This window comes from Paenibacillus sp. EZ-K15 (assembly GCF_002573715.1).
GTDB lineage: Bacteria > Bacillota > Bacilli > Paenibacillales > Paenibacillaceae > Paenibacillus_AQ.
Map to the genome: position 1 here is coordinate 578,083 of NZ_PDHM01000012.1, position 57,671 is coordinate 635,753.

The 57,671-nt window shown below is 48.9% G+C and carries 60 protein-coding genes (2 of these 60 only partly in view); 56 read left to right on the forward strand and 4 right to left on the reverse strand.

Features of this window, described 5'->3' with window-relative positions:
- From CRG97_RS10670 to CRG97_RS10755, 17 genes are all read left to right on the forward strand, one after another.
- On the forward strand, positions 1–779 hold the 3' portion of the coding sequence (locus CRG97_RS10670) for an ABC transporter substrate-binding protein (RefSeq protein ID WP_098742932.1). The gene continues 577 nt to the left of window position 1, outside the view; 779 of the gene's 1,356 nt are visible here — the last part of the coding sequence; its start codon lies off the left edge, out of view; its stop codon occupies positions 777–779.
- A 92-nt stretch (positions 780–871) separates the two neighbouring features.
- Positions 872–1,756 carry a carbohydrate ABC transporter permease gene (locus CRG97_RS10675; RefSeq protein WP_098742933.1) on the forward strand — a complete coding sequence of 295 codons (885 nt, stop codon included), beginning with the start codon at positions 872–874 and terminating at the stop codon, positions 1,754–1,756.
- Positions 1,756–2,583 carry a carbohydrate ABC transporter permease gene (locus CRG97_RS10680; protein ID WP_098742934.1) on the forward strand — a complete coding sequence of 276 codons (828 nt, stop codon included), beginning with the start codon at positions 1,756–1,758 and terminating at the stop codon, positions 2,581–2,583. Before CRG97_RS10675 ends, CRG97_RS10680 begins: the two co-directional genes overlap by 1 nt.
- 22 nt (positions 2,584–2,605) lie before the next feature.
- On the forward strand, positions 2,606–4,462 hold the full coding sequence (locus tag CRG97_RS10685) for a cache domain-containing sensor histidine kinase (protein WP_098743108.1): 1,857 nt from the start codon (positions 2,606–2,608) through the stop codon (positions 4,460–4,462).
- Entirely contained in the window at positions 4,440–5,225 is a 786-nt protein-coding gene (locus tag CRG97_RS10690; protein WP_076320853.1) for a response regulator transcription factor, read from the forward strand. The genes CRG97_RS10685 and CRG97_RS10690 overlap by 23 nt, the downstream gene beginning before the upstream one ends.
- 99 nt (positions 5,226–5,324) lie before the next feature.
- On the forward strand, positions 5,325–6,965 hold the full coding sequence (gene nagZ, locus CRG97_RS10695) for a beta-N-acetylhexosaminidase (protein ID WP_098743109.1): 1,641 nt from the start codon (positions 5,325–5,327) through the stop codon (positions 6,963–6,965).
- Positions 6,966–7,120: 155 nt separating this feature from the next.
- A complete protein-coding gene (locus tag CRG97_RS10700; RefSeq protein ID WP_098742935.1) occupies positions 7,121–9,850 on the forward strand; it encodes a copper amine oxidase N-terminal domain-containing protein in 2,730 nt (909 codons plus the stop codon).
- Positions 9,851–10,079: 229 nt separating this feature from the next.
- Positions 10,080–10,550 carry a Fur family transcriptional regulator gene (locus tag CRG97_RS10705; protein WP_076320855.1) on the forward strand — a complete coding sequence of 157 codons (471 nt, stop codon included), beginning with the start codon at positions 10,080–10,082 and terminating at the stop codon, positions 10,548–10,550.
- Positions 10,547–10,804 (forward strand): membrane protein insertion efficiency factor YidD, encoded by a 258-nt coding sequence (gene yidD, locus CRG97_RS10710; RefSeq protein WP_076320856.1) that lies wholly within the window; start codon positions 10,547–10,549, stop codon positions 10,802–10,804. Before CRG97_RS10705 ends, yidD begins: the two co-directional genes overlap by 4 nt.
- 458 nt (positions 10,805–11,262) lie before the next feature.
- Positions 11,263–13,266, forward strand: a complete 2,004-nt coding sequence (metG, locus tag CRG97_RS10715) for a methionine--tRNA ligase (protein WP_098742936.1) — start codon at positions 11,263–11,265, stop codon at positions 13,264–13,266.
- A 580-nt stretch (positions 13,267–13,846) separates the two neighbouring features.
- Positions 13,847–14,908, forward strand: coding sequence for a metal ABC transporter solute-binding protein, Zn/Mn family (locus CRG97_RS10725; RefSeq protein ID WP_098742938.1), 1,062 nt, complete (start codon positions 13,847–13,849; stop codon positions 14,906–14,908).
- A 101-nt stretch (positions 14,909–15,009) separates the two neighbouring features.
- Positions 15,010–15,759 carry a metal ABC transporter ATP-binding protein gene (locus CRG97_RS10730; RefSeq protein WP_076320859.1) on the forward strand — a complete coding sequence of 250 codons (750 nt, stop codon included), beginning with the start codon at positions 15,010–15,012 and terminating at the stop codon, positions 15,757–15,759.
- A 45-nt stretch (positions 15,760–15,804) separates the two neighbouring features.
- Positions 15,805–16,611, forward strand: coding sequence for a metal ABC transporter permease (locus CRG97_RS10735; protein ID WP_076320860.1), 807 nt, complete (start codon positions 15,805–15,807; stop codon positions 16,609–16,611).
- A 17-nt stretch (positions 16,612–16,628) separates the two neighbouring features.
- Positions 16,629–17,342: a cytochrome c biogenesis CcdA family protein gene (locus CRG97_RS10740; protein WP_098742939.1), complete on the forward strand. Its 714-nt coding sequence runs from the start codon at positions 16,629–16,631 to the stop codon at positions 17,340–17,342.
- A 153-nt stretch (positions 17,343–17,495) separates the two neighbouring features.
- Positions 17,496–17,921, forward strand: coding sequence for a transcriptional regulator MntR (mntR, locus tag CRG97_RS10745; RefSeq protein WP_076320862.1), 426 nt, complete (start codon positions 17,496–17,498; stop codon positions 17,919–17,921).
- A 116-nt stretch (positions 17,922–18,037) separates the two neighbouring features.
- A complete protein-coding gene (locus CRG97_RS10750) occupies positions 18,038–19,597 on the forward strand; it encodes a family 10 glycosylhydrolase (RefSeq protein ID WP_098742940.1) in 1,560 nt (519 codons plus the stop codon).
- 78 nt (positions 19,598–19,675) lie between these two features.
- Positions 19,676–20,599, forward strand: a complete 924-nt coding sequence (locus CRG97_RS10755) for a patatin-like phospholipase family protein (protein ID WP_098742941.1) — start codon at positions 19,676–19,678, stop codon at positions 20,597–20,599.
- A gap of 47 nt (positions 20,600–20,646) precedes the next feature.
- On the opposite strand, the gene CRG97_RS10760 is transcribed toward CRG97_RS10755, so the two are convergent.
- Positions 20,647–20,979, reverse strand: a complete 333-nt coding sequence (locus tag CRG97_RS10760; RefSeq protein ID WP_076320865.1) for a hypothetical protein — start codon at positions 20,977–20,979, stop codon at positions 20,647–20,649.
- Between the two features lie 6 nt (positions 20,980–20,985).
- Positions 20,986–21,978, reverse strand: a complete 993-nt coding sequence (locus CRG97_RS10765; protein ID WP_076320866.1) for a DUF1385 domain-containing protein — start codon at positions 21,976–21,978, stop codon at positions 20,986–20,988.
- Positions 21,979–22,141: 163 nt separating this feature from the next.
- On the opposite strand from CRG97_RS10765, the gene CRG97_RS10770 reads away from it, so the two are divergent.
- The 31 genes from CRG97_RS10770 (at position 22,142) to spo0A (ending at position 48,394) form a co-directional block, all read left to right on the forward strand.
- Positions 22,142–22,639 carry a YqhR family membrane protein gene (locus tag CRG97_RS10770; protein WP_098742942.1) on the forward strand — a complete coding sequence of 166 codons (498 nt, stop codon included), beginning with the start codon at positions 22,142–22,144 and terminating at the stop codon, positions 22,637–22,639.
- 77 nt (positions 22,640–22,716) lie between these two features.
- Positions 22,717–23,163: a type II 3-dehydroquinate dehydratase gene (gene aroQ / locus CRG97_RS10775; RefSeq protein WP_098742943.1), complete on the forward strand. Its 447-nt coding sequence runs from the start codon at positions 22,717–22,719 to the stop codon at positions 23,161–23,163.
- 30 nt (positions 23,164–23,193) lie between these two features.
- A complete protein-coding gene (locus tag CRG97_RS10780) occupies positions 23,194–24,264 on the forward strand; it encodes a M24 family metallopeptidase (protein WP_098742944.1) in 1,071 nt (356 codons plus the stop codon).
- Positions 24,265–24,355: 91 nt separating this feature from the next.
- Positions 24,356–24,913 (forward strand): elongation factor P, encoded by a 558-nt coding sequence (gene efp / locus CRG97_RS10785; RefSeq protein ID WP_098742945.1) that lies wholly within the window; start codon positions 24,356–24,358, stop codon positions 24,911–24,913.
- 241 nt (positions 24,914–25,154) lie between these two features.
- The gene (locus CRG97_RS10790) at positions 25,155–26,408 is read left to right on the forward strand and encodes an aspartate kinase (RefSeq protein WP_098742946.1); all 1,254 of its coding nucleotides are present in this window, start codon (positions 25,155–25,157) and stop codon (positions 26,406–26,408) included.
- Between the two features lie 201 nt (positions 26,409–26,609).
- Entirely contained in the window at positions 26,610–26,876 is a 267-nt protein-coding gene (locus CRG97_RS10795) for a YqhV family protein (RefSeq protein ID WP_076320872.1), read from the forward strand.
- A gap of 98 nt (positions 26,877–26,974) precedes the next feature.
- A complete protein-coding gene (gene spoIIIAA / locus CRG97_RS10800) occupies positions 26,975–27,973 on the forward strand; it encodes a stage III sporulation protein AA (RefSeq protein ID WP_098742947.1) in 999 nt (332 codons plus the stop codon).
- On the forward strand, positions 27,966–28,484 hold the full coding sequence (spoIIIAB, locus tag CRG97_RS10805; RefSeq protein WP_076320874.1) for a stage III sporulation protein SpoIIIAB: 519 nt from the start codon (positions 27,966–27,968) through the stop codon (positions 28,482–28,484). Before spoIIIAA ends, spoIIIAB begins: the two co-directional genes overlap by 8 nt.
- Before the next feature lie 16 nt (positions 28,485–28,500).
- Positions 28,501–28,704, forward strand: coding sequence for a stage III sporulation protein AC (gene spoIIIAC / locus CRG97_RS10810; protein ID WP_007129715.1), 204 nt, complete (start codon positions 28,501–28,503; stop codon positions 28,702–28,704).
- A 10-nt stretch (positions 28,705–28,714) separates the two neighbouring features.
- Positions 28,715–29,104, forward strand: coding sequence for a stage III sporulation protein AD (gene spoIIIAD, locus CRG97_RS10815; protein WP_071223846.1), 390 nt, complete (start codon positions 28,715–28,717; stop codon positions 29,102–29,104).
- Positions 29,105–29,119: 15 nt separating this feature from the next.
- On the forward strand, positions 29,120–30,328 hold the full coding sequence (gene spoIIIAE, locus CRG97_RS10820) for a stage III sporulation protein AE (protein ID WP_098742948.1): 1,209 nt from the start codon (positions 29,120–29,122) through the stop codon (positions 30,326–30,328).
- Between the two features lie 41 nt (positions 30,329–30,369).
- Positions 30,370–31,092, forward strand: coding sequence for a stage III sporulation protein AF (gene spoIIIAF / locus CRG97_RS10825; protein WP_076320876.1), 723 nt, complete (start codon positions 30,370–30,372; stop codon positions 31,090–31,092).
- A gap of 14 nt (positions 31,093–31,106) precedes the next feature.
- Positions 31,107–31,751, forward strand: a complete 645-nt coding sequence (spoIIIAG, locus tag CRG97_RS10830; RefSeq protein ID WP_202618905.1) for a stage III sporulation protein AG — start codon at positions 31,107–31,109, stop codon at positions 31,749–31,751.
- Between the two features lie 65 nt (positions 31,752–31,816).
- Positions 31,817–32,689 carry a SpoIIIAH-like family protein gene (locus CRG97_RS10835; RefSeq protein ID WP_098742950.1) on the forward strand — a complete coding sequence of 291 codons (873 nt, stop codon included), beginning with the start codon at positions 31,817–31,819 and terminating at the stop codon, positions 32,687–32,689.
- 169 nt (positions 32,690–32,858) lie between these two features.
- Entirely contained in the window at positions 32,859–33,362 is a 504-nt protein-coding gene (gene accB / locus CRG97_RS10840; RefSeq protein WP_098742951.1) for an acetyl-CoA carboxylase biotin carboxyl carrier protein, read from the forward strand.
- Positions 33,363–33,416: 54 nt separating this feature from the next.
- The gene (gene accC / locus CRG97_RS10845) at positions 33,417–34,760 is read left to right on the forward strand and encodes an acetyl-CoA carboxylase biotin carboxylase subunit (protein ID WP_098742952.1); all 1,344 of its coding nucleotides are present in this window, start codon (positions 33,417–33,419) and stop codon (positions 34,758–34,760) included.
- 118 nt (positions 34,761–34,878) lie between these two features.
- Positions 34,879–35,292: an Asp23/Gls24 family envelope stress response protein gene (locus CRG97_RS10850; protein WP_009591235.1), complete on the forward strand. Its 414-nt coding sequence runs from the start codon at positions 34,879–34,881 to the stop codon at positions 35,290–35,292.
- 72 nt (positions 35,293–35,364) lie between these two features.
- Positions 35,365–35,904, forward strand: a complete 540-nt coding sequence (gene amaP, locus CRG97_RS10855) for an alkaline shock response membrane anchor protein AmaP (protein ID WP_076320881.1) — start codon at positions 35,365–35,367, stop codon at positions 35,902–35,904.
- Positions 35,905–35,919: 15 nt separating this feature from the next.
- Positions 35,920–36,153, forward strand: coding sequence for a DUF2273 domain-containing protein (locus CRG97_RS10860; RefSeq protein ID WP_076320882.1), 234 nt, complete (start codon positions 35,920–35,922; stop codon positions 36,151–36,153).
- 176 nt (positions 36,154–36,329) lie between these two features.
- Positions 36,330–36,788 (forward strand): transcription antitermination factor NusB, encoded by a 459-nt coding sequence (nusB, locus tag CRG97_RS10865; protein ID WP_076320883.1) that lies wholly within the window; start codon positions 36,330–36,332, stop codon positions 36,786–36,788.
- 61 nt (positions 36,789–36,849) lie between these two features.
- Positions 36,850–37,710 carry a bifunctional methylenetetrahydrofolate dehydrogenase/methenyltetrahydrofolate cyclohydrolase FolD gene (gene folD / locus CRG97_RS10870; protein ID WP_098742953.1) on the forward strand — a complete coding sequence of 287 codons (861 nt, stop codon included), beginning with the start codon at positions 36,850–36,852 and terminating at the stop codon, positions 37,708–37,710.
- Position 37,711: 1 nt separating this feature from the next.
- Positions 37,712–39,082: an exodeoxyribonuclease VII large subunit gene (gene xseA, locus CRG97_RS10875; protein WP_098742954.1), complete on the forward strand. Its 1,371-nt coding sequence runs from the start codon at positions 37,712–37,714 to the stop codon at positions 39,080–39,082.
- Positions 39,072–39,332, forward strand: a complete 261-nt coding sequence (gene xseB, locus CRG97_RS10880; protein ID WP_076320886.1) for an exodeoxyribonuclease VII small subunit — start codon at positions 39,072–39,074, stop codon at positions 39,330–39,332. Before xseA ends, xseB begins: the two co-directional genes overlap by 11 nt.
- Before the next feature lie 22 nt (positions 39,333–39,354).
- Complete coding sequence (locus tag CRG97_RS10885; protein WP_202618906.1) at positions 39,355–40,230, forward strand: polyprenyl synthetase family protein; 876 nt, start codon at positions 39,355–39,357, stop codon at positions 40,228–40,230.
- Positions 40,231–40,339: 109 nt separating this feature from the next.
- Positions 40,340–42,247 carry a 1-deoxy-D-xylulose-5-phosphate synthase gene (dxs, locus tag CRG97_RS10890; protein ID WP_098742956.1) on the forward strand — a complete coding sequence of 636 codons (1,908 nt, stop codon included), beginning with the start codon at positions 40,340–40,342 and terminating at the stop codon, positions 42,245–42,247.
- Between the two features lie 20 nt (positions 42,248–42,267).
- Positions 42,268–43,140, forward strand: a complete 873-nt coding sequence (locus CRG97_RS10895) for a TlyA family RNA methyltransferase (protein ID WP_098742957.1) — start codon at positions 42,268–42,270, stop codon at positions 43,138–43,140.
- A gap of 68 nt (positions 43,141–43,208) precedes the next feature.
- A complete protein-coding gene (locus CRG97_RS10900; protein ID WP_098742958.1) occupies positions 43,209–43,700 on the forward strand; it encodes a hypothetical protein in 492 nt (163 codons plus the stop codon).
- 17 nt (positions 43,701–43,717) lie between these two features.
- A complete protein-coding gene (ahrC, locus tag CRG97_RS10905) occupies positions 43,718–44,167 on the forward strand; it encodes a transcriptional regulator AhrC/ArgR (RefSeq protein WP_076320891.1) in 450 nt (149 codons plus the stop codon).
- Positions 44,168–44,218: 51 nt separating this feature from the next.
- Positions 44,219–45,958 (forward strand): DNA repair protein RecN, encoded by a 1,740-nt coding sequence (gene recN, locus CRG97_RS10910; protein ID WP_098742959.1) that lies wholly within the window; start codon positions 44,219–44,221, stop codon positions 45,956–45,958.
- Between the two features lie 100 nt (positions 45,959–46,058).
- A complete protein-coding gene (gene spoIVB / locus CRG97_RS10915; RefSeq protein WP_098742960.1) occupies positions 46,059–47,393 on the forward strand; it encodes a SpoIVB peptidase in 1,335 nt (444 codons plus the stop codon).
- Positions 47,394–47,590: 197 nt separating this feature from the next.
- Entirely contained in the window at positions 47,591–48,394 is an 804-nt protein-coding gene (gene spo0A, locus CRG97_RS10920; RefSeq protein WP_076320894.1) for a sporulation transcription factor Spo0A, read from the forward strand.
- Between the two features lie 242 nt (positions 48,395–48,636).
- Here the strand turns inward: spo0A and CRG97_RS10925 are convergent, their stop codons facing one another.
- A complete protein-coding gene (locus CRG97_RS10925; RefSeq protein WP_098742961.1) occupies positions 48,637–49,539 on the reverse strand; it encodes an ArsR/SmtB family transcription factor in 903 nt (300 codons plus the stop codon).
- Positions 49,540–49,822: 283 nt separating this feature from the next.
- Between CRG97_RS10925 and CRG97_RS10930 the strand changes: the two genes are divergently transcribed.
- The 6 genes from CRG97_RS10930 to CRG97_RS10955 all read left to right on the forward strand — a co-directional run bounded on the left by CRG97_RS10930 (position 49,823) and on the right by CRG97_RS10955 (position 55,452).
- Complete coding sequence (locus CRG97_RS10930) at positions 49,823–51,064, forward strand: extracellular solute-binding protein (RefSeq protein WP_098742962.1); 1,242 nt, start codon at positions 49,823–49,825, stop codon at positions 51,062–51,064.
- Between the two features lie 82 nt (positions 51,065–51,146).
- A complete protein-coding gene (locus tag CRG97_RS10935) occupies positions 51,147–52,022 on the forward strand; it encodes a carbohydrate ABC transporter permease (RefSeq protein ID WP_098742963.1) in 876 nt (291 codons plus the stop codon).
- Between the two features lie 54 nt (positions 52,023–52,076).
- On the forward strand, positions 52,077–52,988 hold the full coding sequence (locus tag CRG97_RS10940; protein WP_098742964.1) for a carbohydrate ABC transporter permease: 912 nt from the start codon (positions 52,077–52,079) through the stop codon (positions 52,986–52,988).
- A 78-nt stretch (positions 52,989–53,066) separates the two neighbouring features.
- Positions 53,067–54,041 carry a glycoside hydrolase family 43 protein gene (locus CRG97_RS10945; RefSeq protein WP_098742965.1) on the forward strand — a complete coding sequence of 325 codons (975 nt, stop codon included), beginning with the start codon at positions 53,067–53,069 and terminating at the stop codon, positions 54,039–54,041.
- A gap of 243 nt (positions 54,042–54,284) precedes the next feature.
- Entirely contained in the window at positions 54,285–55,172 is an 888-nt protein-coding gene (locus CRG97_RS10950) for an NAD-dependent epimerase/dehydratase family protein (protein WP_098742966.1), read from the forward strand.
- A 67-nt stretch (positions 55,173–55,239) separates the two neighbouring features.
- On the forward strand, positions 55,240–55,452 hold the full coding sequence (locus tag CRG97_RS10955; protein ID WP_098742967.1) for a hypothetical protein: 213 nt from the start codon (positions 55,240–55,242) through the stop codon (positions 55,450–55,452).
- Between the two features lie 63 nt (positions 55,453–55,515).
- On the opposite strand, the gene CRG97_RS10960 is transcribed toward CRG97_RS10955, so the two are convergent.
- Positions 55,516–55,821, reverse strand: a complete 306-nt coding sequence (locus CRG97_RS10960; RefSeq protein WP_076320902.1) for a DUF2627 domain-containing protein — start codon at positions 55,819–55,821, stop codon at positions 55,516–55,518.
- Between the two features lie 157 nt (positions 55,822–55,978).
- On the opposite strand from CRG97_RS10960, the gene lpdA reads away from it, so the two are divergent.
- Complete coding sequence (lpdA, locus tag CRG97_RS10965) at positions 55,979–57,400, forward strand: dihydrolipoyl dehydrogenase (protein ID WP_098742968.1); 1,422 nt, start codon at positions 55,979–55,981, stop codon at positions 57,398–57,400.
- A 179-nt stretch (positions 57,401–57,579) separates the two neighbouring features.
- Positions 57,580–57,671, forward strand: the beginning of a protein-coding gene (locus CRG97_RS10970; protein WP_098742969.1) for a thiamine pyrophosphate-dependent dehydrogenase E1 component subunit alpha. It continues 937 nt past the right edge of the window; only the first 92 of its 1,029 coding nucleotides appear in the window; it begins with the start codon at positions 57,580–57,582; its stop codon lies beyond the right edge, outside the window.

Consider the following 57,671-nt stretch of genomic DNA (forward strand, 5'->3'; position numbering starts at 1 on the left):
CGATCAAGGCCGACGGGAAGATTCCTTTTGCCCAATCCTCCAAGGATGCTTGGATTCCGCTCATGACCACGAACAACCTGTGGAGCTATTATGCAGGGCCAGAGGTTACTTACGGCTTCAAAACCGGGGAAACCAAATGGACCGATCCAAAAGTCGTGGAAGGTGTGAAGAAGCACCAGGAATGGGTTGAGAAGGGATACTTCAAAAAAGGCGAGCTTGGCTTCGAATATGCGGACATGAGAAACCAAATGATCACCGGCGAAGCCGTCATGATGATGGACGGATCGTGGGCAAACTCCGTATTTAGAGATCCGGCTCAAGCGGGTGATTTGGTAGGTAAGGTCGGATACTTCAACCTGCCTCCGGTTAGTGAAGGCGACCCTGTCATCGTCATGCAGGACGCAAATAACGGATATGGATTCTCGGCAGCGGTAGCAGAAGATCCTCGTAAACTTCAAGCGGTTAAAGAATTCATTAAAAATATGTGGACAGATGAAATGCAGCTGCGTGGTCTGAAAGAAGACGGTGTACTGCCGGCAATGAAGATGGATCTGGCAACAATGAACTCCACTTCGGATGATCCGCTTATGCAGGACATTTTCAAAGGCGTCAGTGAGATCAAAAAATCCTTCCCTGCCTTTGATGCACTTGTTCAAGCCGACGTTAACACTGCACTGAGCATGGGCATTCAGCAGGTCATCGGCGGCGAGCTCGATGCCGAGAAGATGCTGGAGAATGTGCAAGCAGCGCAAGAAGCGGCTAATGCTTCAGAGGAATAACTAAAATTCTAGACGAAAGGGCGCCACCCGCTAACGGTACATGGGGGTGCCCTTTCGCCTAAACAACATCAGACATAATTACGGAGGTTACCATGAACAAAGCGCTGAGAAATCCTCTGATTTACATCGTTTTTGTGCTGCCGGCATTCTTATTGTTTCTGGCTTTTTTCATATACCCGATCTTTACTGCGTTTGACAACAGCTTTACGAGCTGGAACGGCATCTCCAAAGACGTGAAGTACATCGGGCTCGATAACTATGTGACAGCCTTGAATGATGATGCTTTTTGGAAGGCTGTCAGGAACAACGTTTATTTCATTCTCTTTTCCTGTTTGATCCAGGTTCCGACGATTGTATTCTTCTCCCTGTTAATCGCAAACGTGAAGCGTTTGAAGGGGCTTTATAAAACGGCTGTTTTTGCACCATCCATCATGTCGACGGCTGTAATCGGCATTTTATGGGGATTCATTTACAACCCGGACTTTGGTCTGATGAATGAGATTTTAGGGTTGGTAGGAATTGAACCTATCTACTGGTTATCGGATAGCAAATGGGCCATGATTGCCATCCTGATCACGAATGCGTGGCAATGGACCGGCTTTTACATCGTGATGGTGCTTGCCGCGATTCTATCCATACCTAAAGAGCTGGATGAGGCTGCGGCAATTGATGGAGCGACAGGCGTCCAAAGAGCAACCAAAATCACGCTTCCATTAATTATGCCAATTATCTCTGTTGTGATCATGCTTTCGATCGCGGGAGCCATGAAAGCAGCGGACATTATTCTGGTTATGACCAAGGGCGGGCCGGCCGGCTCAACCGACGTTATGGCGACATATATGATTCGATATGCGATCACGAGCTTTAAGCATGGTTTTGGCAACTCGATCGCCGTGCTGATCTTCCTCTTCACGATTATCGTAACGGTGGTTTACCAGGTGCTGGTCGCAAGACGCAACGAAAGGATTGAATACTGATGAGAGCAATGAAGAAACTGATCCCGCACATTTTTCTGATGGCTTACTTGCTCGTCATACTATATCCTTTCCTGTTCGTCCTGTTCTCTTCGGTGAAGGTGGATAACCAGTCCATTGCAACGAACCCTTTTGGTTTGCCGAGCACGCTGGTATTTGATAACTATGTGAATGCATGGGTGAGCGCCAAGATTAGCACGTATTTCTGGAACAGTTTATACATCGGCGTGCTGTCAGCCTGCTTGTCGATTCTGTTTGCAGCGATGCTGGCCTTTGCCGTGACGCGGATGAGGTATAACCGGATTAGCGCCATCGTCTTTCAATGTATTTTGATAGGCATGCTGATTCCGAATAACTCTCTCATGCTGCCGATATATGGCATGATGAGGCAGTTGGATATTTTGAACACGCATATGGCCCTGATTCTACCGTATGTTGCCAATGCCATCCCGTTCTCGGTTATTATACTGGCTGCCTTCATGCGGTCGCTGCCCGGTGAAATCGAGGAGGCTGCGGTTATTGATGGATTGAGGTCCGGAGGGTTGTTTGCTAGAATTATCTTACCTCTGACCGTTCCGGCTATCGTTACCGTATTTATTATCAATTTCCTGGGTAACTGGAACGAATTCTTGCTTGCTAACTACTTCCTATCGAATGATGAACTGAGAACGCTGCCTGTCGGCATGGTCGGTTTCAGGGACGCCTACAATATGAACTACGCTCAAATGTCTGCGGGTATCATATTCAGCGTGCTGCCGGTCCTTATCATTTATGCCGTTCTGCAAGAGAAGATCATTGAAGGCGTCACCGCAGGAAGCGTCAAGGGGTAATACTAGGAGCAGGAGCATGCGTATGAATTTGCGGAACAAACTATTCACGGCCTTTTTGGGGCTCATTATTATTCCGTTATTTGTGCTGGGCCTATTTACATTCTTTATTACCTACAATTCGATTGAGAAAAAGTACAGCCAGCAAGCCGAATATTCACTTAAAGCAATCAGCTACAGCATTCTGAACGTGTTTAAGGAGATGGAGTACGTCACGGATAACGGGATTGCGACCTCCGTCTTCGCCATGGCGCTGAACGCCAAGGATCCCGATGCGCAGAACCTGATTAAGGAATCCAATGCGGACCAGCTGAAATTGAACGACAGACAGCGGAGCTTTCGGAATCTTCTATATAATCATCCAGCGATCAGCTATGCATTTTTATATCATTTTAATAAAGAGTCATCACCGATTCCTATATTCAGTAAAGAGGATTTCAGAACGCTGCCTTATGAAAAGTTTAAGAATAGTCCTTTATATGAAGAGGTGGTTCAGCTTAACGGAATTCCCAAATGGCTGGCCCCGCACGAATTTCCGGAGTTGACGGGAGCGGATCCGGTATTCACCCAGATCCGGCTGATTAAGGATGTCACGACACTCCGCAAGCTTGGCATTCTTGTCGTTCAGATCAAGAGGTGGGAGTTTGAAGAGATTTTCCGCAATTTGACACTCCCTAACAATCTGCAGAACACATCTTTTATGTTGGTCAACAATGAAGGCTTTATTCTATTTGACCCCAATAACGATATGGATGGTCAAAATATCAGTCAATATATGAAGCATGACGTTGAGTTTAAGCAAGGCTACCAAAGTTTTAAAGCCAAGTTTAATGGCAAAGAGAATATTGTTTCCATCTATCATCTGAATGATTACGGCTGGAATCTCGTCTCGGTGACTGACTGGAACTCGCTATCGCAAGAGGTTACTTCCTTTGCCAAGTGGTTCTTCGTCATTATGGGCCTCTGTCTGGTTACCGCGATTGTGTTCAATCGTCTGTTCATGAATCGGATTACCGGGACGATCGCTGTTATCGTTAGGTTCATGCGCCGTGTTGAAGATGGGGATTTGAACGCGAGAGTTGAAGAGAAGGGAGAGGATGAACTGCTGCTGCTGTCGAAAGGGTTCAACAACTTGATGAACCGGATCAACAATCTGTTTGCGCAGATCAAGAAGGAGCAGAGGCAGAAGACCGACGCGGAGATGCGTGTGCTGCAAGCGCAGATCAAGCCGCACTTCCTCTTTAACACCTTGGAATCAATCAATGTTCTCGCTGTCCAGAATGAAGGACGCAAGGTCAGTGAGATGGTTTACCGGCTTGCCAGCATCTTGCGGATCAGTATTCAGGAGAAGGAAGAAATTACGTTGGATGAAGAAATCAAGCACTTGCAGAGTTATCTTGAAATCCAGAAGTTTCGGTTTGAGGACCTGTTCGAATACGAGATTGACGTGCCGAAAGAGCTTATGCACAGCCGTATCTTGAAGCTGACGCTGCAGCCGCTGGTTGAGAACAGCATACAGCATGGCTTTGAAGGCATTTCTTATACGGGATGGATACGCATCTCTGCATGGAAGGAACTCGGTAATGTCATTATTCGGGTCGAGGATAACGGACTCGGCATGACCGCTGAGCAGTTGTCCATGTTTGAATATATGGTGTCCGAGGATAACGGATCCGAACAGACGACGTTGCAGAATCTCAAAGTGAACCAGGAACGACGGGGGCTTGGGCTGCGGAGCGTGGCTGACCGACTTAGAATTCAATACGGGGATTATTACGGTCTGTTCATATGCTCAAGCCGCCCCGGCGGCACCGTTATACAATGCGTCATACCCAATTATGACAGGGGGGAAGGGCAGCATGTTGAAGGCATTATTAGTTGATGATGAGGCTCCCATCCTGAACAATCTCAGCAAGGTTCTGCCTTGGGAAGAGATGGGCATGAAGGTTGTCGGACTTGCCCGAAGCGGGATGGAAGCACTTGAAGTAGCGGATCAGTACAACCCGGATCTGATTCTGTGTGATATCCGGATGCCCGTCATGGACGGACTGACCTTTATTACGAAGATTCGGGAGAAAGGAAGCCGGGCGGAAATCTTTTTGCTGACGGGGTATCAGGAGTTTGAATATGCCCGGGAAGCAATTAAGCTAGGCGTCAAGGACTACATCAGCAAGCCGATTCATTACGGGGAACTTGAGATGAAGATTCGCGATATCGGGGAGGAAATCCGCAAGAAGAGGGCGAAAGAGAAGTATTACAGCACCGTTTCGCTTATTGATGAGGCTCCGAATCCCGAAGCCGTAAAGAAAACGCCGGAACAATTGGTAACGTCTGCTCTGGAGTATATCAATACCCATATGGGGCAGGATTTGGGGATTGAGGAGCTTTCGGAGCATCTGGGCATCAGCTCCAGCTACTTCTGTTTATTGTTTAAGAACCATGTCGGACTCACCTTTGTGGAGTACTTGACGAGACAGCGGATGGAGGCAGCCAAGTTCCTGCTGGTGAACAGCGATAAGAATATCGCACAGATCGGCTCCTTTGTCGGTTATCATGAGCGGCGGTATTTTACCAAGGTATTTCAGAAGGCTACCGGCATGACGCCATCCGAATTCCGGGAAATGTCCGGAGAGGCAACGGTATAGGTTTTGATAGGACCCATGCAGGCTGCTAAAGTCATCCCTAGATCCATCCCGCCTGGCTTGCAAAGTCCTTTAAATTGATAGAAGGTAGGTATGAAATCAATGAAATGGACGGCAGCAGACTTATCGTTAGAACAAAAGGTAGGACAAATGTTTATATGCGGCTTCAATGCGCTGACGCCGAATGAGCATGCCAAAATACTAATTGAACAATATCAGGTCGGGGGCATGTGCTATTTTCGCCGGAATGTGAAAACGCTGCCTCAGCTTGCCGAACTGTCGGAGTCCTTGCAGCAGCTCGCATCGGACAGCCAGAAGTTCCCGCTTCTGATCTCGATTGATCAAGAGGGCGGTATGGTTGCACGAATTGATCATGAAGGTATCAGCCGCATTCCGGGGAATATGGCGCTTGGAGCAGCGGGCAGCGCGGAGGATTCGTACAGGGTAGCGCAAATCGGGGCGCGCGAATTGCGTTCACTCGGTGTAAACATGAATTTCGCTCCTTGCCTCGACGTGAACAACAATCCTCGTAATCCGGTCATCGGTGTGCGTTCCTTCGGCGAAGATCCTCAGGCTGTTGCCGCTCTTGGGACTGCGGCGATAAAGGGATACCAGGAAGAAGGCGTATCCGCTACGGCCAAACACTTCCCGGGCCATGGCGACACCAGCGTTGATTCTCATCTCGGGCGGGCTTCTGTACCGCATGATTTGGAACGGCTCCGCAGCGTGGAATTGTATCCGTTCGCGCAAGCGATCCAGAACGGCGTGGACGCCATCATGACGGCTCACGTCAGTTTCCCGGCGATTGAGCCGAGCGATCTTCCGGCAACCCTCTCTCATGCCGTGTTAACGGGTTTGCTGAGGGAGGAGATGGGGTTTGAAGGTCTGATCATCACGGACTGCCTTGAGATGCACGCGATCTCCAAAGAGTACGGGATTCCGGAGGGCGCGATACGCGCGATCGAAGCGGGTGCGGACTGCGTACTGGTCAGCCATAATCTATCGGAGCAGACGGCGGCGATTACGGCCGTCATTGAGGCTGTCCGCAGCGGGAGACTCCCGGTAGAGCTGATCGACAAGGCCGTAGATCGGATATTGGCGCTTAAGCAGCGTAATGCAAAGCTCGCTGAGGAGCTTCCGGTCTACCCGATTGGCGAGGTTGCGGAAGAGTACAAACAATTGCTGGCTCAAATCGCAGGCAGAGGAATCACGCTGGTGAAAGACGAAGGGCAGCTGCCTCTTAAGCCGGAGCAGGCCGTTGCGGTGATCTGGCCTGAGCTGCTTCAGGCAACCCAGGTGGATGAAGCATGGAGCCAGAGCTACACCTTAGGGGATGCCTTGAGAAGTTACGGGGTTCAGGCAGACGATCTGCGTGTCGGAACGGATATGTCCGATGAGGAGGTAGAGCAAGCCGTTAAGGCAGCTGAAGGATATAAACAGATTGTAGTAGCTACGTACACCTCCGAGAGCCGTATTCCCGCGGGGCAGCAGAAGCTGGTGAATAAGCTGGTTGAACTTGAGGATGTGGCACTTGTTATCGTCGCTACCCGTAATCCCTATGATATCAATGATCTTCCGCCGGTTCCGACATATTTCTGCAGCTACGAGAACACACCTTATTATATGAATGCAGCCGCGGGTGTCTTAATAGGACGGGTTACCCCTGAGGGTAAGCTCCCGGTAGGAATCAGCGAGACTTATCCGCTTGGATGGAGCGGTAATCAGGACTATGTCAATAATTAAATAAGGGTTGCTCAAACCGGAGTCTTCCTACCCAGGAATGCTCCGGTTTTCCTATTTTCCAGCCTTTTCTGAGCAACTTTTCGGGAAAGTCCGCGTCTAATAGTATGTCCAATAGAGGCAGACAGACTATACTGAGAGTTTTAAAGGAGTAGAGAATGAATTTCAAGAGAATCTCGATGATTACAGTCCTTGCCGCGGCCCAAGTATCCATGGCATTTCCCGCGGCAGCTGAATCACCGGATATTACAGCTCCGGCGCTAAATAGCCAATCAGCGCTGCAGTCCCCGGTGGAAGGACAAAGCCAGCAGAGTGGAGAACAACAGACGGACTTGCAGCAAGCGGAGGAAACATCAGCAACGCCAAAGGAAACATCTTCTGATTCAGTCGAAGGCACGATTAGCGATCCGAATGCCGAACCTTCTGCGCCCAATGAACTGCAGGAGGATACGGAAAACGATCCTTCCGATAATGAGGTTTCAGAGAACGAAGAGGGCAGTCCATCCGGAGAGCCCGAAGTCAGTACTTCCAATGTTTCGGCGAATGAACTTGTACTGATGATGAACAGCAATGTGATGTACCATAACGGCAAGAAATACAAAGCGGGTCAGCCGATGGCTGTGAAGCAAGGGGTATCCTATGTCGCTATTCGCGCCATGGTTGAACGTGCAGGACTGAAGCTGTCTTACGATAATAAAACGAAGGAAACCATCATCTTTAAGGATGGCAATGAACTTCGGTTTACGACAGGAAGCAGCCATTATAAAGTCAACGGACAGGTACGTCCGATGAAAGGCCCTGCTTACCAGAGCAACAATGTGTTTATGGTTCCGTTAACCTCGATCACGCAAGCGCTTGAAATTCCATACCAGGTGAACCAGCCCGAGAAGAAGGTTATTCTCGATCTATCCGGTATGGGCAGCGGCAACGGTAACGGCGAACAGCCAGGCGGAAATAACGGCGGGGGATCTGGCAGCGAGGTTCCGAATATACCGAATCTCGGGCCCAATGACCTCATCCTGATGATGAACAGCAACAAGATGTATCAGAACGGGAAAGCGTATACGGCAGGTCAGCCGATGGCAGTCAAGAACGGCGTATCCTATGTTGCCATTCGCTCCCTCGTTGATCGTGTCGGCTTGAAGTTGACCTATGACGGAAAGACAAAAGAAACGATTATTATCCGCGGTAACGATGAGCTTCGTTTTAAGACGAACAGCAGCGTTTACACCGTGAACGGGGTCAGAAAATCGATGAAGGGACCGGCTTACCAGTCCAACAATACGTTCATGGTGCCGCTGACAAGCATTACGCAGGCGCTGGACATCACCTATCGGGTGGACCAGCCGAATAAGCGGGTTATCCTTAGCTTGAGCGCAAAGCCCGTAGCTTCCTTCACGGTGCAGCCTGGTGAGATCCTCGCCGGACAAACAACGGTTACGTATAAGACGAATGCCTATTCGCCGACGGGCCTGGCTATTGTTGACGAGCATTGGGAAGGCCGGGAAGAGATTTTTGACGAACCCGGCGTGCATACGGTTTCCTACTCGGTACAGGATTCCAGCGGGGAGTGGAGCGACCCGTATATATTGAGCATTCGTGTATCCGCACCGAATACGCCGCCTGTTGCCATGTTCGAAACGGATAAACAGGAATATAAGATCGGTGAGAAAATAACGTACATGAATATGAGTTACGACAACGATCCTGGCGATGAGCTTACGTATAAGTGGGAAAACAACGATCAGGCCTTTTTTACGGCAGGACCGCATAAAGTGCTGTTGATTGTTACTGATAAACATGGAGCGACCAGCTCATACGAGAAGATTATCAACGTAACGAGCGAAGTATTGTATACGCGTGATCAATTCAATCAATTGTTTACGGGCATCGGCGACAAATACACCTTTGACGGATCCGCTGTGCCGACATGGAATCTGATGCCGATTACAAGAAGCTCCGAACCTTATCTGTTGATTCGCAGCAACTCTCCGGAAACCGTCTATCAAGAGGGTATCGTCTACCGCGAGGTCGGCAATGCCAGCACGCGATTCATGATCCACCACTTGAACGCAACCGGGAAGAACATGAAGATGTACGTCGTCGCCACTAACATCAACACCATGACGGCGCGTCTGACAACCGAGTATACGGGAATAGGCGGTCCGATTAATATACCGACTGCTACGGGAAAAGCGGCTGTTCAGCGCTATCTCGAGTCTATGCAATCAGCTGATTCATTCAAGACGATCTCGCTTGCGCCTGGGGAAAGCCGGGTCATTCTGCAAGATTTGAGCGCGCAAACCTTGAAGAATCAGCAGGTGCTGTCCATGTTTGCTGATCTCTATTCGGATTCACCGATCCGGTATGATGTCATCATGATTGATGAAGCCAAGGATCCGATTCAAAAGCTTCCTTACCTGAAGCTCCATCCGAGCGATGGCGTTCATAACCGGGGAACGTACCCGGACTCGACACGGATCATTGAATCCTATGATCTGGTTGGCAACACGCCTACCCGTCTAGCGCTCGGTGACAAGACAAACGATCCGAATCTGGAAGGGTATGACGGCATTAACGGTTCATATCAATCCAATGCCGGGAACTTCGGTGTGCTGTACAAAATCAAGCTGCACCGCGTAGCGCCCAATACGCTGATCACGCTGAATCCGCGTGGAGGCAAGTACATGGGTGCGCTGATGGTGAACGGAACTATCATTCAGACGCCGAATACAAGCGGAGGCGCTATATCTGCACCGAATGAAGCTGCCGTTCTCTATCGTACGGGGAATTACGAGCAGACCGTGGAAATCCTGTTTACGGCGGCGCCGGGAAGCAGCTTGCCAATCAACTTCCTGTTCCAGCCGCTTCCGCAAGTGAAGAACTAATCCATTATTTATTCATAACAAAGGGACAGCCTTACAGCCAGTACATGGTAAGGGTTGTCCTTTTTGTTAGCTGTTAAAAGGGAGTTCGTCAAATGCCAAGCGTTTCGCGTCCCAGCGGCGCAGTACCTTGCAGGGGTTTAGTCTATCCACAACCGCTTTCATTGACGCTGTCTTATTTTTCAGGCATTATAAGGAGAGAGTATCTTCAAGTAGAGGAGGTTACCTCCGTATGCTTACGACGGAACAGATCATCGACGCCATGTCGGAACATGGGCTGCGCATTACTGATCAGCGCAAGACGCTTGCCAAATTGTTTGGGGAACATCCTGGATATTTGACGGCCAAGGATGTGTACGAATATATGGGCCGGAAGTACAGCGGTTTGAGCTTTGATACAGTGTACCGGAATCTTCGGGTATTGTACGAGCTTGGTGTATTGGAGCAGGTAGTGTTCGAGGAGGGCATCAAGTTTCGAGGACGATGCAGCGAAGAGCATCACCATCATCACATGATCTGCCTGCAGTGCCAGAAGACGTACCCGATTACGTTTTGCCCGATGCAGCTGACCGATGCACCGGATGATTTCCAGGTGGTTCAGCATAAATTCGAAGTGTTCGGCTACTGCCGGGACTGCGGCAAGGACAATACCGATAAGGAAACTTCACCAGCCAGTGGAGGAAAGCGGGACAGCCGGGTATGAGCACGGCACGTAGGGTAGTGAAGGTGCCGATACACTTCTATCGGAAATTCATTTCTCCGTTGAAACCGGCGACTTGCCGATTCTACCCGACCTGCTCGGCCTATGCACTGGAAGCGATTGAGGTACACGGCGCGCTGAAGGGCTCCTGGCTGGCGGCCAAGCGAATAGCAAGATGCCATCCGTTTCATCCAGGCGGCATTGACATGGTTCCACCGCGCAAGGATAAGGTGTCGTCTTCATTGACAGAGAAATAAAATCGATACGAAGCGGAATTCCATGCTGCCTTTGGACATAGCAATCCCACGGAACGCGACTCACCTTGACACACCGCAGCCCGTTTGATTAAAATGTAAGAAATTATAGGTATATCCGAGGAAGAGATAAGTACGAAAAGCTTGCCTTGAACAGAGAGCCGGAACAGCTGGAAACCGGTCTTGGCGAATTTCGGAAAATGGTCTTGGAGGATCCGCTTTTGAGCGCTGCAGTCCGGGTAATAAGGCTGCCGTAAAGAAGCGGCGTGAGCCAGCGTTAATGGACGGCCGGATGACGGCCAGATGAGCCTGTTACCCGTAAGGGGACAGGGAATTTGGGTGGTAACACGTGAGAACAACTCTCGTCCCATGGGGACGGGGGTTTTTTGCTGTTTACTGCTGTTCTTCAATAAGAGATTACTTGGTACAAACAATCAATTTCACGGTAAAGGAAGGTTACTATGGCAGACAAAAAGACGGCAGACAAAAAGACGTTTTATATTACAACGCCAATCTATTACCCAAGCGACAAGCTGCATATCGGCCATGCTTATACTACGGTGGCCGGCGACGCCATGGCTCGTTACAAACGGCTTCGTGGATACGATGTCCGTTATTTGACGGGGACCGATGAGCACGGACAGAAGATTGAACGCAAAGCGGCGGAGGCTGGGAAAACCCCGCAGCAGTTCGTTGACGACATCGTGGCAGGCATCAAGGACCTGTGGAAGAAGCTGGACATATCCAATGAAGATTTCATTCGCACAACCGAGCAGCGCCACACGACGGTTGTGCAGGAGGTATTTGAACGTCTGCTGAAGCAGGATGACATCTACAAGGGTGAATACGAAGGCTGGTACTGCACGCCTTGTGAGTCGTTCTTCCTGGAACGTCAGCTTGTCAACGGCAACTGTCCGGACTGCGGCCGACCCGTAGAGCTTGTGAAGGAAGAGAGCTACTTCTTCCGCATGAGCAAATATGTGGACCGCCTGCTCCAGTATTATGAGGAGAATCCGGATTTCATTCAGCCGGTATCCCGCAAGAATGAGATGATCAACAATTTCATTAAACCGGGTCTTGAGGATCTGGCTGTGTCCCGTACGACCTATGAGTGGGGCGTGAAGGTGAAGAGCGATCCAAAACACGTGATCTATGTGTGGATTGACGCACTCCTGAACTATATAACGGCACTCGGATACGGTACGGAGGACACCAGCCTGTATGACAAATACTGGCCGGCCGACGTACATCTAATGAGTAAGGAGATCGTGCGTTTCCATACGATCTATTGGCCGATCATTCTGATGGCGCTCGATGTTCCGCTTCCGAAAAAGGTGTTTGCTCACGGCTGGCTGCTGATGAAGGACGGGAAAATGTCCAAGTCCAAGGGGAATGTGGTCGATCCGGTTACGATGATTGACCGGTATGGTCTCGATGCGCTTCGTTATTACCTGCTGCGCGAAGTTCCATTTGGGGCGGATGGTACCTTTACGCCGGAAAGCTTCGTGGAACGGGTGAACTCCGACCTGGCTAATGATTTGGGTAATTTGTTGAATCGTACCGTGGCAATGGTAGATAAATATTTTGACGGAGTCGTTCCGGCTTTCTCCGCTGGCGTAACACCGTTTGATGCAGCGATCGAGGAAGCGGCTAAGTCGGTTTATGAGAAAGTCGAAACCGCTATGGAGAATATGGAATTCTCGGTTGCGCTGACGGCGATCAGCCAGTTTGTCAGCCGCAGCAACAAATACATTGATGAGACACAGCCATGGACACTGGCCAAAGACGAGAGCAAACGAAATGAATTGGCATCTGTCATGAGTCATTTGGTGGAGACGCTCCGCGTGGCATCGATCCTGCTGCAGCCGTTCCTGACCCGTACGCCGAAGAAAATGTGGGATCAGCTGGGCCTGGCGGAAGGCGAATGGACGACTTGGGAAAGCGGACGCCAGTTCGGAACCGTACCGGCCGGCATGAAGCTTCAAAAGGGCGAGCCGATCTTCCCGCGCCTGGATACAGAGCAGGAAGTGGCCTACATCGCAGAGGCGATGACAGGCGGTACGAAGGCCGCCCAGGTGGAACCTACGACCTCGGCAGCAGCTTCGACCGCCGAAAGCACGGAGGAGCCTGTAGAGCTTAAAGAGGAAATCGGCATTGAGGATTTTGCCAAGGTCGAGCTGCGCGTAGCGCAGGTAATCGCTGCCGAGCCGGTTAAGAAAGCAGATAAGCTGCTCAAACTGCAGCTTGATCTCGGATTTGAGCAGCGGCAAGTGGTATCCGGCATTGCGAAGTTCTACAAGCCGGAGGAATTGGTCGGACGCAAAGTGATTTGCGTAACGAACCTGAAGCCGGTGAAACTTAGAGGTGAAATGTCGCAAGGTATGATTCTGGCCGCCTCCCACGGCGACCAGCTGACGCTTGCAACGGTACCGGATGGCATGCCTAACGGCGCCGTTGTCAAATAAAATGCTCTCTCATTGAATTAAGTCGCGATAGACGGTGTACCCTGTTAAAGGGTACGCCGTTATTTTTTCCTTTAAGAGGTTGTTCAAAAAGTCCGCTTTTGATAAGAAAACCTCTATCGAGGCCACTTCAAGGATGAGCGACCGCGATGCATAGGTAGGTTTTCTTGCGATATAGAATTTCATCAGTTCCACTGATAACTTATAAATTCTATATCTAACACGAAGCGAATCAGGAAGCAGCTCGGCATCGAATCTTGAATTCAGCCGGGCCTTCCGGTGCTCACGTACCCAAAACAGCAGATGCTTTCGAAGGCGTTTTCTGCGAAAACGTGTAGCTCCGCTCCTGACGTCCCTAGCTTCATCCAACTGAAGCGTTTTGAAAAAACGCACATCGGAAGCATAAGCTTCGGTGCTGAAAATCGACCTTTTTGAACACGCACTTTAATACGGGGGATATAACATCTCTATTGAAAATTAATAGTAATTTTTACGATTTGGTTGACAATGATGTTTGCCTGCTCTTATAATCTTGTTAGTAAAGATTACGATTAATTGAACGGAGCGGATATGGGAGATGAACATGAACAAGAGAAAGAGAGAAAGCAAACTTAATAGTTGGACCTGGAGTGTAACCTCCATATTGTTGGCGGTACTCATCCTGTCGGGGTGCGGAAGTAAATCTGGCGGCAGCATTGTCGAAGGCAAGGTAAACGTCATTACGACCTTTTATCCAATCTATGAGTTTACGAAGGAAATCGGCGGGGACGACGTCAATGTTGTAAATCTTCTGCCAACGGGCGTGGAACCGCATGATTGGACACCGCGCAGCCAGGATATCGTGAATACTTCCAAGGCCCAGCTGTTTCTCTATAACGGTGCCGGACTGGAAGGCTGGGTACCTGGGTTTCTGAAGGGACTTGATAAAGATACGCAAGTTAAGCCGGTAGAAGTCAGTCAAGGGATCAAGCTGATCGATGCCGTGGGAGACGATGGTCATGGACACGGGGAAGCAGCTCATGAAGAGGAACATGATCACAGCCACGAGGAAGGCGTGGAAGAAGACCATGCAGGCCATGAACACGAAGAAGAGGCAGCAGCTGAGAATAACACCAGTACTCTTCATACGGATCCACATACTTGGGTAAGTCCGAAATCCGCTCTGGTTATGGCAGAGAATATCAAGAATAGTCTTGTCGAGGCGGATTCTGAACATAAGGACGGTTATGAGCAGCGCTTTGAAGCCTTGAAAGAGAAGCTGGTCAAACTGGATAACGACTTTACGAACGAATTGTCCCAAACGCCGAAAAAAGATATTGTTGTATCCCATCAGGCATTCGGCTATCTGTGCCGGGATTATGGCTTAACGCAGCATGCGATTATGGGATTGTCGCCGGATGCGGAGCCCAGGGCGCAGGATATAGTAAACCTGACCAAGACGGTGAAAGAGAAGGAAGTCAAATATATTTTCTTCGAAGAGCTCGTATCGGATAAACTTGCCAAAACGCTGGCGAATGAAGCGGGCGTGGAAACCTTGGTATTGAATCCCGTGGAGGGACTGACGAAGGAGCAGGCAAGCGGCGGTGACAATTATTTCACGCTGATGGAGAAAAATTTGCAAAATCTAACGAAGGCTTTACAATAAGGAAGATGGGGGAGCATATCCCCCTCTTCTTTCGTGTTATGAACGTTTATGGTGTTCATATATTTAGTTAGAAAGACTACAGAGAGAAAGGCGGCCTGATTATGGAGCCGGCAGCACAGGATTGCCACCAACCTATTGTACAAATCAAGGATGTATCCTTTCATTACCGCGAGCAACAGGTGATCAAGGATCTCAATTTCACCATAAAAGAGCGGGACTTTGTAGGTATTGTCGGGTCTAATGGGGCAGGCAAAACCACTTTGCTCCGCATGATCGTTGGATTGCTGCCTGCCGCGGAAGGGTCTATCGAACTCTTCGGTCAGCCGATCCGTAAGTTTCAGGACTGGGAGAGAATCGGGTACGTTCCGCAGAAAAATTCGTTTAATCCACTGTTCCCCGCCACTGTGCGCGAAGTCGTCATGTCCGGGCTATATAATCGGAAGAAAATGTTTCGCCGTTTGAACCGTCTGGACCACCAGAAATGTGAGGATGCTCTGGAAGTGATGCGCATTCAGGATATTGCTGATAAGCGGATCGGGGCTCTGTCCGGTGGGCAGCAGCAGCGCGTTTTTCTCGCCCGGGCGCTCATTAATCGTCCGGATCTGCTCATACTTGACGAGCCTACGATCGGCATTGATGCCGATACCCAGGCCGGATTCTTTGAATTGATTACCCATATGCATGCCCATCATCGGATGACGTTTTTGATGGTCACCCATGATTTGGACATGGTTAAAGACTACTTGGGAGAATCGCCGGTATCGCAGAACGGAAAAATTCAGTTTTTTGTCAGACATTCTCATGATATCGAAAACTGCGCAGAAGTGGATCTGCAGCATTCGCTCGTATAATGTATAGAAACAAACTTTTTGAAGCAGGAGAAGGGGACGTTATCATTGCTTGATATTTTGTTTAGCGATTTTTTTCAGCGGGCGCTGATCGGAGGAGTTCTGATCGGTATCACAGCCCCGCTAATCGGGATATTCCTCGTGCTGCGCAGGCTGTCCATGATCGGCGATACGTTGTCACACGTCACGATTGCGGGTGTGGCACTCGGATTTCTGATCGAAGTATATCCGCTTGCCGCAGGACTTGTATTTGCGGTGCTGGCCTCGTTTGCGATTGAGAAGCTGCGAAAGGCATATAAAAGTTATGCCGAGCTGTCAATCGCCATTATTATGTCTGGCGGCGTTGCGCTTGCTTCGCTGTTTTTCACCTTGGGAATGGGCTATAATACGGATGTTATGAGTTATTTGTTTGGTAGCATTTATACGCTGGATTCTACCGATATTTATATGGTGGGCGGTGTAACCGTCGTTGTCATTGCGGTTGTGGTTATGTTCTTCAAGGAGTTCTTCCTGCTCAGCTTCGAGGAGGATGCAGCCAGTGTCAGCGGCCTGCCTGTCAAAATGATGAACATGATCATTACGGTACTAACTGCGCTTGTCGTAAGCACCGCCATCAAAATTGTGGGTGCGCTTCTGGTATCCGCATTGTTGGTGATTCCGGTAGCGATCAGTTTATTGCTGGCGAGAAGCTTCCGAAGCTCCATCGTATTATCGGTAATCATCTCCGAAATTGCCGTTATCGGGGGACTGATGCTTGCGGGCATATTTAATTTGGCACCTGGCGCGACTATCGTGCTGCTGCTAATCAGCCTGCTTATCATTACGCTTGTCGGCAAAAAGGGCTTTACGACATAAGGGGGTTCTGAAATAAAATGGCTGATATTAATATCGGCATCGCGTTTGCTGCCGGTTTTGCTTCTTTTATATCTCCATGCTGTTTACCGCTGTACCCGTCCTACTTATCTATTATTACAGGCATGTCGGTCAATGACCTGAAGAGCGAACAGAACCGCAAGGAGGTCCGATTCCGGACCATGACGCATACACTCGCGTTCATCCTTGGATTTTCTGCCGTTTATTATACCCTCGGTTGGGGTGCTGGCTTATTCGGGGAGTTCTTCACGGAATATCAGGACCTGATCCGTCAGCTGTCCGCGCTGCTTATCATCGTAATGGGACTTATGCTGATTGGTGTTTTCCAGCCCAGGTTTCTAATGAAGGACCGGAAATTCAATTTTAAATCCAAACCGACTGGATACATAGGAACATTTCTGTTTGGCATCGGGTTTGCTGCAGGCTGGTCGCCATGTGTCGGACCGATCTTAACGGCCATCATCGCACTGGCAGCTTCCGATCCGGGAACCTGGTTCCCGCTGATTACCTCTTATTCTCTGGGGTTTGCAGTACCGTTTTTCATCCTGGCCTTTTTCATTGGCTCCACCCGTTGGATTCTGAAGTATTCAAACATCTTGATGAAGGTCGGCGGTATCTTGATGATTCTGATGGGGGTTCTGCTCTTCACGGATCAAATGTACAAAATTACGATTTGGCTGCAAGGCATTACGCCGGAGTGGCTTAAATTCTAAAGCTGGAGGGAAGGCTGGTCCAATTTATAAGTCATTATTGGCATAGGATTGGACCAGGACTTGCCAACCGGTCTCAAAAACATGTATCATTACTATTGCAGGTAAAACAGTTTTTTTGCACGGGTTATGTAATTATAGAAAAGAGGGAATAAGATGCCGACACCTAGCATGGAGGATTATTTGGAGCGCATCTACAAGTTGATCGACGAAAAAGGATATGCGCGCGTTTCGGATATTGCCGAAGGCTTGGAGGTTCACCCCTCATCCGTCACGAAAATGATTCAAAAGCTGGACAAAGACGAATATTTGATCTATGAAAAATATCGTGGTTTGGTTTTGACCAGCAAAGGCAAAAAAATGGGCAAACGGCTCATGGAACGTCATCATTTGCTTGAGGAATTCCTTGAGATGATAGGTGTACAGGATGAAAATATTTATAGGGATGTTGAGGGAATCGAGCATCATTTAAGCTGGGATTCCATTATGAGAATTGAGACGCTTGTGGAGTATTTCAAGCGCGATGAGAATCGACTTCAGGATTTGCGTGACGTTCATAATGAATTAGTCAACGAATCGTAATGTGGCATCTGTCCGCTTGTGACAGATGCTTTTTTAAACTGAATCGTCATATTTCTAGTGTTATATTAATAAGTTAGATTACCTGCAAATTTCATATTTTCGGAGGATTAATAGAAATGAAGCTTCGTAGATGGTTGTTGGTGCTGATTATGTTACTATTGTGTCTCCCGTCGGTGGTCCCAACTGCGCAAGCGAAGGCAGCTCCAATCAGTATTCAGTTGGACGGTGTAACCTTAAACAGTGACGTATCTCCTTACATATTGCCGAAGGTTAACGTAACCATGGTTCCTACGCGGATTATCAGTGAAGGCCTGGGCGCTTCGGTAGCCTGGAATCAGAAGTTAAAGACAGTAACGATCGGGATGGACGGTTCGAGCCTGCAATTGACATCCGGCAGCAAAACCGCGCTTGTGAACGGCTCATCCATACCGCTGGATGCATCGGTTGAGGTTAGGACCGGCCGTGTTATGGTGCCGCTACGGTTTATCAGCGAGAACCTGGGTGTGCGAGTTGAATGGAACCAAGCGGCACAGCGCATCTCGCTGACGACAGGCACGGACGTCGTTCTTCCACCGCCGGTATCTACGGGGGATGAAGTCAGAGGGGCCTGGATATCCACGGTGTTTAATCTGGATTGGCCGAAAACAAAGACCAGCGCAGAACAGCAAAAGGCATCTTACATCGCCTTACTGGATTCGCTCCAGGAAGTGGGCATTAATACCGTGTACGTGCAGGTACGTCCGGCTGGCGATGCATTGTATCCTTCAACTATAGTGCCATGGTCCAAGGTGCTGACAGGCATTCAAGGCCTTGATCCGGGGTATGATCCGGTAGCTTTCATGGTCGAGGAAACGCATAAACGGAATATGGAGTTCCACGCATGGTTCAATCCTTTCCGGGCAAACACCGATATTTTGACAGCATCACTCGATCCATCCCATGTTGCGCTCAGCCACCCGGATTGGATCGTGAACATAGGTAAGCAGCTGTACATTAATCCAGGGATCCCGGAAGCTCGGCAGCATATCATCGATACCATTATGGAGGTCGTGAACGGATACGATATTGACGGTATTCACCTGGATGATTACTTCTACCCATCCAATACGGTCTTCAACGATGATGCGGCATACCGCCAATATAACCAAGGTGCTTATTCCAGCCTTGCGGATTGGCGCCGGGGAAATATCAATGCATTTGTGCAAACGCTCGGAGAGAGCATACACCGTGTGAAACCTAATGTGGAATACGGAATCAGTCCTTTCGGCGTATGGCGTAACCAATCCGTGGATAAGACGGGATCGGATACAAAAGCCGGTGTGACGGCTTATGACAGCATGTATGCCGATGTGAGGGTCTGGATCCAGAATGGGTGGATCGATTACGTGGCTCCGCAGATCTACTGGAGCATGAATAACCCTGCTGCCGATTATGATAAGCTGGTTGACTGGTGGGTTAGTGAAGTGCAAGGAACCGGCGTTGACCTTCTGATCGGTCATGCGCCCTACAAACTGGGAACCAGCGAGATCGGTTGGCAGAGCGCATCGGAGATCATCAATCAATTGAAGTATAATCAGAATTATGCCGAGGTTAAAGGCAGCATTTTCTTTAGAGCAGAGAATATTTTAAACAATCCGTTAGGCATTAAAGATCAATTGCAATCATATTATAGATAAATCGGCACGTCCTATAGGTATGAAACATCCCCCGCGCTCATACATAGTCATTAGACCATGTGAGGCGGGGGATTTTATATGCAAATCAATGCGGTATTTGAAGGTGGGGGGGTCAAGGGAATCTCGCTTGCCGGGGCTGTCAAGGCGGCGGAGAATGCCGGCATGGAATTCAGCCGCGTTGCCGGAACGTCCTCCGGATCCATCGTGGCATCCGTGCTGGCAGCAGGTTACCAAGCAGATGAGATCAAGCGCATTATTGAGGAGACGCCTTTTCATTCGTTTCTCCAGCGAGCACCGATCTTTAACACGAAGTTGATCGGACCTGCCTTGCGGGTGTTGATTAAGAAGGGGCTGTATTCCGGAGAAGCCCTGGAGAACTGGATTCGGGAAATCCTGCTTGCCAAAGGGATATTTACTTTTTCGGACATCCCGGCAGGCAAGCTATATATTGTGGCTTCCGACATTACGAATGGAAGGCTGCTGGTACTTCCGGACGATCTTCGCCAATATGGCATAAACCCTGCAACATTTCCCGTGGCCAAGGCTGTACGCATGAGCTGCAGTATTCCGTATTTTTTCGATCCCGTCATTCTTCGTTTATTGGGCAGGGCCGCCAAGGGCAAATCGTTCGGGGAACAGTTTGTTTATATCGTGGATGGTGGGCTGCTGAGCAACTTTCCGTTATGGCTATTTGATAGTGAGTCGAAGGGAGGACCTACGCCGCTACCAGTGCTTGGCTTTCAGATGGTCGGAAAGAATAGTAACTTGCCCCATCTGATCGAAGGCCCGATCGGCATGTTAACCGCCATGTTCGAGACGATGCTTTCCGCTCACGATGAACGCTATATTGAACAGCAAAATCGCAATCGAACGATCAAAATTCCGACGCTTGGCATTGGCACCACTCATTTTAGTCTAACCAAGGAAGAAAGCGAGAATTTGTACAATTCGGGATTAACGGCAGGTACGATGTTTTTCACCCGCTGGAAATCCGATCATTAAAAAAACCGTCCAGCCGGCATGAGTTTGCCGGTTGGACGGTTTTCTTGTTAGTGATATTTAGGAACATCATCGGATGGGTCGGGTTTTCCTTTTTGCCCATCGATCACTTGAAACGGGTACTGTTTACGTTTTGCAGTTGGACTGCTCTTCCGTACGGTGCTGTTTTTTGCCGCCAGTTTTGCTGCCGTTCGCTTAGAAGGCTTCACCTTGGGTCGCTTGTTCAAACGGCGAGGCGGAAACTTGTAGAGCACATACACGACAGCAACAATAATGAGTGGAATCAAAATATTCAGTCTTGAACCAGGGTCTAACAGGAGTACCAGTAGCCCTATGGCGGCTAACGTGATCGCCGTCCAAAAAATGATCGCATGCCTTCTCATGGATTATCACCCTTTCGCGGGATCCAGCACACTTCCTGTCACAGATTGGTGAACTGTAACATTCTCGTATTGAGCATCTAACTCACGCATTCTGTTAAAGGATGCGATGGATACTTCAACTTGATCATCATTAGGTTCCTTCGTCGTTAGAAGCTGCAGCCACAGACCGGGATAACCGAGGAAACGGAGTACCGGCATGTCTCGCATGGCATTGGTAAGTTTCAGGAACTCAAAGGAAACGCCAAGCACGACCGGAAGAAGCGCGATTCTTTGAATGACCCGTTGCGTCATGGTATCCCATGGCACCACCGAGTAGACGACAACGCCGAGAACAATGGTCAGCATCATGAAGCTGCTGCCGCAGCGATAATGCAGTCGTGTATATTTCTGAACATTCTTCACCGTCAACTCTTCGCCAGCTTCAAATGCGCTGATGACTTTGTGTTCGGCACCGTGGTACTGGAACAGTCTTTTAATGACAGGTGTCTGGGAGATCGCCCATAAATATACAAGGAGCAGTATTAATTTAATGACGCCTTCAATCAGGTTATGCACAATATAGTGATCAAATGTATTGCCAAAAAAGAAATCCTCTACAAAAACAGGAACGAGTGTAAACAGCAGCTTGCCGAATACAAAGGAAAGCACACTGACGGCGGCCACACCGATAATCATGCTTAAACTCCAGCCTGAGTCTTCTTTCTCCTTCTGTTTCTCACGTTCTTCCGGCTCCAGGGTATCGTCGGCATATGCATCCGCAGAGTAATTCAAATGTTTGGAACCCTTAATTGTAGAATCTATGAGACTGACGATGCCGCGAAGAAGCGGAATCTTCCGCAGCTTCCGAACCCATGTCTTGTCTTCGCGAGGCACCTCGAGAAACTTGATTTCGTTATTTTTACGCCGCACGGCCGTCACATTCACATGCTTTCCGCCGAACATAACGCCTTCGATTACAGCTTGGCCTCCATAGCTGATCGGGGTTGACTTATCGGACAACCAGTTCACCCTCCCTGACATGTTTTTCGTTCTATGAACTATTGTATCGAATTTTGAAAGTAATTTCTAGTTGGATTAGCCGTAAGGGAAGCGGAGCATACTACTTTCAGAGAAGAACGGGGTAAGAGCAATAGTTCGATGACTTAGAGAGGAGAATCATTAGATGCATGAACATCGATTTCGACAGCAGAACCAAGTCACCAATCCATTTGTGTTTGCCCTGGAGCTGGGCTATTACGCAGGTCTGATTTGGGGGGGCGTGGTCTGGATATTTTACTGGTTAAAATTCACGAAAGTGCTGCCGGGCTTTTTGCTGGAGCCATTCTTCAAGCATGAGTTCCTAAAGACGACTGCCGGACAAATCGCCGGTTGGCTGTCCTTTATCGCGTTTTCCGTCATCGCTTCCCTCATCTATGTCACCTTGTTCAGGAAGCTGAAGGGCCCGTGGCCCGGTATTGCTTACGGAATCATATGGTGGGCGGTGCTGTTCGTCGCGCTCAATCCATGGCTTCGGCTGACGGACCCGGTGAAGAAGCTGCCGTGGGATACAAACATCTCAGAGGTTTGTATTTTTATATTATGGGGACTATTTATCGGTTATACGATTGCGCAGGAATTCACCGATGAGAAACTGCGCGAACCGAAGAAGGTGACAGGCTAAGCAATAAAAACTTCTCAACCCTATGCCGCCTATGGTAAAATAGCTTTTGGTTATTTGACGAAAAGGTGGGAAGCCCTATGAAATCCATATGGGTGATAAACGGACCGAACTTAAACCTGCTCGGCTTCCGTGAACCGGGCATTTATGGTTCACTCAGCCTGCAGGCGATCGAAGATAATTTGCGTAAACAGGCGGATCTCGCCGGTATCGGTATTACCTTCTATCAGTCTAATCATGAGGGTGCTATTATCGACCGTATTCATGAAGCTATTGGACAGGCGGACGGCATACTTCTTAACCCGGGAGCACTGACCCACTACAGCTACGCTGTACGTGATGCCATCAGTTCTGCCCGTATTCCGACAGTGGAAGTTCATCTATCGAACATTCATGCCAGGGAGGAATTTCGTCATACCTCCGTCATCGCACCTGTTGCTGTCGGACAAATCGCGGGTTTTGGCGCAGCGAGTTACACACTGGGCTTGTCGGCCCTTTTGCAAGTCCTGAACGACCAAGAAGGATAGCTTGGGAAATGGGTGAGAGGAGAGGTTAGAATGAGTAACAAACGAGTGGTTAAACTGCGCGAGAAACTTCAAGGCAAAGGCGTAACGGCTATGCTGGTTGCAAGCCCGATCAACCGCAGATATTTGACAGGCTTTACCGGGTCTGCCGGCTATGTGCTGATCACACGGGATAATGCCTATCTCTTGACGGATTTCCGCTATATGACTCAAGCTCCACAGCAAGCCGTCGGGTTTCAAGTGGTTGAGCATGGACCGAAGGTTATGGAGACGGTCAAGGATTTGCTATCTTCCGAGGGGATTACATCGCTTGGATTTGAACAGGACCATGTTACATACGGCGTATTTTCCACCTATTCGGAACAGCTCGCGCCAATTAGCCTGGTGCCGGTTTCGGGTCTTGTAGAGGATCTGCGGATATTCAAGGATGAGGAAGAATTGAGCATTATGCAGCGGGCTGCCGATTTGGCTGATCAAACGTTCAGCCATGTGCTGACCATTCTGGCTGCCGGCAAAACGGAGCGGGAAATCGATCTGGAGATGGAAATGTTCATGCGCAAGCATGGCGCCACAGCGTCTTCCTTTGATACCATTGTCGCTTCCGGTGAGCGTTCGGCTCTTCCGCACGGCGTTGCCAGCGAGCGTGTCATTCAAGGGAACGAATTCGTTACGCTTGATTTCGGTGCGCTGCTTGACGGATACTGCTCCGATCTCACAAGAACCGTTGCGCTCGGAAGTCCTGATCCTAAACTGAAGGAGATTTATGATATCGTGCTGGAAGCACAGCTTCATGCACTGGATCATATTAAACCTGGTATGACAGGACGCGAGGCAGACGCCTTAACTCGTGATATTATAACCCGTTATGGATACGGGGAATATTTTGGACACAGCACGGGGCATGGATTGGGTATGGAGGTTCATGAATCTCCGAGACTGTCCAAGCTGAGTGATGATGTACTGCAGCCAGGTATGGTGGTAACGGTGGAGCCGGGCATTTACTTGCCTGGGCTTGGCGGTGTCCGTATTGAAGATGATATCGTCATCACGGAATCGGGTATTCATATACTAACAAGCTCGACCAAAGACTACACTGTGCTATAAAAGGCTGTTCAAAAAGATAGCTTTTTGAATTTGTACTTTAGGAAAATGATGTACTATATTAATTAGACCGCATCCTTAGGAGGGAATCTTAGTGATTTCAGTTAACGATTTTAAAACAGGTTTGACCGTAGAAGTAGATGGCGATATATTCACCGTTTTGGATTTTCAGCACGTAAAGCCCGGTAAAGGCGCAGCTTTCGTACGTTCCAAATTGAAAAACCTTCGCAACGGCAACACCGTAGAGAAGACGTTCCGTGCAGGTGAAACGATTGGCCGCGCGATCATCGACAATCGTGGTGTACAGTATCTTTACGCCAGCGGTCAAGAGCATGTATTCATGGATAACGAAACTTACGATCAGTTCAGCTTGACTAGCGAGCAGTTGGAATGGGAACTGAACTTCCTGAGAGAGAACATGAATGTAAACATCATCAGCTACCAAGGGGAAATCCTCGGGATCAACCTGCCTAACAGCGTGGAGCTGAAAGTTATTGAAACCGAGCCGGGAATCAAAGGCAACACGGCTACGGGCGCAACGAAGAGTGCGAAAGTGGAAACCGGCCTGAATGTACAAGTTCCGCTGTTCATTAATGAAGACGATGTGCTTCTGATCGATACACGCGAAGGTAAATACATCTCCCGTGCATAGCAGGCTTTAAACGGGACCCTTCAACGATTGACGGGGTGCCAATATCTTCTAAACAACGAGACTCCTGTACGTATGTACGGGAGTCTTTTTTGTGATGGGCGAAAGCCGATGCGGTAAGCCTGAGTTCTTTTTGCCTTGAAAAGCCTTGACGGGATGACTCACTTTCGTATTATACTGTTTTAAAGTGAGAAACCACCTGAATGCTGTTACATACTGATATTAGTGGGGAGTGAAAGAAGCATTGTCACTGTACGTCATGAAATTCGGAGGCAGCTCTGTAGGGGATACAGAACGTATGAAGCGTGTTGCCAGAAGAATTGTAGAGAAACAAGATGAAGGTCATCAATGTGTAGTCGTGGTGTCTGCTATGGGGGATACGACAGACGATTTGATTGACCAGGCAAAGCTGTTGAACGAGAATCCGCCGGCGCGGGAAATGGATATGCTGATGACCACGGGAGAACAGATATCCATATCGCTGCTATCCATGGCCATTCACGGTCTCGGACGCAAGGCAAAGTCTTTTACCGGCTGGCAGGCGGGGTTCCGAACAGAAGCGGTCCATGGCAAAGCCCGCATTACGGATATTATGCCAGAGCGCGTGTTTAAAGCGCTTGACGAAGGGAATGTCGTCATTGCAGCGGGATTCCAGGGAATGTCTGAGGATGGAGAGATTACAACGTTTGGACGCGGGGGATCAGATACCACGGCGGTTGCTCTAGCGGCTGCTATCCAAGCGGATGTATGCGAAATATATACAGATGTGGACGGAATTTACTCCACGGATCCGCGGGTTGTTAAATGTGCGCGGAAGTTGAAGGAGATTTCCTATGACGAGATGCTGGAGCTAGCCAATCTTGGTGCAGCTGTTCTTCACCCGCGTGCGGTTGAGTATGCAAAGCATAATCAAGTCAAGCTTGTCGTCAGATCCAGCTTTAATCATAACGAGGGTACGGTTGTTAAGGAGGAAACAAGCATGGAACAAGGTGTGGTAGTCAGCGGAATTGCATTTGACAAGAATGTGGTAAGAATCAGTATTCTGGGCGTTTCCGATACGCCAGGCGTTTTGGCTCAAGTGTTCGGAGAGCTTGCAAAAGAAGCGATTGATGTTGATATTATCGTACAGAGCGGTGTGCAGAACGGCGAAGCAGACTTTTCCTTTACCGTTTCCTTGGCCGATCGGGAGCGTGCGTTGTCAGTTATTGAACAAATCCGCGGCAAAACTCCGTATCGTGACGTTACCTCGGAAGACCATCTGGTGAAAGTATCGATTGTTGGCGCTGGCATGGTCAGCCACCCGGGTGTGGCCGCACAAATGTTTGATGTTATCTCCCGGCAGGGGGTCAGCATCAAAATGGTCAGCACGTCCGAAATCAAAGTATCCTGCGTCATTGAAGGAACCAATCTGGAAGGTGTCGTACAAGCGCTTCATACCGCGTACGGATTGGATACGGATCAGCAGGCTTCCGTTGGCGGACCGCAGGTTCGGCGATAATCTTTTTTTATGTAATCATTTTCTGCAATCATATCGATATTAAATAGAGTAATCCCGGTCCATAGCGGCCGGGATTTTTTGCGTTGTCCGAAAGATTCAAAGTTCGCTTCTATGAAATTGAAAAAATAGAGATAAAACGAGAGTACCTCGCATATTTTTAAACATCACACATGTGAACAAGGAAGAAGGAGGATATATAGCATGCTGGACAAGTTTGTCGCTAGTATGGCCACGCTTCGTTTTTTCTCCGGCAGTCTCGAGATTGTGGCGGCCATCATCATGCTGCGTCTGAACCAAGTCGATAAAGCGCTGGCTGTGAATTCGGCCCTAGCTTTTATGGGCCCTTTGGTACTGATTCTGACAACAACGATTGGCCTTGTGGGAATGGCAGATAAATTGTCGTGGGGGAAGATCGGCTGGATTTTGTGCGGCGTCTCCTGTCTCTTATACGGCGTTCTAAAAAAATGATAGATTCGCTGCATATTTTTCAGGTACAAGCATACACATGGGATATGAAGTTCTCTTATTAGAAGATGATCAAAAAGGACAACCTGGGGGAAATTGATATGACATTGAATTGGTTAGACCTGTTTCCCGAAACCGTAAAACGAATGTTGCTGAGCCTGTCGAATGAGCTTCTCGATCATGTAGAGGAGGTACGTATCCGGGAGGAACGTCCGCTGGAAATTAATTCGGCGGGCAAGCATCATTTTCTGGACCGGCGGGGCGGGCTTACACTGCGGCCTGATGAAGCGTATAAGCCGACGCGTGAAGATACCCATCGGTTGCTGGATCTAATCAGTAACCATTCCCTCTACACCATGGAAGAGGAATTGCGAAAAGGGTTTATCACGATACCTGGGGGGCATCGGGTCGGGCTCACCGGCCGGACGGTGCTCAGCGGGGGTAAGGTTGAACACATTCGGGATATTAGTGGATTTAATGTCCGGATTGCCAAGGAGGTTCAGGGAGTGGCGGATGACATCATCCCGCATTTACTTGACCGGAAACGGAAAAGGGTGATGCACTCGCTGATCTTATCCCCGCCTCAGCAGGGCAAAACAACGCTGCTCAGGGATCTGGCGAGGCAGATCAGTTACGGCAAGTGGGGGAATTCGGCCGTGCATTGGCCGGGAATGAAGGTAGGCATCATCGACGAACGTTCTGAAATCGCCGGTTGTTTGCGCGGAGTCCCTGGATTCGACGTAGGTCCGCGTACGGATGTACTGGATGGTTGTCCGAAAGCTGAAGGGATGATGATGATGATCCGTTCGATGTCCCCGGATGTGCTGATTGTGGACGAGATCGGTCGGCCTGAGGATGCGGAAGCCGTCATTGAAGCCTTGCATGCAGGAATTAGCGTGATTGCAACGGCACATGGCTCATCCATACAAGATATGCGGGGGCGACCGGCACTCGCCGGTCTTTTGGAGAACCGAATGTTTGAGATGTATGCCGTTCTCAGTAGAACAAGCGACCAAAGATCATACAAGCTGTATGACGGAGGTCAGCGAACGCTTCAGACGTCTGCAGTCGGTCCGCCGGGCGGTGATGCCTATGCTTAAATTGGTCGGGGCTGTGCTTGTGCTGGGAGCAGGAACTTTAGCCGGATTTTTTCAGGCCCAGCAATTCGCAGCAAGACCCAGGCAGCTGCGAGAACTTATTCTCGCGCTTCAACGGCTGGAAACGGAGATCAGCTACGGTTTGACGCCGCTACCCGATGCGCTGGAGCGAATTGGCGATTCCCTTCGTGAACCGCTCAGATCCTTATTTGCCTCAGCCGCGCTTTACATGAGACCCGATTATGGGTTATCCGCACAGGACAGCATCCGCAAGGCACTGGGCGAATACTGGAAGCGAACATCAATGAAAAGTGCCGAGCGTGAGGTGTTGGAGCAGCTAAGCGGCGTTCTTGGCACCAGTGACAGGCAGGACCAGATCAAACATATCGCTCTGGCCGTGGGACAGCTCAAGCATGAAGAAGCAGCGGCAAGGGATGACCAGGTCAAATATGAAAAGATGAGCAAAAGTCTGGGACTGCTCATTGGAGCATTGATCGTCATTTTGATCTTTTAGCGAGGTGCCAAGGGAAATGAACATTGAAGTGAACGCCATCTTCCAGATTGCCGGTATCGGGATCATCATTGCCATGATTCATACCGTCCTGAAACAGATGGGGAAAGAGGATATGGCACATTGGGTAACCCTGATCGGGTTTGTGGTTGTGCTGTTTATGGTGGTCAGATTGCTCGACGATTTGCTTAAGGAAATCAAAAGTATTTTTCTATTCCAGTAGGTGGACTTATATGGAAATTATCCAGGTGGTAGGACTGGGCATCATCGCTACCGTGCTGATCTTGGTTGTCAAGGAACAGAAGCCGCTCTTTGCCTTTCTTCTGGCAGTGGCGACCTCACTTCTCATCTTCCTGTTCCTGATCGGGAAGATCGGAAATGTCTTATCCATGCTGGAAGATTTGGCGGAGAACTCCGGTGTCCAGATCATTTATCTGAAGACCGTTCTGAAAATCATCGGTATTGCCTATATTGCGGAGATGGGGGCCCAGATCGTACGAGATGCCGGACAGGAATCGATCGCATCCAAAATAGAACTGGCGGGAAAAGTGCTCATATTGGTGCTCGCTGTACCGATTATCGGGATCATCATCGAGACGGTCCTGAAGCTCCTCCCGGCTTGAAAAAGGTGGGGGGACATGGTTACAGGAGTTATACTTCGAAATGGCTTGGCTGTGTTTCGTCTACTGATCCTGATGTTGTTTATGTCCGGATTGTTCTGCGGAACGATAAGTGCGGCTGCCGCGGCAAATCCGGCAGATGAGTGGGTAGAGCAGCAGACGCAGCAGCTGCCGACGGACCAGGTCGAGAAATACTGGGACCGGCTCATGAAGGATTACGGCGGTTTCTTCCCGGATGGAAAGACGCCGTCCCTGATGGATATGCTGCTGCCGGGTGGCGATGGTCTTAGCTTCAAAGGGGTTATGTCCGGAATCGGAAAGTATTTGTGGCACGAGGTGCTTTATAACGGCAAGCTGCTGGCGACCATTGTGATGCTGAGCATCATGAGTCTGATCCTTGAGAATCTGCAGACGGCCTTCGAAAAGAGCACCGTGAGTCGGGTTGCCTATACCATCTGTTACATGGTTGTCCTGGTCATTGCCGTTAACAGCTTCAGCATCGCGATTGGATATGCCCGGGACGCCATTACCCAAATGATCGATTTCATGATGGCGATGCTTCCCTTGCTCTTTGCACTGATGGCTTCGATGGGCAATGTCGTGACTGTCTCGGTGGCTCATCCGCTAGTCATCTTCATGGTACATACGGTAGGTACGCTAATCAGCACGATTGTGTTCCCGCTTCTGTTCTTCTCGGCTCTGCTGCATCTGGTTAGTTCGCTATCCGAAAAGTACAAGCTGACCCAGTTGGGCAACCTGCTGCGAGGAGTTTCGATGGGCGTTCTGGGCGTGCTGCTTACCGTGTTCCTGGGGGTTATCTCCGTCCAAGGACTTACCAGCTCGGTTACGGACGGTGTGACGATCCGAGCAGCCAAATATGTGACCGGCAATTTCGTTCCGGTAGTCGGCAAGATGTTCGCAGATGCAACGGATACCGTGATCTCGGCCTCATTACTCGTCAAGAATTCCATCGGGCTGGCAGGGGTCATCATTATTTTGTTCCTTTGCGCATTCCCTGCGATCAAGATCTTGACGCTTGCCTTGATATATAACGTTGCAGCGGCCGTCATGCAGCCGCTCGGAGACACCCCGATCGGCACCTGCCTGCAGACGATCGGAAAGACGATGCTGTATGTTTTTACAGCTTTGGCCGCAGTCAGTATGATGTTCTTCCTGGCCATAACGATTCTGCTCACGGCAGGCAACATTACCGTCATGATGAGGTGAGGCAGAATATAGCGGCGGCTAATCTTTAGGAGGAATGACGAATGGACTGGCTTGGAGGTTGGTTGAAAAGCGTCATCATGGTAGTTCTCTTTGCAGCCTTCGTTGATTTGATACTTCCCGGCAAAGCGCTTGAACGATACGCCAGATTAGTCCTGAGCCTGTTGATTCTGCTTACGCTGCTTAGCCCGATTATCACATTGATAACGGATCCCCCTGAGAATCAACTGGCGATGGAGCTGGAGCGGCAGGAGAAAGGTCTGCCGGAGGAGGTTCAGCTGGAGCATATTCTGGCACAGGCCGAGAAGCTGAAGGAAACGCAGCAGAGTCAAAGCCTTCAGTGGGCAGGCAACGAATTGGCCCAGGTGATGAAAGAAGAGATTGCGGCAGAAACGGGGGAAGCGGTTCAGGAGGTCAAGGTGGTACTGGCTGCAGTTGCTAGGCAGGACAAGGGATATGCAGGCGCTACGATACGATCTGTTGACGTAAGACTGGTTGGAGGTGAATCGGAGAATGCAGAGGTAGAGAACAGCGATGATAAGCAACCCATCGGCATAGAACCTGTGGATTCCGTTCAGGTGAATGTTGAATCCATGCAATCGGAACGGGATGGGAAGGCTGCGGCAAAAGCGAATGCAGAAGCAGTGAGCAAGGCCGAGGAAGCAAGAGCAGAGCCGGTTCGGAAATACATTAGCCGTCGGTGGGATTTGGAGCCGGATCTGATTACGATCTATATGCCAGGGCAGGAGCAGGATAAAAAGCTGTAGCGGAGGTGAGGATGATGGGAAATTGGTTGAAGCGGTTGGAACAATGGCTGGGCGGAGGCGCTGGCGGAGCAAGAAAAATGCAAACCTTCAGGTGGTTGATCATTCTTGGTCTGATCGGCGTTGCGGTTATGCTGTTCAACTCCTTCGTCAATGTGAAGAAGCTGGATCATGAGAATATCGGTCGCGAGCCGCCACCGGAGACGGCCGCGGTCTCAACGACCCAAGGCGGGACTTCAACCAGCGGCGGCGGTGAGTTTGAAAGTATCGAGCAGGATTTTGAAATGCGAACTAAAACCATGCTGGAACAGATTGTTGGGGTTGGGTCCGTCGATGTCATGGTGACTGTGGAATCTACAGAGGAATTGGTCGTCCAGCGTGACATGAAAGATACACAGGAACTGACGGAGGAAACCGATGCTAACGGAGGTAAGCGCCATGTCACAAGTTATCAGCGTGATGGCCAGATTGTCACCTATGAATCTTCCGGAGAAGAAACGCCGATTGTCACCAAGAAGATCAAACCTCAAGTCCGGGGGGTGCTCGTCGTAGCCAAGGGAGCCGAGAATGATGTTGTAAAGAGCTTGATCGTGGATGCGATCCAGCGAGGCCTCAATGTCCCGTCTTATCGTATATCCGTTGTCCCGCGTAAACAGGAATAACCGCAGTCTCTCGAATGATCCGATCATTCGTGCCAAGGTTTTCATTCAAAGGAGGAAACGTTCAAATGAATAACAAAAGACAAACCATATGGTTAGTATCCATGCTCAGTTTGATGGTCATCCTGTCAGCCTACTACTTATTCACCGACGATTCGGGAACGAAAGCGCCGCCGGTTGCCGAGAGCACGCAAGTGGACGGTCAGAAGCCAGGTGCCGGACAAGAAGCAAACGGAACCGCAGGCACTGGCGACGAACTGGTTGTGAACGAAGTGCTTGAAGAAGGTACTGACGGTGATTCCGGTGCCAATGAGCAAGGGACTGCAACGGGCGATACAGGTGCGGCCGGCACAGAAGACCCTGCAGAGGCAACACAGGGTGAGCAAGGGGATCAAGGAAAAGCAAGTGGCGAAGCCGGTAAAACGGAAGAGCCGGAAGTGAAGGAATCCCAAGAGGGTGCCGAGAATTCCAAAGACGCTAGCAGCACAGGCAAAGAGGGCGCCAAGGACTCCAAAGACACAAGCAGCACCAACAACGGTAAGAAATCGGATGAAGAAGTGCTGGAGCAAGTGGCTGCCAATGCAACATCAGCAGCAGCCCAGTTGGAGTCCTATAAATTGGACCGCTCACAAAAAAATATGAAATTATACGATGAGTTAATGACAAAGATCGACAATCATGAAAATAAGCCGGAGCAAACAGCTCAAGCTACCGAGCAGCTGAAAGCGGCCGAAGCGAGAGAGGAAGTGATTCTCAGCATCGAAGAAGCGCTGCAGCAGCAATACGGCAACGCCGTTGTGAAGGAAGAGAGCGAGAAGTATAATGTGGTCGTACTGAGTGAGAAACTCGATGCTAAAGGTGCAGCCGGCATCGTGAGTCTTGTGATGAAGGAATTGAAGGTTTCGCCGGATAAAGTAACCGTTCAATATGTTGCGCCATAAGCTTGTCCGCAGATTTCAACATAAATCACGGATATATGATAAAACCGAAAGAGTCTAAGGATTGCCTTGGGCTCTTTCTATTTCGCTCGATTGTGATATAATACTCTAAGCTATTGACTGACTGTCCTAAGCAAGGGCTTCCAAGAAAGTGAAGGAGTGAACGTCGATAATGTTTAAATTAAACGAAATCAAGGAACTTATTAAGCTGGTGGATCAAACATCCGTGCATGAGCTGGAAATTGAGAGCGAAGGTACACGCTTATCCATTAAGAAACCCAATGCAGCCGAGGTGGTTAACAACTATCAGGCAGCGCCGCAAGCGTTCATACCGGCACAGCAAGTGATGGCACCACAAATCGTACAGCCGAATACGGCGAATCAAGCACCTGCAGCTGCACCACAGCAGGATTCCGTGGAGGATGGCAACAGCTCATTACATAAAATCGTATCACCGATGGTAGGAACTTTCTATCGGTCCCCATCGCCTGAGGCTGGGCCATTTGTCAGCCCCGGGGACAAGGTGACTGATAAATCGACGGTCTGCATCATTGAGGCCATGAAGCTGATGAATGAACTGGAAGCAGAGATCAAAGGCGAAATCGTAGAGGTTCTCGCACAGAACGGTCAACTTGTAGAATTCGGGCAGCCTCTGTTTCTGGTGAAACCGGAGTAATATGGAGGGACTCGCCAAGAACGAGAGTCGCAAGAGTCCGAAGGAGGTTACTGCATGACATTTCAAAAAGTGCTTATCGCGAACCGGGGAGAGATTGCCGTTCGTATCATCCGGGCTTGCCGGGAACTTGGCATCGCAACCGTTGCCGTATATTCGGAGCCGGACCGGGAATCCCTGCATGTTCGCTTGGCGGATGAGGCCTATTGCATCGGCCCTACGTTATCGAAAGACAGCTATTTGAATTTTACCAATATCATGAGCGTTGCTACACTGACCGAGTGTGACGCCATTCATCCCGGCTATGGCTTTTTGGCCGAGAACGCGGATTTCGCGGAGATTTGTGAATCCTGCAACATTACCTTTATCGGTCCTTCCGCTGACGCGATCAACCGTATGGGAGATAAGGCTGTTGCGAAGCAGACGATGAAGGATGCAGGTGTTCCGGTTATTCCGGGATCCGACGGATTGGTCGAGGATTTGAATGAGGCCGTTATGCTTGCCCGCGATATCGGATATCCAATCATTATCAAGGCTACTGCAGGTGGCGGAGGTAAGGGGATTCGGATCGCCGAGGATGAAGAATCGCTGGTTAAACAGATTACAAATGCACAGCAGGAAGCCCAGAAGGCCTTCGGCAATGCAGGCGTATATCTGGAGAAATATTTAACCGGCATGAAGCATGTAGAGATTCAAATTATCGCCGACAAACATGGCAACGCCGTGCATCTCGGGGAGCGTGACTGTTCTGTGCAGCGCCGGAGACAAAAGCTTGTTGAGGAAGCTCCTTGTCCGGTGCTAAGTGAAGAGGTACGCAGCCGGATGGGCGAAGCCGCCGTTCGGGCCGCAAAGGCCGTTAACTATTCCGGTGCAGGTACGCTTGAATTTTTGCTCGGCCAGGACGATCAGTTCTACTTCATGGAGATGAACACGCGGATTCAGGTGGAACATCCGGTGACCGAGATGGTGACCGGGGTTGATCTGATTCAGGAAATGATCTCCGTTGCCGAGGGCAACACGCTTTCTTTCACGCAAGAGGAAGTCGTTATTAATGGCTGGTCCATCGAGTGTCGGATTAATGCCGAGAATCCGGACAAGAACTTTATGCCTGCTCCTGGAACCATTCAGTTCTATTTGCCTCCAGGCGGTCCTGGCGTGCGGGTAGACAGTGCGGCATATCCCGGTTATACCATTTCGCCTTATTATGACTCGATGATTGCCAAGCTGATTGTATGGGCGCCGACCCGCGATGAAGCCATCGCGAAGATGAAGCGCGCATTGGCTGAATTCGAGATTGAAGGGATCTATTCAACTATCCCGTTTCATCAGAAACTGTTGAAGCATCCTACCTTCTTGAAGGGTGACTTCGATATTAAATTTTTGGAAGAAAATGAGATTTGAAACCTTTGGCCAAGTTTGTCATAAACTTGGCCAAATGGTATAGTATGAGTAATAAGAGCGCATGCCTTAAGCAGTTGGGGTGCATCCGCTAACTTATTCCGAAAGGTGTGTTGAGACAATGGCGGAAACTTTGCCTACAGAATTTGAACGTACAGATATTGGTGAAATTCAGATCGCTCCGGAAGTTATTGAAGTCATCGCTGGACTTGCTACGGTAGAAGTACGTGGGGTTGCAGGGATGAGCGGAGGCTTTGCAGGCGGCATTGCTGAACTGCTCGGACGCAAGAATTTATCCAAGGGTGTTAAAGTGGAAGTTGGACAACGGGAAGCTGCTGTTGACGTATCCGTTATCGTGGAGTATGGTCATCGTCTTCCTGAAGTAGCCGGAGAAATCCAGCGCAACGTGAAACGTTCGATTGAGAATATGACAGGGCTTACGGTGATTGAAGTCAATGTACATATTCATGATGTCCATTTCATGAAATCCGTAGAGAAGACGGAAGAATTGGATCTGGCTCAACGCGTGAAATAAGAATACTTTCAGGCTAGCCCTGGGCAGCGATGTCGAGGGTTTAATCTAATTTTAAGGAGGCTGTGCTGAATCGTGGCCAAATTAATGGACAGACTTTTGCTGTTTATCTACAGCTTAAGTATCGGTGTCATATCCGTAGTTGCCATCCTCCTGTTGAGTGGCGCTGTTCCGTATGAATTAACAAGCGTTCAGGAACAACGCCTTTTCTGGGCTGGAATTATCGTAGCTGCGGTTTTGTTTTTGCTGAGCATCCGTTTCTTCTACATCTCCGTAAGGCGCGATCGCTCGAACCTGAATTCCATCGATCAGCGCACGGAGTTTGGTGACATTCAAATCTCTGTGGAGACGATCGAGAATCTCTGTCTCAAGGCGGCTTCGCGCGTCCGTGGAGTCAAGGATTTGAAATCCCGGATCAAGGTATCCCAATCGGGTCTTGATATTGCGATACGCGCCGTGGTTGATGGTGAGGAATCCATTCCTACACTAACAACGGAAGTGCAGAAGCAGGTGCACGACTTTGTTGAAGATACAACAGGAATACCCGTGTCATCCGTATCCGTATACATTGCTAACGTGGTTCAGGCACCAAGCTTCAAGAGCCGCGTGGAATAGAGGTGAGCTTCCCCAATGCCTTGGAAAGAAATATGGGAGAGTCACAGAGGAAGAATTGCCGGGGTGACCGGCGGGCTTGTGTGCGGACTGATTTACTTATTATCCGGTTTTTGGGATATGCTGTTCTTTGCATTAGTGGTATTTATCGGCTATATATTTGGCAAGCGCAAGGATCTGAAGCAGGGCTCCGTGTTCCACTTTCAGGAATGGGGACGATGGCTTTCCGAGCGCTGGCGGCCGTTTAAATGAACCCTGTGATATGCTTTCTCCGGAAAAAATGCTGAGGACAGGTGTAGTGCGCCTTTTTTGCGGAGAGAGATATTCACAGGTTTTTTTTTGACCTTTTAAATGTTGTCAAGTCTTGACGACAAATGGATCATACTAATTAGAAAAATGGATTCAGCAGGGTCCACAGGAGGAACAAAATGAAAAGACGTGTAGTAAGAGAGATTGTCGTTCAAAGCCTTTACCAGATGGAGATGAACGAGGTCGACAGTGTGGAAGCCGTGTCGATGCTGCTCTCGGAAGCGGCCGAAGAAAATGAGACCGAGCGGGTCATCGGCGACGAAGTTCAAGTGAAGGAGTATGTGCTGCAATTGGTCAATGGAACCTGGGAATCCAAGGATTCGATTGATGAACTGCTCGCTCATTATTTAAAAGGCTGGCAGGTAAGTCGTCTTTCCCGTGTGGATCGTCAAATCCTGCGTTTGGCTGTATATGAACTGACATCCCGTGAAGATGTACCTGGCAAGGTAGCTGTTAATGAAGCGATTGAGTTGTCCAAGCATTTCGGAACCGAGGAGTCAGGGAAATTCGTCAACGGCGTACTGGGCCGGATGATTCAGGAGCTGGATCAAGTCAAGGCGAAGCTGCGTCAGTCTTAATCTGCACGCTTAAGCTAAGCTTGAAACGATATCATTCCATCATAATGGAGGAGAGATTAGGATGACAGCAGCAACGATAATTAGCGGAAAACAGATTTCTGAAGAAATTCGCAAGGGGATTGCGTTAGAAGTAGAACAATTGTCCAAGCAGAATGTACGTCCTGGTTTGGCTGTTGTACTTGTAGGGGATGATCCGGCTTCGCATGTTTACGTTCGCAACAAGGAGAAAGCATGTCAGGATCTGGGCTTTTATTCCGAGGTGCATCGTCTTTCCGCGGAATCCAGCCAGGAAGAAGTGCTGGCGCTCGTGGACAAGCTCAACGCTCAGGAATCCATTCACGGAATTTTGGTCCAGCTCCCTTTGCCTAAACACATCCATGAGAAGGCCGTCATTGATGCGATTGCAGTGGAAAAGGACGTGGACGGTTTCCATCCGGTTAACGTGGGTAACCTCGTAATAGGCGACGACAGTCTGCTGCCGTGCACACCTGCCGGCGTGATTGAAATGATCAAGCGGACAGGCATTGAGATTGCAGGCAAGCATGCTGTTGTAATCGGGAGATCCAATATCGTTGGCAAACCGGTATCCCTTCTCCTCCAACGAGAGAACGCCACTGTTACGATGTGTCACTCCAGAACGGGGAATATGGCTGAAATCGCTCGTCACGCGGATATCCTGGTCGTTGCGATCGGCAGAGCGAATATGATTGATGCCAGTTACGTGAAGCCCGGCGCGGTCGTGATCGATGTCGGCATGAACCGTTTGGAGAACGGAAAGCTTGCCGGGGACGTTGACTTTGAGAGCGTGAAGGAAGTGTCAGGTCCGATTACTCCGGTTCCCGGAGGGGTGGGACCCATGACCATTACGATGCTCATGCAGAATACCTTGATAGCCGCCAAAAGGCTGAATGGGTTGAGCTGATATGAAGTCGGCAGATCCAGGACGAGTATTATCCGTTAAGGATTTAAACCGTTATATCCGTATGAAAATGGAAGGCGACTCCAGGCTCTCCGACGTATGGATCCGCGGTGAAATTTCCAATTTCACCCATCATTCCAGCGGACATATGTACTTTACCTTAAAAGATGAAGGCAGCCGGATTCGTGCGATCATGTTTGCGACTCATAACCAGAGGCTCCCTTTTATACCGAAGGAAGGCTCTCGCGTTATTGCCAGGGGTAATGTGTCGGTATATGAACGGGATGGTCAGTACCAATTCTATGCGGTTCAAATGCAGCCTGACGGGATCGGCAGTTTGTACCTTGCTTATGAACAGCTGAAGTCGAAGCTTGAGGAAGAGGGCTTATTTGCAGCCGAGCGCAAGCGGCCTTTGCCGCGTTATCCCAAGACGATTGGTGTTATTACCTCGCCGACGGGTGCCGCTGTTCGGGATATTATGATTACTATCCGGAGACGGTACCCTCAGGCAAGAGCGATATTGTATCCGGTGCTGGTTCAAGGCAAAGGGGCTGCTCCTTCAATCGTGAAGGCTATTCGAACGATGAATGACATGGCTGAGGCCGATGTGCTCATCGTTGGGCGCGGCGGCGGATCACTGGAAGAGCTGTGGGCATTTAATGAGGAGATCGTTGCAAGAGCTATTTATCAATCCAATATTCCTGTTATTTCCGCCGTTGGACACGAAACGGATTTTACGATCGCCGATTTTGTAGCGGATTTACGAGCCGCTACGCCAACGGCCGCCGCGGAACTCGCGGTACCGAGCAGTGCGGAACTGAGGGGGCAGCTTGTACAAAGACAGCGCCAGCTAAACCAGGGACTTCAGCAGCGTCTTAAGCGAAGTCGTGACCGTTTAGTTTCGCTCCAGCGTTCCCCGGTTCTGGTTCATCCTCGCCGGTATATGCTGCAGCATGCCGAACGGTTGGACATGCTGTCCCAGCGGCTGCAGGGCAACCTGAAATCCCAGCTGTCCCTGGTCCGCCAGCGGCAAAAATCACTGCATCAGGGATTAATCCGGTATAATCCGCGAACTCAAGCGGAGTTCGCCGCGAGAAGAAAAGATCAGGCCAACCGGCAGTTAATGAATGCGATGCAGTCGATTATGAAATCCAAGATGTCGCAGCTGCAAACCGAAATGCGGCATCTCGATGCGCTCAGTCCACTGAAAATTATGTCCAGAGGATATAGTCTCGTGTATGACGAGCAAGAGCAAAAGCTTGTCAAATCCATCGAAGATGTTCAGTTAGGCGATTTGGTTAACGTCAGGGTCAGCGATGGACAACTGCAGTGTCAAGTGTGGGGAATGAAGGAGGATGAAGAGAATGGCGAATGAAACATTGGAGATCAGTTTTGAAGAAGCGATGGCTCAGCTCGAGACGATTGTAGAGCAATTGGAAGATGGAGACGTGCCGCTGGAAAAAGCCATCGATTTGTTTCAACAGGGCATGAAGCTGTCGCAGATGTGCAGCAAAAAGCTGGAGCAGGTGGAGCAAAAAATCGAAATGATCGTAGAAGAAGGCGGAGAACTGAAGCGTAAGCCTTTTGGTGGATCGCTTGATGAGACAGGTGAACTAGGTGAATAACAGACTTCCGATACATCAATATATGAATGATATTTGGGACAGACTGGATAGCGAGCTAACCAATCTTTTTCCGCCAGGTTGGAAAGTTCCTGAAACCCTTCGCCAGTCCATGTCGTATTCTTTAATGGCAGGCGGGAAGCGAATGCGTCCGCTGCTTGTCATTGCTGCATGCGAGGCGGGAGGCGGCAACCGTGACGCAGCCCTTCCGGTCGCTTGCGCCGTTGAGATGGTTCATACATATTCCCTTATACACGATGATCTGCCAGCGATGGATAATGATGATTATCGCCGCGGCAAGCCAACAAATCATAAGGTTTTTGGCGAAGCGAGCGCTATTTTGGCTGGTGATGCCTTGCTAACGCATGCCTTTTACAGCGTTATCCAGGCTTCCAGGAAGCATGGAATTCCGGCTGAGCGTGTGCTGTCGATTGTGGAGGATCTTGCAGAGTATGCAGGTCCGCGGGGAATGGTAGGCGGGCAGGTTGCCGATATGGAGGGTGAACAAGGGATAACGACGCTAGAGCAGCTTGAGTATATCCACCTGCACAAGACGAGTGATCTGATCATGTTCTCGCTGATGGCAGGCGGGCATCTTGCCGGGTGTTCGGAATCCCAAATTGAATCCTTGCGAACCTTTGGGCATCATATCGGCCTTGCTTTTCAGATTCAAGATGATATCCTGGATCTGGTCGGGGATGAGTCCAAGCTTGGGAAGCCGGTGCAAAGCGATGTGAAACAGGAAAAAGTAACGTATCCGTACTTCATCGGTTTGGACGCATCCAGGCGTGAAGTTGAGCGCCTGACAGCAGAAGCTAAGCGGGTCATTTCAGAAGGGAATTTCAATGATCCCTCCAGATTGCTGGAGATTGCAGATTTCTTGATGGCACGGGACCACTAAGCACGCTTTACATGCAAACGGTTTTTTTGTGATATAATGTCTGTTAATGGCTGAATTCATATCAGCTAAAGAAACGTAAACTTAATCAAGGAAAGCGGGGAGATTCTTCGTGCTTCTTCCAAATATCAAGCATCCCGAACAACTTAAACATCTATCGGTGGACGAACTCGAGGATTTAGCAGGACAAATCCGTCATTTTCTAATCGAAAAGCTGTCCGCTACCGGTGGCCATCTTGCACCGAATCTGGGAGTGGTTGAACTCACGCTGGCCTTGCACTATTGCTTTGACAGCCCTCGTGACAAGATGATTTTTGACGTGGGCCATCAAGCCTATGTTCACAAGATCTTGACCGGACGGATGGATAAATTTGATACGCTCCGTAAATACAAAGGCTTGTGCGGCTTCGTAAAGCGTTCTGAAAGCGAGCATGATGTCTGGGAAGCCGGACACAGCAGCACCTCGCTGTCTGCTGCAATGGGTATGGCGATGGCGCGTGATCTGAAAGGTGACAACAACCGGGTTATCGCCATGATCGGTGACGGGGCCCTTACCGGCGGCATGGCGTTTGAAGCGCTCAACCATATTGGCCACGAGCAGAAAAAGCTGATGGTCATCCTAAATGACAATGAAATGTCGATTGCACCGAATGTGGGTGCCATGCACAATTACTTAAGCAAGATTCGTTCCGATCGTTATTATCTTCGTGCCAAGGACGAGGTGGAAATGCTCCTGAAGAAAATTCCTGCCATCGGCGGCAAACTCGCCAAGACGGCAGAGAAGATGAAGGACAGCCTTAAATATATGATGGTTCCCGGCGTTTTATTCGAGGAACTCGGACTTACCTATCTGGGCCCTGTAGACGGACATGATCTGAACAAACTGATCGATACGTTAAAGCAGGCCGACAATGTGGACGGACCCGTTCTGATTCATGCCGTCACAACCAAAGGCAAGGGATACCGGCCGGCTGAATCCGATTCTCATAAATGGCATGGGATCACGCCTTATAAGATTGAATCCGGCCAAGTTCTTAAAGCGGTAGGAAATCCGATGTATACGGAAGTATTCGGACAGACGCTGGTTGAGCTGGGGGAACAGGACAACCGGATCGTGGCCGTCACGCCGGCGATGCCGGGCGGCTCCGGCTTGATCCCGTTCAGCAAGAAATTCCCTGACCGTATGATCGATGTAGGGATTGCCGAGCAGCACGCCGCGACCTTGTGCGCAGCATTGGCAATGGAAGGCATGAAGCCTGTATTTGCGGTGTATTCCACGTTTATGCAGCGTGCGTACGACCAAATCGTGCATGATATTTGCCGCCATAACGCCAACGTGATGTTTGCAATTGACCGTGCCGGCTTTGTTGGTGCAGATGGCGAGACTCATCAAGGGGTCTACGACGTTGCCTTCATGCGTCATATCCCGAATATCGTCATTATGATGCCAAAAGACGAGAATGAGCTTCGTCATATGATGAAAACAGCGCTCGATTATAATGAGGGACCTATCGCATACCGTTACCCTCGGAACAATGTGCGCGGCGTTCCAATGGACACCGAGCTGGTACCGATTCCTATCGGAACTTGGGAAGTCGTTCGTCCTGGCGAAGGATACGCCATTCTGGCAGCGGGTCCTATGGTTCAATTGGCTGAAGAAGCGGCGGAGCAGCTCAAACGGGAAGGAATTACGGTACAAGTCGTGAACGCCCGTTTCCTTAAACCGCTTGATGGAGGTATGCTGCGGAATCTGGCGGAGACGGGGACGTCCATGCTGGTTCTGGAGGAGGCTTCGCAAGCGGGTAGTATGGGCAGCGCGGTTTTAGAGTTTTTTGCGGAGCAGGGAATCCATGATGCGGTTGTATCTTTAATGGGGATCGAAGACCGGTTTATCGAGCATGGAAGTATACCGCAGCAGCGTGAAGAGGTAGGGCTGACATTGGAATCGGTTTGTCAGGAGATCCGGAGCTTGAAGAATGCTCGGACAGCCGTACTTGGCAAGAGAAGTTTTATGTCTTAGTAAACCATCGGGAGAATAATATGGATTCATCTCAGAAAGAACGAATTGATGTCCTGCTCGTGGAGCAGGGATATTATGAGAGTCGCGAAAAAGCCAAAGCCGCGATTATGGCGGGTCTGGTCTATGCCGGAACCGAGCGGATCGAGAAAGCCGGCATGAAGATTCCAAGGACGTCTGAACTGAAAGTCAAAGGCTCGGTTCATCCCTATGTCAGCCGTGGCGGATTAAAGCTTGAAAAAGCGATTCGTTCATTCGATATCGATATGAAGGGGCGTACGATGCTGGATATCGGCTCTTCGACTGGCGGCTTTACGGATTGCGCGCTCCAGCACGGAGCAAGTTATGTGTACGCAATCGACGTCGGTTATAACCAGTTGGATTGGTCGCTTCGTAACGATGAACGTGTGTGTGTCATGGAGCGAACGAATTTTCGCTATATGACGCCGGACGACCTGAATGGCCCTCAGCCGGATTTTGCCAGCATTGACGTTTCGTTTATATCCCTTCGCATTATTTTGCCGCCTCTGAAGATGCTTCTGGGTAAACCGGGAGATGTGGCTGCTCTGATCAAACCTCAATTTGAGGCAGGTCGGGAGAAGGTTGGTAAGTCCGGCGTGGTTCGAGATCCGAAGGTTCACAGGGAAGTCCTAACGCAAGTGCTGACTTTTGCGGATGAAATTGGGTTCAAATTAAAAAATCTTACGTTCTCTCCGATTACGGGAGGGGAAGGTAATATAGAATTCCTGGCCCACTGGCGTTTAGAGCCGGAGGTTTCTGAAAGCTCGGAAGAACCGACTCAGGAAGATGGACAAGAATCTGTCCATTTGAGTCAATGGATTGATACCGTCGTAACACAAGCGGCTCATACATTCACAGGAAACTCATCGAAATGATGGGTTTCTTTTGCTGAAAAAGAGGAATTGATGTTCTCATCCGCGAATACAAAATTCGAGGTGAGAGGATGAATGAGCGTTATGATTGGTTATTAATGATATTGCTTGGTGTCGTCGTTGCCTTGCTTATCGGTTATAGGCTGAATCGTTGGCTGATGTCGCCATCACCGGATCGACTGCCGGGCATCCCGATCAATGAACACATTCCAGATCACCCAGCCATTGGGATGCTCGAACGAGAAGGATATGACGTGGTTGGGGGTAAAGTAAAAATAAACTTATCGTTTGAAACGGGTCAGAGACCCATTTTGAGTCGGTTGTTTATAGATTACGTTGCATCCGATGACAGTGGCGAGCTGTACATGGTCAAGCTGGCACGGGAACGGATGCCGGTCGATTGGACGGGCGCCGGCATTCGCGATCGGTTGATGCCTTTTTTGCTGCTGTATCCCGAATGTGCGGGTCTGCTCTATATTGATGTAAACGAGAAGTCGATTCATCGTTTAAGCATGGATTGGTCGGACGAAGAATGGATTGGTCAAGATGATTACAACAGTTAATACTCAGGAGGCTCTTTATGAAGGGACAACGCCATATTAAAATCAGGGATATTATTACCCACCAGGATATTGAGACACAGGATGAGCTTGTAGACGCATTGCGTGCGGAAGGTTTTCAGGTTACTCAAGCTACAATTTCACGTGATATCAAAGAACTGCTGCTCATCAAGGTGCCTACAGATGATGGGCGATATAAATACTCCATGCCGACAGATCAGCGTTACAACCCTGTACAGAAGCTCAAAAGAGCGCTTATCGATAATTTTGTTTACATTGACCGTACCGGTAATCTTGTCGTCATGAAGTGCTTGCCTGGAACAGCCAATTCCGTAGCCGTGCTGCTCGATAATATGGAATGGACCCAGATCATGGGGACCATATGCGGCGATGACACGATATTGCTGATTTGCCGAACAGAAGATGACGGAGAACATGTGGTTGCCCAAATCAAAAATTTCATTTCGTAATCAATGTTGTGACTCATTGGCAGTTTGTAAGCAGTAGCGGAGGTGGGAAACATGTTAAACACGCTATCCATTCGGAATCTGGCGGTTGTAGAATGCGTGGATGTGCATTTTTATCCGGGATTTCACGTTCTGACAGGGGAGACCGGAGCAGGTAAGTCCATCATAATCGATGCGCTTGGGTTAATTGCCGGCGGCCGCGGCTCGGCTGAACTAATTCGCTACGGCTGCGACAAAGCAGAGATTGAGGCTTTATTCGAGCTGCCGGCAGGGCATCCCGTATGGGATACGCTGAAGAAGCTGGGTGTTGAAGCGGATCCAGAAGAGCATTTGTTGATACGGAGAGAACTGACAGCTCAAGGGAAAAGCACGTCGCGTATTAACGGACAGCTGCTGAATTTAAGCATGCTGCGTGAGGTTGGAGAAAAGCTCATAAATATCCATGGTCAGCATGAACATCAAAGCTTGCTGCGTTCAGAGCAGCATATGAGCCTTCTGGACACGTACGGGGATAAGGTCATAGGGCCTGTCAAGCGGAAATATCAAGCGTTGTACGGAGAATTCAGCAAAGTGGAGCGTGAGCTCAAGGATCTGCAGGAGACCAGCCAGAAGGCGTATCAAATGCTCGATATGTATCGGTTTCAGCTGGAGGAGATTGCAGCAGCGGAGCTAAAATCCGGTGAGGACGAGGAATTGTCTGAAGAAAGAACCAAGCTGTCCCACAGCGAGAAGATGATGGATTCCGTTGCCGGAGCATACGACCTATTGTACGGATCCTCGGGATTGGAATCCGTCAGCCGTGCCCTATCCAAATTGGAGGATGTGTCAGGCTACGATGAGAAGGGTTTAAAGCCGCTTGTTGAGCAGCTGCAATCCGCTTATTATCAGCTGGAGGATGCCGTTTTCCAGCTGAGGGATTACCGCGACAGCATTGAATTTAATCCGGAACGTCTGAACGAAATTGAGCTTCGTTTAGATATGATCTCCGGATTGCGCCGAAAATATGGGGATAATGTTGAGCAAATTCTGGAATACTACGTGAGAATTCAGCAGGAAACCGATATGCTGGAGAATAAGGACGAATTTATCCAAGCATTGGAACAGCGTCGCGACGAGTTGTTAAGCGTGCTGTTGGTTAGCGCTAAAGAGCTTAGTATTGCCCGCAAGCAGTGTGCGCAAGATTTAGCACGGCAAGTGGAGGGAGAACTGAAGGATCTGCAAATGGAGCGCACCTCCCTTGAGGTTCGTATGGAACTGCAACTGGATCCTAACGGTTACGAATATGAAGGACATAAAGTAAGGTTGACCAGACAGGGTATGGATACGGCTGAATTCCTCATATCCGCCAATCCGGGTGAACCTCTGCGTCCGCTTGCCAAAATTGCTTCGGGTGGAGAAATGTCCAGAATTATGCTGGCGATGAAGAGTATATTTGCCCGTCATGATCAAATACCGGTCTTAATCTTTGATGAAGTCGACACAGGTGTCAGTGGAAGGGCTGCCCAATCGATTGCGGAGAAGCTGTTTTTGCTGGCCAAAACCTGTCAGGTGTTCTCCATTACGCATTTGCCGCAGGTTGCATGCATGGCAGATCATCAGTATTTAATCGAGAAGAAGCTGGAAGCCTCCAGAACGATGACGCAAGTAGAAAACCTGAATGAAGAGGGGCGTGTAAAAGAGCTTGCACGGATGCTTGGCGGAGTCGAGATCACCGAAAAAACACTTCATCATGCCCAAGAAATGCTCAATCTGGCGGCAGCGCAAAAGGCTTCCAGAAAGGCTCTGGGTCAATGATTGACAGTTATAAATCCATAAGGGCAGGGTAACTTAAAGGTACGCAATTGGCGACCACCTTTTCGTCAAGCGAAAGAAGAAAAAGGGAGCGTGACAGCCATTGAAGCCCAACCTCAGGAGAAAACTGCTCGGTTTCGTTCTTGCTTTCCTTCTTTGTTTCATTGGAACTGCTGATCCTGTCCAGTCTTTTGCTTCATTGCCTAATGAGCTGAGATTGATTTCCGGTCAGCAGTCCCGTCTTGATGTTGCCATGCCTGTTCAAGCCCTCGCTTCAGTTGATCGCCCGGATGTCCTGCAGCTCAACGGCTCCCGCGAGTCAAAACTTCAAGTATCGCTAAGGCATCCACTGCAGCTGAATCCCCAGCAAAGCGGAAATGCCGAAGTTACCCTGAAATTATTTGGTAAAATTCCTCTGAAGACAGTTCATGTGAAGGTGATCCCCGAACTCAAGGTGATTCCTGGAGGTCAGACTATCGGCGTCAAAGTGAAATCCTCCGGTATACTGGTCGTTGGACATCATCTGGTACGCGTTCAAAACGGTGCTAAAGTGTCCCCTGGAGAAGCAGCCGGCCTGAAGGTTGGCGATCTGCTGACCACGATGGATGGAAAGCCGCTTAATGATGTAACAAAGGTTGCTGATATCGTCGAGAAGGCCGGTAAAGCCAATAAGCCACTGGATATCTCCTTCAAGCGGGGCGGCAAAGAAATGACAACCAAGCTGAGCCCGGCATATGATCAAGAAGATCAAAGCTGGCGCCTTGGTTTGTATATCCGTGATTCTGCAGCAGGTGTAGGCACTTTAACTTTCTACGCTCCTCACCAGAAAGTCTACGGGGCTTTGGGCCATGTCATTACCGATATGAATACTCAAACACCCATTGATGTTGGAAGCGGCCAGATTGTTCAGTCCAACGTTACATCCATTAGCCGAAGTGAGGAAGGCGAGCCGGGAGAAAAGCGGGCAACCTTCACAAAAGACGGCAAGATTTTGGGCAATGTTGAGCGCAATACCCATTTTGGCATCTTCGGTAAAATGAATAAACTTCCTGAGCATGGTTTGTATCAGGAGCCAATTCCGATAGCCTTATCTCATGAGGTCAAGGAAGGTCCGGCAGAGATTTTAACGGTCGTTGAAGGACAAGAGGTTGAACGTTTTACAGTGGATATCGTTCATGTTTCTAAACAGGATGCTCCCGCAACGAAAGGGCTTGTACTCCGTATTACCGATCCAAGACTGCTTAAGAAGACAGGCGGGATTGTACAAGGCATGAGCGGCAGTCCAATCGTTCAAGACGGCAAGCTGATTGGAGCGGTTACCCACGTTTTTGTAAATGATCCTAAATCGGGGTATGGATGCTTTATTGAATGGATGCTTCAGGACTCCGGCGTACTACAATCTACAGATTCAACTCCTCAAAATCTTAAGGCAGGTTAATGCCTTGAGATTTTTTGTCGTAAAATAACGAAATAGAGATTAATTTGAAACAAAATATTTAATTATAAATCAACTTCAAAAAAAAATAAAGAAAAATAATTTTCGACAGAAGGAATTTAAATCACTATGTCGAAAACTTTATACACAAGAAAAATATTCTAAAATAACAACTGATCTGATAAAGGAGGAGCACGAATTTGCAAAAGATCGAAGTATTATTGGCAGACGACAACCGTGAGTTTACAAACCTGCTTGGTGAATACATTTCGGATCAACAAGATATGGTGGTATCCGGAATCGCTTATAATGGCGAAGAAGTACTGAGCATGATTGAGGAAACGGGAAAAGTACCGGATGTGCTGATCCTTGACATTATTATGCCTCATTTGGACGGCCTTGGCGTACTTGAACGATTACGCGATATGAATTTGTCTCCGCAGCCGAAAGTCATTATGCTTACGGCATTTGGTCAGGAAAATATTACGCAGCGAGCTGTACAATTAGGTGCTTCCTATTATATTTTGAAACCGTTTGATATGGAGGTGCTCGCCAGCCGCATTCGTCAACTCGTTGGCTCGTCCAGCAGCATTTCGTCAGGCGCATCATTTACAAGTATGAAATCCAATGTGGTTCCTATGGGCAAAGGCAAAAATCTGGACGCGAATATCACTTCGATTATCCATGAAATTGGTGTTCCTGCTCATATCAAGGGCTACCAATATTTGCGTGAAGCCATTACCATGGTATACAACAATATCGAAATTCTTGGGGCGATCACCAAGACTTTGTATCCAGCGATCGCAGAGAAATTCAAAACAACGCCTTCTCGTGTGGAACGTGCAATCCGTCATGCCATCGAAGTAGCTTGGACTCGCGGAAACATCGATTCCATTAGCCATCTGTTCGGCTACACCATCAACATCAGCAAATCCAAGCCAACCAACAGCGAGTTTATCGCGATGGTCGCTGATAAGCTGAGAATTGAGCATAAGGTGTCTTGAAAGGGTAAGGACTGAGGAAGGGATTTAGGGTAATGAAAGTGGTTGCCCTAAATGTCTACCTGCGCGGAACATTGAAATCACTCCTTTATTGGTTGCGATGTCGTAATCTGTGAAGGAGTGATTTTATTGGTCATGGACTTTCAACAACAAAAACAAACCAGCCGTTAATCCGGCTGGTTTGTTTTCATTTCGGTAACTTTACCCGGTAAACATCCTTCGATGTTACGTACCTTCGATTGCCCTCACAGATAATACATTTTGAACTGGATATCCTGCTCGTGGTTTCCGAACTTCTTCCCGAATAAGGTGGCGCCTCCAACGTGTCTTGCATCTTCCTTCACTTCAATTCGGAAGGTCCAGCGATCACAGGTTGCATCCAAATCGTCTACGGAGACAGCAGAGAGCGGGTCTCCATCGATATACGTACCGTGGCTCGTAATTCGTATCGTCTTTAGCAGTCCGTATTGGTTGATGTTGTGCGGCCACCATGCAGGCGTATATTTCCCCCGCGTATCTGCAAAATCCCCCGGGCTTGTCCACGTGCCAAGTTCGATCCCGTTTAAGGAGAAGGTAATGTCGGAAGGCCAGACATCATTGGAAAAAGGAAATTCTGAGGAAATCTCTAAACTGATTTCGAACTGCTGCAGCTTTTCATCCTTTTGAAGGAAGTTAGCGATGTTGTATTGGATAAAGCCCTCGGTAAACCACAGGATTTCTGCATCCACACGCTTGGGATCCATGAAGTATTTGGGTTCGTCTACCCGCCCGATAAATTCCTTCTCGGTCGCAAGGCCGCAGGTAGGCTTCAGGTCATAGTCCGTGTAATGTCCGATCGGCACGGAAGCCTCATATGAAGCAAAGGAATGAAAGATTTTTTTTGGGAAGTTGATTTCGATATGATCCACCTTCAGGATGGAAATTTTCTGTTGGCCCGATTTTCCCGGCACTTTTTCTGTGCGGATAATGCCTGCATCTTCGAGTTTTTTAATATGTTTTGTCACAATCGGACTGCTGATTTGAAGTTCATGGGCCAAATCTTTGATATTCATTTTGTTTTTGGAGAGCAGCTGAATAATCTTGATTCGAACTTCGCTGGCCAAAGCCTCGTAAACCACAAGCGATGACTTGTCTATTTCCAATTGCATATGACCACTTCTTTCAACAAGTTTTTTCATTCAAAATTCATTAACTAATATGCATCATAACACATGCTTTATTAACCTGCATATAAATCTCACCATTTAATACAACAAAATTTCAATATTATGATTAACATATATGTTAATTAAACAAAACATTATCGATTAAGATTTATATTTATGTTATTGACACCGTTTTCAAAACGAGTGTATACTGAACCAAAGTTAATCGTTTTCATCATCCAGGCCGGTGAATGATTAACCAAATGATTAGTAATAGGAGGAGAGTTTGTTGAAGAAAAAAATGGGGGTTTCACTGATACTTGTATTGTTAGCGGTAGCGGTACTAGGAGGATGTGGCAACGGGGATAAGAACACCATTACCTTTTGGACGCCTTTGACGGGTGATGACGGGGCTTACATGGATCAACTTGTGAAGGATTACAACGCCACCAATCCCGAGTACAAAGTGAAACATGTGATTACCTCGGATATGTATACAAAAATATCAACTGTTCTTAATTCAGGCAAAGGCGTTCCTGATTTATCCATTATTCATGCTGACCGCGTTCCAAGCTTCGTGAAGCAAGGTGTGTTGGAGCCGATGACGGCAGTCATGCAAGCACAACCAGAATTGAAAGCGGATAACTATTTGCCGCAGGCCTGGGCAACCGGAAACGTAGAGGGCACCCAATATACAGTACCGCTTGATATTCACAGCAATGCGATGTATTACAACAAAAACTTGCTCAAAAAATACAATGTCGAAAGCTTCCTGGATGATGATGTCGTGACCATTGATGAAATTTTGTCACTGCAAGGCAAGTTGGATGAAGGCGATTACGTGATCAATGATGCTCTCTTGGGCTGGGTTGTGTTAGCGCAGATCCAAAACCTGGGCGGTGACATTCAACAAGACGGCAAGCCTGCCGTGAACACAGAAGCCATGAAGCGAGCGTTTACAGAGATTAAGAAAATATCGGATGCGGGCTTGATGACCCCATTTGGTGAGGACGGTTATCTGATGTTCCAAGCTGGAAACGTTTTATTTTCCACGGACGGCACCTGGAGCTCGACGGCACACGCAACAGTGGACGGATTGGACTTTGGCGTAACGAACATTTATTCGACGAGTGCAGATAAGTATACAAACCGGGCCTCTTCTCACTTATTCTCCATGCTGAAGAACGATAAGAGAACGGACGAAAAAGAGCAAGCCATCGGTCAGTTCCTGGAATTCATCCGCCAAAACTCGATTGAGTGGGCAAAAGCGGGACAGATCGTAGCGAGTAAACAAGTCATTGAGAGCCCCGAGTACAGTAACTATATTCAGTCATTCTTTACCTCCAACGAAAAAGAAATTGAATCCTTGTACATTTACACTTACGAGTATTATCCATACGTAGCGGAGGCTGTAGATACATATGCAGCGGATATCGTACGGGGGAATGTTGACATCGACGAAACCCTGGCGACGATGCAGAAATTTGTAGAGGATAAAATCGCGGAAGGAAGCAGTGCCGCAAAGTAAATGACAGCAGAGCAGATTGAAAAAAAGAAAAATGTCCTTGCTTTCATGACACTTTTCTTTTCCAAAGGAGAAATGAAAGGGTATGAATAAGAAGTCGTTGACGCCTTATTTCTTTGTAGGTCCCCATCTGATACTTTTTATCGTATTTATTCTATTGCCGACCCTATACGGGATCTATGCTTCCTTTACGCAGTGGAATCTGATCAATGACCCTGTGTGGGTTGGGTTGGCCAACTATAAAACGATTCTGTTTGACTCGGAGTCCACCTTCTACGCCCAATTTATGAACGGATTAAAAAACACGCTGATCTTTGTTGTTCTAAGTGTACCTATATTAATCATCATTCCGTTAATGATTGCCGTATCGCTGGAACACAAAAAAGTGAAGATGAAAAATGTCATCCAGTCCATTCTCTATATTCCCGGACTCATTTCGATCTCCGCAGCGGCACTGATCTGGTCTTTAATCTTCAATAAGCAGCTTGGGATCACGAATAATATCTTCGGCTCTGAAACAGTCTGGGCAGCCAACCAGCCCTATGCCTGGCTGATCATTATTGTCATTACGGTGTGGGGCGGAGTCGGTGGGAACATGATTATCTACCGGGCTTCTATCAGCGGGGTATCCAAGGATTTGTATGAATCGGCCGAGATGGATGGAGCGGGGCCTGTCCGCAGATTTTCAAGCATTACGCTGCCTTCCATTCGTTTTCCGCTGATCTATACCTTTGTTATGACGACAGCCGGAGCCTTTAACGTATTCGGTCAGCCATTAATGATGACGGACGGAGGACCTAGACAGAGCACAACCGTGTTGATGATGTACATCCGGCAGTTGGCCTTCGGTCACGGGGAATCGATTGCCGGCATGGCTTCCGCGATGGCAGTTTTGCTCGGACTGGTCATTCTCGTCATTTCAGCCCTTCAGTATTATGTGATGAACCGAAACGCGTCCTAGCGGCATGTTCAGCTTGCAAACGACGGAAACGATAAAAGGTAGGTGTACTGTGCAATGTCGAACCCGGTAGTACATGAAGTAAACACGGATTCCAAGCTTGGTCGCTCGGGACCGAAGAAGGCTTCATCCAACATAAGCGTGTCCAAATATATAGCTTACGCATTTCTGATCATCCTGTGTGTGATATGGGCAATTCCGGTCATATTTGGCATCACCACATCTTTTCGGTCCCAGGCGGAGGTGGTTTCCAGCGGTTTCCGACTGCTGCCCGACAACTGGATTTTCGATAATTATGTCACGATCCTGCAAAACACGTCGACCGCGCCCATCCTGCGCTGGTTGATGAACTCCGTATTTATTGCAACGATGCATACGCTGCTCGTGATCGTTGTCATTTCCATTACCGGTTACGGATACTCGCGCATGAACTTTAAAGGAAGGGATACCTTGTTCTTTACCTTGCTTGGGATTTCCTTCTTTCCCGGGGTAGTGAATCTGATTCCGTCTTATAAAATCATTGATGCACTGGGATGGGTGAATACGTCTTGGGCGATGATCATTCCAGGTTTGGCCGGGATGGGGAATATTTTTTTGGTCAGACAATTCATGATGGGCGTTCCCAAGGATCTGGATGAATCGGCGCGTGTTGATGGCGCCGGAGATTTTAGAATCTATTCCTCTATTATTTTGCCACTCATGAAACCTGTATTGATTGTATGCGGATTGTTTTCATTTACGGGTTCCTGGAATGATTTCCTCTGGCCCGTTATCGTGTATACCGATGTAGAGAAGATGCCGGTCACAGCAGGACTGCTGTTGTTACAGGACATTTACGGCAATTACCGCATGATCGGACAATTGATGGGTTCTGCGATCCTGGCCATCATTCCGACGTTGCTGTTGTTCCTGTTTGCCCAGAAATATTTTGTGCAGTCGATCAACTTAAACGCAGGCATCAAAGGATAGCAAGAAGATTGGATTCATAGAAACAAGTAAAAATAGAAACTAGCGGAAGTCAAACTATAAGGTATAGGAGTCGTCACCATGTCTGAATTAAATTTAAAAAATCCCCTGATCGAACAGCGGGCAGATCCGTGGATCTATAAACATACCGATGGTTATTATTACTTTACCGGTTCCGTGCCGGAATACGACCGAATTGAGCTTAGACGCTCGCAAACGATACAAGGACTCGCGGATGCCGAAGGAATTACGATCTGGCGCAAGCATGAGTCAGGCCTGATGAGTGCCAACATATGGGCACCCGAGATTCATTATATGGATGGAAAATGGTATGTATATTACGCCGCTGCCCATACTTCAGAAACGAGAGACGGATTGTTCGATCATCGAATGTTCGTATTGGAGAACGTTTCGGCGAGCCCGCTTGAAGGGGAATGGGTGGAGAAGGGGCAAGTGATCACGAAGTGGGAATCTTTCGCCCTGGACGCAACAACGTTTGAGCATAAAGGCAAACGGTATTATGTATGGGCACAGAAAGATCCGGGCATTCCAGGCAATTCCAATCTGTACATCTCATTGATGGAGAATCCCTGGACCTTGACAGGGGAACAGGTATGCATATCGATTCCCGAGTACGACTGGGAGAAGATCGGGTATCTTGTAAATGAAGGGGCCGCCGTTCTTAAACGCAACGGGCGCATATTCATGACTTATTCCGCGAGCGCCACGGACCACAACTATGCGATGGGGCTGCTGACAGCCGATGAGGACAGTGATTTGCTGAATCCGAGCTCCTGGGTTAAATCGCCTGTACCCGTATTTAAGACATCTGAAGCCAATGGCCAATATGGGCCGGGGCACAACAGCTTCACGATTTCCGAGGACGGCTCGCAGGACATGCTGGTGTACCATGCAAGAAGTTACAAAGAGATCGTGGGAGATCCACTATATGATCCGAACCGTCATACGCGCGTACAGGTCATCGGGTGGAACGAAGACGGAACACCGAATTTTGGGGTGCCAAGAGCGGATCATGAACCGGTCTCCAAGCCATGATGCCGACTTTGTAATTGGGGTTGAGACCGGATAGAAATGCAAACATCAGACCGACTGAGCTTAACAGCTTGATCGGTTTTTTTACATTCTAGGAGGTAAGCAGCATAAATATAATAGGAGAAAAGAAGGAGTCTTGGATATGGATGGAGAAAAAAGGACAGATAGTTTTATTTATTGGTTAAGGAAAAATAAAGCACAGTTCTATTAACGATATTCTTATTTCCTGGTAAGGAGGAATTATAAATGGCAAAGATATTAGTATTGGGCGGAACCCGCTTTTTCGGTAAAAGGCTGGTTAACCGGCTGCTGGCTAAAGGCGATGCCGTTACGATTTTGACGCGTGGACATCACCAGGATTCATTCGGAGGTGCTGTTCAGCGGCTTGCCGTGGATCGGAAGGACCCGGAAAGCTTAAAACAGGCAGTGGGAAGCGAGGACTTTGATATCGTGTATGATAATATATGTTATACTCCGGAAGAAGCGGGACAAGCTGCAGACATCTTTGCCGGAAGAATTGGACAATACGTGCTGACCTCCACGTTATCGGTATATGATTTTGCGGATCATCCGGTGAGGGAAGAGGAATTTGATCCCTACAGATACCCTGTCATGACGAACGAAAGCAGAGACTACAGCTATAAGGAAGGCAAACGCCAGGCAGAGGCGGTATTATTCGGTCGCCATAATCTGAACGTTACGGCTGTACGGTTGCCGATTGTGCTGGGACCGGATGATTACACGCGAAGACTGCTTTTTCATATTGAGCATGCAGCGCAAGGAGAAGCGATTGGTTTGCCTGATCCAGACGCACAAATCTCGTTTGTGCATGCCGAGGAAGCAGCGGAGTTTCTGGAATGGGCAGGTCAAGTCCAATTGGAAGGTCCGGTAAATGCTTGCTCCAGCGGAACGATTTCGGTCCGGGAAATGATGAATTTGATTCAGCAGGAAATTGGTAGCTCGGCACCCCTGCAGTCTTCAGCAGCACCTGATCACATGTCTCCGTTCGGAATTCCGGGAGATTGGACGATGGATCATGGCAAAGCGGCAGCTGCCGGGTTTAAATTCTGGGATTTGCACGACTGGATGCCGAAATTGATTGCGGAATTGTCCGCCGATTTAAAGGTTCGCTAGCGAAAGTGGCAGGATTGTTATCATTTGAAGAAAGATAAGAGGGAAGTGCCCTGAAAGGAAGATCAGCATGAGCGACAAGATGGAAGCATGGAAAGAGCGTATTCGAGAGGTAGAATCCAAGGGAGACTTATCTCCGGAAGCCCTAACGTTAATCCATGCGATGTATGAAGAGCTGGAAGCTTTGACGAAGCAAAATTTCAATTTGCGGAAAACCGCACTGAAAGCGACGTCCAGAGAAACAAGAATGTCGAGTAAACTGAAGGATGCACTGATGGAATAAACGGCGGAGTCCAGAACATATGATAAACACCGGGGAGGGCTCCCCGGTGTTTTTTTGGATGAATTAGTTTTTAGATGGTGTTCCTGACTTCGGCGCCTGGCGCTTCTTTTTGAATCTTGGTCCAACGTAATTTCGCTTGCGGTCCCGGAACAGAATCCAGCCGCCCAAGAATCCGATACCGATGACAAACAGCGCCAGCCCGCCTAGAAAAGATAACCAACCGAAAGCGGGGTTTGCCACACTGTCATCCCCATGAACGGAAATATATAGAAAAACCGCATCTTTCATCATTAAGAAACCCATCATTGCCATAAAACCCGGGATAACCAAAATCAAGATGGCAATAAAGCGGGAAATTAACATTTTCATAGAAGATTCCTTCCTGCGACTGATGTAATGAACTACCGTTTATCATACCTTTTTCATAGGGTAATGTCTATTTCGATTATGGGTGATGATTTTGTAATCCGAAAAAAAGAGAGTACAATGAAAGGGTATAATTGGACTTATTATGGAGGTGCCGTTTGTGGCGATAACATGTGATGTAGCAATTCTTGGCGGAGGAACCGGTGGATATGTTGCAGCCATTCGTGCAGCCCAGCTCGGTAAAAATGTGGTCATCATCGAGCAGGACAAACTGGGGGGAACCTGCTTGCACCGCGGCTGTATTCCGAGCAAATCATTGCTTCGGAGTGCCGAGCTGTATGCGGAAATGAAGGATAGCGAGAGCTATGGAATCGAGACGGACGGGGTCCGGCTATCGTTTGACAAAGTGCAGAAGCGCAAAGACGGTATCGTCGATAAGCTGCACCAAGGCGTTCAATATTTGATGCGCAAAAATAAAATTACCGTCGTGCAGGGCAAAGGGAGAGTTATCGGACCGTCCATCTTCTCTCCACGCAGCGGGGCCGTAGCGGTTGAGCTTCCGGATGGCGAGATGGAAACGGTGGTTCCCACTCATCTGATCATCGCGACCGGCTCGCGTCCGCGTCACTTACCGGGGCTTGAGCCTGACGGCATACATATACTAACAAGCGACCATGCGCTTCAGTTGGATGAGCTTCCTGCATCCATCATCATCGTAGGAGGCGGCGTAATCGGCGTGGAATGGGCTTCGATGCTGAATGATTTTGGCGTTCAGGTCACGATTGTGGAGGCTTCGTCCCATCTGCTGCCAGCCGAAGACGAGGAGATTGGACGTGAGCTGACAAAGATGCTCACCGCCAGAGGCGTAGAGGTGATCACCAACGTATCACTTCAAACCGACAGCTGTGAGATTCGGAATCAAAGTGTGTCCATCACGATCGAGCAAAAGGACGATACAAGAACATTGTCAGCGGACAAGCTGTTACTTTCTGTCGGAAGAATCGGCAATACTGAAAATATCGGGCTTGAGAATACCGACGTTCGGGTTGCAAATGGCGTCATTGTGGTAAATGCCAATATGCAAACAACGGAGCCCCATATTTACGCGATCGGCGATTGCATCGGGGGTCTTCAGCTTGCTCATGCGGCAAGCCACGAAGGGATTGCAGCCGTGAACCATCTGGCTGGCGAGAAGACGGAAGCCTACCGCAGCGAATGGATTCCTCGCTGTATCTATACCCGGCATGAGGTGGCGAGCGTCGGACTGACGGAGAAGCAGGCCAAAGAACGCGGACATGAGATCAGAATCGGTAAATTCCTGTTCTCGGCGATTGGAAAATCGTTGATCCACGGAACGAAGGAGGGGTTCGTGAAGGTCATTGCCGATCAGAAGACGCAGGATATTCTGGGCGTGCATATGATTGGACCGCATGTAACCGAGCTGATCGGCGAAGCGGCACTGGCACAAGTACTGGATGCAACTCCATGGGAAGTGGGAGCGGCAGTACATGCCCATCCATCATTATCCGAAATCATCGGCGAAGCGATGCTTGCGGTGGATGGACGAGCCATCGGTTTGTAGGGATAAGAACATCCTTTTGTGGAATCCCTCATTTCTTTTTGCCGAGAAAGGGATTATAATAACATTAAGCCAAGTCTTAGTACCAGGTTTTAATACTTGATCAAACACGCCCTTTAACCCCATGTTATGAGGCCGATGATCAAGCCTGAAGTCATGGCTCACATAAAGGAGGGATCTCCATGAAAGAACATGAAACGGTTACGGCAAACAACAATAGGCATGAGCAGCTTGGACTGACCGACGGACAAGTGCTAGACATGTACAAATATAT

What these genes read in the sequence shown, in the direction of transcription:
- CRG97_RS10705 (WP_076320855.1), top strand. Translation starts at nt 10,080, where the DNA reads ATGCTTACGACGGAACAGATCATCGACGCCATGTCGGAACATGGGCTG.
- recN (WP_098742959.1), top strand. Translation starts at nt 44,219, where the DNA reads ATGTTAAACACGCTATCCATTCGGAATCTGGCGGTTGTAGAATGCGTG.
- CRG97_RS10770 (WP_098742942.1), top strand. Translation starts at nt 22,142, where the DNA reads ATGCATGAACATCGATTTCGACAGCAGAACCAAGTCACCAATCCATTT.
- CRG97_RS10685 (WP_098743108.1), top strand. Translation starts at nt 2,606, where the DNA reads ATGAATTTGCGGAACAAACTATTCACGGCCTTTTTGGGGCTCATTATT.
- CRG97_RS10895 (WP_098742957.1), top strand. Translation starts at nt 42,268, where the DNA reads ATGGATTCATCTCAGAAAGAACGAATTGATGTCCTGCTCGTGGAGCAG.
- aroQ (WP_098742943.1), top strand. Translation starts at nt 22,717, where the DNA reads ATGAAATCCATATGGGTGATAAACGGACCGAACTTAAACCTGCTCGGC.
- CRG97_RS10690 (WP_076320853.1), top strand. Translation starts at nt 4,440, where the DNA reads ATGTTGAAGGCATTATTAGTTGATGATGAGGCTCCCATCCTGAACAAT.
- accB (WP_098742951.1), top strand. Translation starts at nt 32,859, where the DNA reads ATGTTTAAATTAAACGAAATCAAGGAACTTATTAAGCTGGTGGATCAA.
- CRG97_RS10750 (WP_098742940.1), top strand. Translation starts at nt 18,038, where the DNA reads ATGAAGCTTCGTAGATGGTTGTTGGTGCTGATTATGTTACTATTGTGT.
- mntR (WP_076320862.1), top strand. Translation starts at nt 17,496, where the DNA reads ATGCCGACACCTAGCATGGAGGATTATTTGGAGCGCATCTACAAGTTG.
- CRG97_RS10955 (WP_098742967.1), top strand. Translation starts at nt 55,240, where the DNA reads ATGAGCGACAAGATGGAAGCATGGAAAGAGCGTATTCGAGAGGTAGAA.
- CRG97_RS10795 (WP_076320872.1), top strand. Translation starts at nt 26,610, where the DNA reads ATGCTGGACAAGTTTGTCGCTAGTATGGCCACGCTTCGTTTTTTCTCC.
- ahrC (WP_076320891.1), top strand. Translation starts at nt 43,718, where the DNA reads ATGAAGGGACAACGCCATATTAAAATCAGGGATATTATTACCCACCAG.
- folD (WP_098742953.1), top strand. Translation starts at nt 36,850, where the DNA reads ATGACAGCAGCAACGATAATTAGCGGAAAACAGATTTCTGAAGAAATT.
- CRG97_RS10740 (WP_098742939.1), top strand. Translation starts at nt 16,629, where the DNA reads ATGGCTGATATTAATATCGGCATCGCGTTTGCTGCCGGTTTTGCTTCT.
- CRG97_RS10935 (WP_098742963.1), top strand. Translation starts at nt 51,147, where the DNA reads ATGAATAAGAAGTCGTTGACGCCTTATTTCTTTGTAGGTCCCCATCTG.
- nusB (WP_076320883.1), top strand. Translation starts at nt 36,330, where the DNA reads ATGAAAAGACGTGTAGTAAGAGAGATTGTCGTTCAAAGCCTTTACCAG.
- CRG97_RS10725 (WP_098742938.1), top strand. Translation starts at nt 13,847, where the DNA reads ATGAACAAGAGAAAGAGAGAAAGCAAACTTAATAGTTGGACCTGGAGT.
- CRG97_RS10860 (WP_076320882.1), top strand. Translation starts at nt 35,920, where the DNA reads ATGCCTTGGAAAGAAATATGGGAGAGTCACAGAGGAAGAATTGCCGGG.
- CRG97_RS10730 (WP_076320859.1), top strand. Translation starts at nt 15,010, where the DNA reads ATGGAGCCGGCAGCACAGGATTGCCACCAACCTATTGTACAAATCAAG.
- nagZ (WP_098743109.1), top strand. Translation starts at nt 5,325, where the DNA reads ATGAAATGGACGGCAGCAGACTTATCGTTAGAACAAAAGGTAGGACAA.
- CRG97_RS10900 (WP_098742958.1), top strand. Translation starts at nt 43,209, where the DNA reads ATGAATGAGCGTTATGATTGGTTATTAATGATATTGCTTGGTGTCGTC.
- spoIIIAG (WP_202618905.1), top strand. Translation starts at nt 31,107, where the DNA reads ATGGGAAATTGGTTGAAGCGGTTGGAACAATGGCTGGGCGGAGGCGCT.
- CRG97_RS10700 (WP_098742935.1), top strand. Translation starts at nt 7,121, where the DNA reads ATGAATTTCAAGAGAATCTCGATGATTACAGTCCTTGCCGCGGCCCAA.
- accC (WP_098742952.1), top strand. Translation starts at nt 33,417, where the DNA reads ATGACATTTCAAAAAGTGCTTATCGCGAACCGGGGAGAGATTGCCGTT.
- spoIIIAC (WP_007129715.1), top strand. Translation starts at nt 28,501, where the DNA reads ATGAACATTGAAGTGAACGCCATCTTCCAGATTGCCGGTATCGGGATC.
- CRG97_RS10945 (WP_098742965.1), top strand. Translation starts at nt 53,067, where the DNA reads ATGTCTGAATTAAATTTAAAAAATCCCCTGATCGAACAGCGGGCAGAT.
- CRG97_RS10850 (WP_009591235.1), top strand. Translation starts at nt 34,879, where the DNA reads ATGGCGGAAACTTTGCCTACAGAATTTGAACGTACAGATATTGGTGAA.
- CRG97_RS10940 (WP_098742964.1), top strand. Translation starts at nt 52,077, where the DNA reads ATGTCGAACCCGGTAGTACATGAAGTAAACACGGATTCCAAGCTTGGT.
- spoIIIAE (WP_098742948.1), top strand. Translation starts at nt 29,120, where the DNA reads ATGGTTACAGGAGTTATACTTCGAAATGGCTTGGCTGTGTTTCGTCTA.
- CRG97_RS10950 (WP_098742966.1), top strand. Translation starts at nt 54,285, where the DNA reads ATGGCAAAGATATTAGTATTGGGCGGAACCCGCTTTTTCGGTAAAAGG.
- xseA (WP_098742954.1), top strand. Translation starts at nt 37,712, where the DNA reads ATGAAGTCGGCAGATCCAGGACGAGTATTATCCGTTAAGGATTTAAAC.
- CRG97_RS10780 (WP_098742944.1), top strand. Translation starts at nt 23,194, where the DNA reads ATGAGTAACAAACGAGTGGTTAAACTGCGCGAGAAACTTCAAGGCAAA.
- metG (WP_098742936.1), top strand. Translation starts at nt 11,263, where the DNA reads ATGGCAGACAAAAAGACGGCAGACAAAAAGACGTTTTATATTACAACG.
- CRG97_RS10675 (WP_098742933.1), top strand. Translation starts at nt 872, where the DNA reads ATGAACAAAGCGCTGAGAAATCCTCTGATTTACATCGTTTTTGTGCTG.
- CRG97_RS10755 (WP_098742941.1), top strand. Translation starts at nt 19,676, where the DNA reads ATGCAAATCAATGCGGTATTTGAAGGTGGGGGGGTCAAGGGAATCTCG.
- spoIIIAF (WP_076320876.1), top strand. Translation starts at nt 30,370, where the DNA reads ATGGACTGGCTTGGAGGTTGGTTGAAAAGCGTCATCATGGTAGTTCTC.
- spoIIIAA (WP_098742947.1), top strand. Translation starts at nt 26,975, where the DNA reads ATGACATTGAATTGGTTAGACCTGTTTCCCGAAACCGTAAAACGAATG.
- yidD (WP_076320856.1), top strand. Translation starts at nt 10,547, where the DNA reads ATGAGCACGGCACGTAGGGTAGTGAAGGTGCCGATACACTTCTATCGG.
- CRG97_RS10960 (WP_076320902.1), bottom strand. Translation starts at nt 55,821, where the DNA reads ATGAAAATGTTAATTTCCCGCTTTATTGCCATCTTGATTTTGGTTATC.
- CRG97_RS10760 (WP_076320865.1), bottom strand. Translation starts at nt 20,979, where the DNA reads ATGAGAAGGCATGCGATCATTTTTTGGACGGCGATCACGTTAGCCGCC.
- xseB (WP_076320886.1), top strand. Translation starts at nt 39,072, where the DNA reads ATGGCGAATGAAACATTGGAGATCAGTTTTGAAGAAGCGATGGCTCAG.
- CRG97_RS10925 (WP_098742961.1), bottom strand. Translation starts at nt 49,539, where the DNA reads ATGCAATTGGAAATAGACAAGTCATCGCTTGTGGTTTACGAGGCTTTG.
- CRG97_RS10680 (WP_098742934.1), top strand. Translation starts at nt 1,756, where the DNA reads ATGAGAGCAATGAAGAAACTGATCCCGCACATTTTTCTGATGGCTTAC.
- CRG97_RS10885 (WP_202618906.1), top strand. Translation starts at nt 39,355, where the DNA reads ATGAATGATATTTGGGACAGACTGGATAGCGAGCTAACCAATCTTTTT.
- spoIIIAB (WP_076320874.1), top strand. Translation starts at nt 27,966, where the DNA reads ATGCTTAAATTGGTCGGGGCTGTGCTTGTGCTGGGAGCAGGAACTTTA.
- CRG97_RS10835 (WP_098742950.1), top strand. Translation starts at nt 31,817, where the DNA reads ATGAATAACAAAAGACAAACCATATGGTTAGTATCCATGCTCAGTTTG.
- spoIIIAD (WP_071223846.1), top strand. Translation starts at nt 28,715, where the DNA reads ATGGAAATTATCCAGGTGGTAGGACTGGGCATCATCGCTACCGTGCTG.